The sequence below is a fragment of the Proteus mirabilis ATCC 29906 genome (assembly GCF_000160755.1).
In the GTDB taxonomy this organism is placed as follows: domain Bacteria; phylum Pseudomonadota; class Gammaproteobacteria; order Enterobacterales; family Enterobacteriaceae; genus Proteus; species Proteus mirabilis.
The window spans coordinates 131,726-189,396 of record NZ_GG668577.1; the positions used below are offsets into that span (position 1 = coordinate 131,726).

50 protein-coding genes and 1 other annotated feature (1 of these 51 cut by a window edge) are annotated in these 57,671 nt (G+C 40.0%); of the genes, 19 read left to right on the forward strand and 31 right to left on the reverse strand.

The features are described 5' to 3' along the window. The first annotated feature begins 134 nt into the window (after nt 1-134). Nucleotides 135-1,541: an NADP-dependent phosphogluconate dehydrogenase gene (gene gndA / locus HMPREF0693_RS07145; protein WP_004244519.1), complete on the forward strand. Its 1,407-nt coding sequence runs from the start codon at nt 135-137 to the stop codon at nt 1,539-1,541. Nucleotides 1,542-1,660: 119 nt separating this feature from the next. On the opposite strand, the gene HMPREF0693_RS07150 is transcribed toward gndA, so the two are convergent. Beyond that, nucleotides 1,661-2,158, reverse strand: coding sequence for a YbaK/prolyl-tRNA synthetase associated domain-containing protein (locus HMPREF0693_RS07150; RefSeq protein ID WP_004244520.1), 498 nt, complete (start codon nt 2,156-2,158; stop codon nt 1,661-1,663). A gap of 312 nt (nt 2,159-2,470) precedes the next feature. Here HMPREF0693_RS07150 and yiaY point away from each other — a divergent pair, with 312 nt between their 5' ends. Next, on the forward strand, nt 2,471-3,622 hold the full coding sequence (gene yiaY / locus HMPREF0693_RS07155; protein ID WP_004244521.1) for an L-threonine dehydrogenase: 1,152 nt from the start codon (nt 2,471-2,473) through the stop codon (nt 3,620-3,622). A 142-nt stretch (nt 3,623-3,764) separates the two neighbouring features. Here the strand turns inward: yiaY and hisIE are convergent, their stop codons facing one another. Genes hisIE through hisG form a run of 8 tightly spaced genes read right to left on the reverse strand, consistent with a single transcriptional unit; the run spans nt 3,765 to nt 10,894 of the window. Continuing rightward, nucleotides 3,765-4,382, reverse strand: a complete 618-nt coding sequence (gene hisIE, locus HMPREF0693_RS07160; protein ID WP_004244522.1) for a bifunctional phosphoribosyl-AMP cyclohydrolase/phosphoribosyl-ATP diphosphatase HisIE — start codon at nt 4,380-4,382, stop codon at nt 3,765-3,767. Beyond that, nucleotides 4,382-5,155, reverse strand: a complete 774-nt coding sequence (hisF, locus tag HMPREF0693_RS07165; RefSeq protein WP_004244523.1) for an imidazole glycerol phosphate synthase subunit HisF — start codon at nt 5,153-5,155, stop codon at nt 4,382-4,384. Before hisF ends, hisIE begins: the two co-directional genes overlap by 1 nt. Continuing rightward, nucleotides 5,137-5,874: a 1-(5-phosphoribosyl)-5-[(5-phosphoribosylamino)methylideneamino]imidazole-4-carboxamide isomerase gene (gene hisA / locus HMPREF0693_RS07170; protein ID WP_004244524.1), complete on the reverse strand. Its 738-nt coding sequence runs from the start codon at nt 5,872-5,874 to the stop codon at nt 5,137-5,139. The genes hisF and hisA overlap by 19 nt, the downstream gene beginning before the upstream one ends. Before the next feature lie 6 nt (nt 5,875-5,880). Next, complete coding sequence (gene hisH / locus HMPREF0693_RS07175; RefSeq protein ID WP_004244525.1) at nt 5,881-6,471, reverse strand: imidazole glycerol phosphate synthase subunit HisH; 591 nt, start codon at nt 6,469-6,471, stop codon at nt 5,881-5,883. Further along, the gene (gene hisB, locus HMPREF0693_RS07180) at nt 6,471-7,538 is read right to left on the reverse strand and encodes a bifunctional histidinol-phosphatase/imidazoleglycerol-phosphate dehydratase HisB (protein ID WP_004244526.1); all 1,068 of its coding nucleotides are present in this window, start codon (nt 7,536-7,538) and stop codon (nt 6,471-6,473) included. The genes hisH and hisB overlap by 1 nt, the downstream gene beginning before the upstream one ends. Before the next feature lie 48 nt (nt 7,539-7,586). Further along, on the reverse strand, nt 7,587-8,669 hold the full coding sequence (gene hisC, locus HMPREF0693_RS07185; RefSeq protein WP_004244527.1) for a histidinol-phosphate transaminase: 1,083 nt from the start codon (nt 8,667-8,669) through the stop codon (nt 7,587-7,589). 2 nt (nt 8,670-8,671) lie between these two features. Next, on the reverse strand, nt 8,672-9,988 hold the full coding sequence (gene hisD / locus HMPREF0693_RS07190) for a histidinol dehydrogenase (protein ID WP_004244528.1): 1,317 nt from the start codon (nt 9,986-9,988) through the stop codon (nt 8,672-8,674). Between the two features lie 6 nt (nt 9,989-9,994). Continuing rightward, a complete protein-coding gene (gene hisG, locus HMPREF0693_RS07195) occupies nt 9,995-10,894 on the reverse strand; it encodes an ATP phosphoribosyltransferase (protein WP_004244529.1) in 900 nt (299 codons plus the stop codon). Between the two features lie 44 nt (nt 10,895-10,938). Then, nucleotides 10,939-11,070, reverse strand: a sequence feature (His leader region). A gap of 329 nt (nt 11,071-11,399) precedes the next feature. Here hisG and HMPREF0693_RS07200 point away from each other — a divergent pair. Beyond that, nucleotides 11,400-12,221, forward strand: coding sequence for an SDR family oxidoreductase (locus tag HMPREF0693_RS07200; RefSeq protein WP_004244530.1), 822 nt, complete (start codon nt 11,400-11,402; stop codon nt 12,219-12,221). On the opposite strand, the gene HMPREF0693_RS07205 is transcribed toward HMPREF0693_RS07200, so the two are convergent. Further along, a complete protein-coding gene (locus HMPREF0693_RS07205) occupies nt 12,218-12,838 on the reverse strand; it encodes a glutathione S-transferase family protein (protein ID WP_004244532.1) in 621 nt (206 codons plus the stop codon). The genes HMPREF0693_RS07200 and HMPREF0693_RS07205 overlap by 4 nt on opposite strands. A 157-nt stretch (nt 12,839-12,995) precedes the next feature. Here HMPREF0693_RS07205 and HMPREF0693_RS07210 point away from each other — a divergent pair, with 157 nt between their 5' ends. Then, entirely contained in the window at nt 12,996-14,198 is a 1,203-nt protein-coding gene (locus HMPREF0693_RS07210) for a serine hydrolase (RefSeq protein ID WP_004244534.1), read from the forward strand. A 90-nt stretch (nt 14,199-14,288) separates the two neighbouring features. On the opposite strand, the gene HMPREF0693_RS07215 is transcribed toward HMPREF0693_RS07210, so the two are convergent. From HMPREF0693_RS07215 to ybjG, 4 genes are all read right to left on the reverse strand, one after another. Beyond that, nucleotides 14,289-15,959 (reverse strand): formate--tetrahydrofolate ligase, encoded by a 1,671-nt coding sequence (locus HMPREF0693_RS07215; RefSeq protein ID WP_004244535.1) that lies wholly within the window; start codon nt 15,957-15,959, stop codon nt 14,289-14,291. 345 nt (nt 15,960-16,304) lie between these two features. Next, on the reverse strand, nt 16,305-17,669 hold the full coding sequence (locus tag HMPREF0693_RS07220) for an L-serine ammonia-lyase (RefSeq protein WP_004244536.1): 1,365 nt from the start codon (nt 17,667-17,669) through the stop codon (nt 16,305-16,307). Nucleotides 17,670-17,783: 114 nt separating this feature from the next. After that, entirely contained in the window at nt 17,784-19,112 is a 1,329-nt protein-coding gene (locus HMPREF0693_RS07225; RefSeq protein ID WP_004244537.1) for an HAAAP family serine/threonine permease, read from the reverse strand. Between the two features lie 929 nt (nt 19,113-20,041). After that, on the reverse strand, nt 20,042-20,653 hold the full coding sequence (gene ybjG, locus HMPREF0693_RS07230) for an undecaprenyl-diphosphate phosphatase (protein WP_004247606.1): 612 nt from the start codon (nt 20,651-20,653) through the stop codon (nt 20,042-20,044). 237 nt (nt 20,654-20,890) lie between these two features. On the opposite strand from ybjG, the gene HMPREF0693_RS07235 reads away from it, so the two are divergent. After that, complete coding sequence (locus HMPREF0693_RS07235; protein WP_004244540.1) at nt 20,891-21,316, forward strand: secondary thiamine-phosphate synthase enzyme YjbQ; 426 nt, start codon at nt 20,891-20,893, stop codon at nt 21,314-21,316. A 266-nt stretch (nt 21,317-21,582) separates the two neighbouring features. Here the strand turns inward: HMPREF0693_RS07235 and HMPREF0693_RS07240 are convergent, their stop codons facing one another. Further along, nucleotides 21,583-21,846 (reverse strand): GrxA family glutaredoxin, encoded by a 264-nt coding sequence (locus tag HMPREF0693_RS07240; RefSeq protein ID WP_004244541.1) that lies wholly within the window; start codon nt 21,844-21,846, stop codon nt 21,583-21,585. A 170-nt stretch (nt 21,847-22,016) separates the two neighbouring features. Here HMPREF0693_RS07240 and HMPREF0693_RS07245 point away from each other — a divergent pair, with 170 nt between their 5' ends. The 3 genes from HMPREF0693_RS07245 (at nt 22,017) to rlmC (ending at nt 24,155) form a co-directional block, all read left to right on the forward strand. Beyond that, complete coding sequence (locus HMPREF0693_RS07245; protein WP_004247610.1) at nt 22,017-22,319, forward strand: YbjC family protein; 303 nt, start codon at nt 22,017-22,019, stop codon at nt 22,317-22,319. Between the two features lie 170 nt (nt 22,320-22,489). Next, a complete protein-coding gene (locus HMPREF0693_RS07250) occupies nt 22,490-22,993 on the forward strand; it encodes a type III secretion system chaperone family protein (protein ID WP_004244546.1) in 504 nt (167 codons plus the stop codon). Between the two features lie 28 nt (nt 22,994-23,021). Next, nucleotides 23,022-24,155, forward strand: a complete 1,134-nt coding sequence (gene rlmC, locus HMPREF0693_RS07255; protein ID WP_004244547.1) for a 23S rRNA (uracil(747)-C(5))-methyltransferase RlmC — start codon at nt 23,022-23,024, stop codon at nt 24,153-24,155. Nucleotides 24,156-24,297: 142 nt separating this feature from the next. On the opposite strand, the gene artM is transcribed toward rlmC, so the two are convergent. The 6 genes from artM to HMPREF0693_RS07285 form a co-directional block, all read right to left on the reverse strand. After that, on the reverse strand, nt 24,298-24,966 hold the full coding sequence (artM, locus tag HMPREF0693_RS07260; RefSeq protein WP_004244548.1) for an arginine ABC transporter permease ArtM: 669 nt from the start codon (nt 24,964-24,966) through the stop codon (nt 24,298-24,300). Then, complete coding sequence (gene artQ / locus HMPREF0693_RS07265; RefSeq protein WP_004244549.1) at nt 24,966-25,670, reverse strand: arginine ABC transporter permease ArtQ; 705 nt, start codon at nt 25,668-25,670, stop codon at nt 24,966-24,968. Before artQ ends, artM begins: the two co-directional genes overlap by 1 nt. Nucleotides 25,671-25,700: 30 nt before the next feature. Then, nucleotides 25,701-26,435 (reverse strand): arginine ABC transporter substrate-binding protein, encoded by a 735-nt coding sequence (artJ, locus tag HMPREF0693_RS07270; RefSeq protein WP_004244550.1) that lies wholly within the window; start codon nt 26,433-26,435, stop codon nt 25,701-25,703. A gap of 14 nt (nt 26,436-26,449) precedes the next feature. Next, entirely contained in the window at nt 26,450-27,178 is a 729-nt protein-coding gene (artP, locus tag HMPREF0693_RS07275; protein ID WP_012367698.1) for an arginine ABC transporter ATP-binding protein ArtP, read from the reverse strand. 115 nt (nt 27,179-27,293) lie between these two features. Further along, the gene (locus HMPREF0693_RS07280; RefSeq protein ID WP_004244552.1) at nt 27,294-28,748 is read right to left on the reverse strand and encodes a DUF2867 domain-containing protein; all 1,455 of its coding nucleotides are present in this window, start codon (nt 28,746-28,748) and stop codon (nt 27,294-27,296) included. Between the two features lie 51 nt (nt 28,749-28,799). After that, a complete protein-coding gene (locus HMPREF0693_RS07285; RefSeq protein WP_004244553.1) occupies nt 28,800-29,702 on the reverse strand; it encodes a LysO family transporter in 903 nt (300 codons plus the stop codon). 345 nt (nt 29,703-30,047) lie between these two features. Between HMPREF0693_RS07285 and HMPREF0693_RS07290 the strand changes: the two genes are divergently transcribed. The 3 genes from HMPREF0693_RS07290 to macB all read left to right on the forward strand — a co-directional run bounded on the left by HMPREF0693_RS07290 (nt 30,048) and on the right by macB (nt 34,915). After that, complete coding sequence (locus HMPREF0693_RS07290) at nt 30,048-31,721, forward strand: ATP-dependent nuclease (RefSeq protein ID WP_004244554.1); 1,674 nt, start codon at nt 30,048-30,050, stop codon at nt 31,719-31,721. Nucleotides 31,722-31,862: 141 nt separating this feature from the next. Next, nucleotides 31,863-32,972, forward strand: a complete 1,110-nt coding sequence (macA, locus tag HMPREF0693_RS07295) for a macrolide transporter subunit MacA (protein WP_004244555.1) — start codon at nt 31,863-31,865, stop codon at nt 32,970-32,972. Further along, entirely contained in the window at nt 32,972-34,915 is a 1,944-nt protein-coding gene (gene macB, locus HMPREF0693_RS07300; RefSeq protein WP_004244556.1) for a macrolide ABC transporter ATP-binding protein/permease MacB, read from the forward strand. Before macA ends, macB begins: the two co-directional genes overlap by 1 nt. 162 nt (nt 34,916-35,077) lie before the next feature. Here the strand turns inward: macB and cspD are convergent, their stop codons facing one another. Further along, nucleotides 35,078-35,287 (reverse strand): cold shock domain-containing protein CspD, encoded by a 210-nt coding sequence (cspD, locus tag HMPREF0693_RS07305; RefSeq protein WP_004244557.1) that lies wholly within the window; start codon nt 35,285-35,287, stop codon nt 35,078-35,080. Nucleotides 35,288-35,576: 289 nt separating this feature from the next. Between cspD and clpS the strand changes: the two genes are divergently transcribed. Continuing rightward, entirely contained in the window at nt 35,577-35,891 is a 315-nt protein-coding gene (gene clpS, locus HMPREF0693_RS07310; protein WP_004244558.1) for an ATP-dependent Clp protease adapter ClpS, read from the forward strand. Between the two features lie 30 nt (nt 35,892-35,921). Then, nucleotides 35,922-38,216, forward strand: coding sequence for an ATP-dependent Clp protease ATP-binding subunit ClpA (gene clpA / locus HMPREF0693_RS07315; protein WP_004244559.1), 2,295 nt, complete (start codon nt 35,922-35,924; stop codon nt 38,214-38,216). Between the two features lie 119 nt (nt 38,217-38,335). Here the strand turns inward: clpA and infA are convergent, their stop codons facing one another. The 5 genes from infA to trxB all read right to left on the reverse strand — a co-directional run bounded on the left by infA (nt 38,336) and on the right by trxB (nt 44,189). Next, entirely contained in the window at nt 38,336-38,554 is a 219-nt protein-coding gene (gene infA, locus HMPREF0693_RS07320) for a translation initiation factor IF-1 (protein WP_004244560.1), read from the reverse strand. 319 nt (nt 38,555-38,873) lie between these two features. Then, the gene (aat, locus tag HMPREF0693_RS07325; RefSeq protein WP_036932268.1) at nt 38,874-39,566 is read right to left on the reverse strand and encodes a leucyl/phenylalanyl-tRNA--protein transferase; all 693 of its coding nucleotides are present in this window, start codon (nt 39,564-39,566) and stop codon (nt 38,874-38,876) included. Nucleotide 39,567: 1 nt separating this feature from the next. Then, nucleotides 39,568-41,319, reverse strand: coding sequence for a heme ABC transporter ATP-binding protein/permease CydC (cydC, locus tag HMPREF0693_RS07330; protein ID WP_004244562.1), 1,752 nt, complete (start codon nt 41,317-41,319; stop codon nt 39,568-39,570). Nucleotides 41,320-41,321: 2 nt separating this feature from the next. After that, the gene (cydD, locus tag HMPREF0693_RS07335) at nt 41,322-43,091 is read right to left on the reverse strand and encodes a heme ABC transporter permease/ATP-binding protein CydD (protein WP_004244563.1); all 1,770 of its coding nucleotides are present in this window, start codon (nt 43,089-43,091) and stop codon (nt 41,322-41,324) included. A gap of 138 nt (nt 43,092-43,229) precedes the next feature. Then, a complete protein-coding gene (gene trxB / locus HMPREF0693_RS07340) occupies nt 43,230-44,189 on the reverse strand; it encodes a thioredoxin-disulfide reductase (protein WP_004244564.1) in 960 nt (319 codons plus the stop codon). 542 nt (nt 44,190-44,731) lie between these two features. Here trxB and lrp point away from each other — a divergent pair. The 5 genes from lrp (at nt 44,732) to serS (ending at nt 52,697) form a co-directional block, all read left to right on the forward strand. Beyond that, entirely contained in the window at nt 44,732-45,226 is a 495-nt protein-coding gene (gene lrp / locus HMPREF0693_RS07345; protein WP_004244566.1) for a leucine-responsive transcriptional regulator Lrp, read from the forward strand. 127 nt (nt 45,227-45,353) lie between these two features. Then, nucleotides 45,354-49,196: a DNA translocase FtsK gene (locus HMPREF0693_RS07350; RefSeq protein WP_036932270.1), complete on the forward strand. Its 3,843-nt coding sequence runs from the start codon at nt 45,354-45,356 to the stop codon at nt 49,194-49,196. 112 nt (nt 49,197-49,308) lie between these two features. Further along, nucleotides 49,309-49,914, forward strand: coding sequence for an outer membrane lipoprotein periplasmic chaperone LolA (lolA, locus tag HMPREF0693_RS07355; protein WP_004244569.1), 606 nt, complete (start codon nt 49,309-49,311; stop codon nt 49,912-49,914). Between the two features lie 10 nt (nt 49,915-49,924). Then, on the forward strand, nt 49,925-51,274 hold the full coding sequence (locus HMPREF0693_RS07360) for a replication-associated recombination protein A (RefSeq protein WP_012367706.1): 1,350 nt from the start codon (nt 49,925-49,927) through the stop codon (nt 51,272-51,274). A 133-nt stretch (nt 51,275-51,407) separates the two neighbouring features. Further along, nucleotides 51,408-52,697 carry a serine--tRNA ligase gene (gene serS / locus HMPREF0693_RS07365; protein WP_004244571.1) on the forward strand — a complete coding sequence of 430 codons (1,290 nt, stop codon included), beginning with the start codon at nt 51,408-51,410 and terminating at the stop codon, nt 52,695-52,697. Between the two features lie 179 nt (nt 52,698-52,876). Here the strand turns inward: serS and HMPREF0693_RS07370 are convergent, their stop codons facing one another. Beyond that, entirely contained in the window at nt 52,877-53,209 is a 333-nt protein-coding gene (locus HMPREF0693_RS07370) for a hypothetical protein (RefSeq protein ID WP_004244572.1), read from the reverse strand. Between the two features lie 400 nt (nt 53,210-53,609). On the opposite strand from HMPREF0693_RS07370, the gene allD reads away from it, so the two are divergent. Continuing rightward, complete coding sequence (gene allD / locus HMPREF0693_RS07375; protein WP_004244573.1) at nt 53,610-54,659, forward strand: ureidoglycolate dehydrogenase; 1,050 nt, start codon at nt 53,610-53,612, stop codon at nt 54,657-54,659. A gap of 72 nt (nt 54,660-54,731) precedes the next feature. Here allD and HMPREF0693_RS07380 read toward each other — a convergent pair whose 3' ends face one another. The 3 genes from HMPREF0693_RS07380 to pflB form a co-directional block, all read right to left on the reverse strand. Continuing rightward, nucleotides 54,732-55,637 carry a BPSS1780 family membrane protein gene (locus HMPREF0693_RS07380; protein WP_004244574.1) on the reverse strand — a complete coding sequence of 302 codons (906 nt, stop codon included), beginning with the start codon at nt 55,635-55,637 and terminating at the stop codon, nt 54,732-54,734. A gap of 357 nt (nt 55,638-55,994) precedes the next feature. Next, nucleotides 55,995-56,735 carry a pyruvate formate lyase 1-activating protein gene (gene pflA / locus HMPREF0693_RS07385; RefSeq protein WP_004244575.1) on the reverse strand — a complete coding sequence of 247 codons (741 nt, stop codon included), beginning with the start codon at nt 56,733-56,735 and terminating at the stop codon, nt 55,995-55,997. A gap of 107 nt (nt 56,736-56,842) precedes the next feature. After that, a protein-coding gene (pflB, locus tag HMPREF0693_RS07390) for a formate C-acetyltransferase (RefSeq protein ID WP_004244576.1) crosses the window boundary here: on the reverse strand, nt 56,843-57,671 show its final stretch. It continues 1,454 nt past the right edge of the window; 829 of the gene's 2,283 nt are visible here — the last part of the coding sequence; its start codon lies beyond the right edge, outside the window; it ends in the stop codon at nt 56,843-56,845.

Sequence of the window (57,671 nt, forward strand, 5' to 3'; positions counted from 1 at the left end):
TCAACCATAAGGAATGCGATATCGATTGCATCAATAACTACCACCAAATGAGAGAGTGAGTTACTATGTGATCAGGTTAACAAATTGTCAGTACATTGAGACTGGCAGGTTTATATTCAGACGGGAGTTATTTCATGTCAAAACAGCAAATCGGCGTGGTTGGTATGGCAGTGATGGGACGTAACCTTGCGCTAAACATTGAAAGCCGTGGTTACACTGTATCTATCTACAACCGCTCGAGCGATAAAACCAATGAAGTGATCGCTGAAAATCCAGGTAAAAAACTGGTTCCGAATTACTCTATTGAGGAATTTGTTGATTCATTAGAAAAACCGCGTCGTATTTTGTTAATGGTTAAAGCGGGTGAAGCAACAGATAAAACCATCGCAGCCCTGACACCACATTTAGATAAGGGCGATATCCTTATTGATGGCGGAAATACTTTCTTTAAAGATACTATTCGTCGCAATCGTGAGCTATCGGCTCAAGGTTTTAACTTTATTGGTACGGGTGTTTCTGGTGGTGAAGAAGGGGCATTAAAAGGACCTTCTATTATGCCTGGTGGTCAAAAAGAAGCCTATGAGTTAGTTGCTCCTATTCTTGAGAAAATTGCCGCGGTGGCAGATGGCGAGCCTTGTGTCACTTATATTGGTGCAGATGGTGCAGGTCACTATGTGAAAATGGTACACAATGGTATCGAATATGGTGATATGCAACTGATAGCAGAAGCTTATTCAGTATTAAAACACTCACTAGGTTTAACTAACGAAGAGTTAGCGGACACTTTTACCGAGTGGAATAAAGGCGAATTAAGTAGCTACCTTATTGAAATTACTGCTGATATTTTCCGTAAGAAAGATGAAGAAGGTAACTACCTTGTTGATGTTATTCTTGATGAAGCGGCAAATAAAGGCACCGGTAAATGGACTAGCCAAAGCTCTTTAGACTTAGGTGTTCCTGTTACGTTGATTACAGAATCTGTTTTTGCACGTTATATTTCTTCACTGAAAGATCAACGTGTGGCGGCATCTAAAGTATTATCAGGTCCAGCACCAAAAGCATTTACTGGTGATAAAAAAGCCTTTATCGAGAATGTTCGTCGTGCACTATATTTAGGTAAAATTGTCTCTTATGCGCAAGGCTTCCAACAATTGAAAGCTGCATCAGATGAATATAACTGGGATCTAAATTACGGTGAAATTGCGAAAATTTTCCGTGCAGGTTGTATCATTCGTGCTCAATTCTTACAAAAAATCACTGATGCCTATAATGACGATGCGAATATCGCTAATTTATTATTAGCACCTTACTTTAAAAATATCGCTGATGAGTATCAACAAGCATTGCGTGATGTTGTTTGTTATGGTGTTCAAGCAGGTATTCCTACGCCAACATTCTCTGCGGCTATCTCTTATTACGATAGCTACCGTGCGCAAGTGTTACCAGCAAACTTAATTCAAGCACAACGTGACTATTTTGGTGCGCATACTTATAAACGTACTGATAAAGAAGGCGTATTCCATACTGAGTGGATGGAGTAAGTTTTAAAAACAGTGAGTTATAAGTGTTAGGGGTGCTGAATTTCAGCACCTTTTTACTATTTGTAATTAAAAAGTTATAGTTAAAAAATACTTTTTAACTGCATTTTATAGTACTTTTATTAATCATTATCATCTTGGCGAATAAAATGAATTAACTCAGGCTGAGCAATACGCTGATAATCTTGTGTATTTAAAATAATCGAGCGTTCTAATGTTCCAGCATTAAAGGCTAATTCATCAAAACGTTCAAATAATAGCGGATCAGCAACCAGTTTTAGTGCTGGATGAAAACTAAAAGGTGGGATCGCGCCAAATACACATTGCGTTAGTTCATCAACTTCTTTCGGGCTTGCAAGAGAGGCTCTTGTCCCACCAATAGCGATAGCGAGTTTTGATAGATCAGCTTGTTTATCAGCAGGTAAAATGGCCAGTACATGTTGTTTAATACCATTGCCTTTTACATGACAAACTAGACCTTTTGCCCCTTGCCCTAATTGTGTACCTCTTATTTTAGCAACTTCCTCAGAACGACCCGCGGTCGGGTGTTCCATGACGCGATAACGGGCGTGGTGGTTATTGAGTAATGTGGTTAATTGCTCGAAAATAGTCAAAGACATCAATGACTCCTAAGATTAAGCATGTATTTTTATTCGGTCATTATACGACTTTAAAAAAATTTTTCTGCGGTGATATGTTTCTTTGGTATTTATTATTTTGATAAGCCTATCAAATTATTTTGTTACAAATGATAATATGTTAATAGTATTATCCTATTGAATTAATAGGATAATTAGATTATCTATATTATTTTAGAGCTCTAATATTATAAAAAATTAATATTTATTCATTATATTGATAATGATCAATTTAAGAATAAAAAGAATAGAACATATTAAAACGTAGATTAAATTACTAAAAGGAAGTCAATAATGGCCAGTTCAACATTTTATATCCCTTCAGTAAACAAATTAGGCGCAGGTTGTCTTGCAGACGCGATAAACTCAATGAAAGACTTTGGCTTTCATAAAGCACTGATTGTTACTGATAGTGTTTTAAATCAATTAGGTGTTGTAAATAAAGTGAGTGAATTACTGGCGAAATCAGGTATTGCTAGCGTTACTTATGATGGTACAGCGCCAAACCCTACCGTTGAAAATGTTGAAGCGGGGTTAGCCTTATTAAAAGAGCATCAATGTGACTGTGTTATCTCTTTAGGTGGTGGCTCTCCTCATGACTGTGCTAAAGGTATCGCACTAGTCGCTGCCAATGGTGGTAAGATTGCCGATTATGAAGGGGTTGATCGCTCTGAGCATCCGCAATTACCACTGATTGCAATTAATACAACCGCTGGTACTGCTTCTGAAATGACACGTTTTTGTATCATCACGGATACTGCGCGTCATATTAAAATGGCTATTGTTGATAAAAATGTAACACCAATCTTATCTGTAAATGATTCAGAGTTAATGATTGGCATGCCAAAAGGTTTAACCGCAGCTACGGGTATGGATGCGTTAACCCATGCTGTTGAAGCTTATGTCTCTACTGCCGCTAATCCTATTACTGATGCATGTGCGTTAAAAGCAGTGACGATGATCAGTGAGTCTTTACGTAAAGTCGTTGAAAACGGTGGTGATACAGCAGCACGTGAAAATATGGCTTATGCACAATTTTTAGCGGGTATGGCATTTAATAATGCTTCTTTAGGTTATGTGCATGCTATGGCTCACCAATTAGGTGGTTTTTATAACTTACCTCATGGTGTATGTAATGCAGTATTACTGCCTCATGTTCAAGCTTATAATATCCAAGCAGCAGCAGGTCGTTTAAAAGATATAGCGCAAGCTATGGGTGTTGATGTTTCGGCAATGAATGATGAGCAGGGTGCGCAAGCTTGTATTGAAGAGATCCGCAAAATCGCCAAAGATGTCGGTATTCCAGCAGGCCTGAAAGAATTAGGCGTGAAAGAAGAAGATTTTAAAACATTAGCTGAAAATGCATTAAAAGATGCATGTGCCATCACTAACCCTGTTCAAGGTAGTGAAAGTGATGTTATCGAGATATTCCGCCAAGCAATGTAATCGCTAAAAATAAGAGGGTTAATATAAGTTAACATCTTATTTAAGCAAAGAATTAACACCTCAAATATCAATGTCGTATTTGAGGTGTTTTTTATATTATTAAGTATTAAGTGGTCATGTAGTTTAATGACTGACACTTATTTTATTGCGCTTTTTTATGACGCTTTTGTAAGCAATCAATCACATCAGATAGAGATAGCGATTGGTCTTGTAATAGCACCATTAAATGATAGAGCAAATCAGAAGCTTCATTTTTTAACTCTTCACGATCATTAACAGTTGCAGCTAAAGCAGTCTCAACACCTTCCTCTCCGACTTTTTGTGCGATACATTTGGTTCCGCTGGCATAAAGTTGTGCCGTATAAGAGCTATCTGGCGAGGCGCTTTTACGCTCGCGCAGTAAGTTCTCAAGCTCATAAAGAAATCCCCATTGGCTTTTAGCTGGAGCAAAACAACTTTCAGTCCCATTATGACAAGTAGGCCCGATTGGGTGAGCTAAAATAAGTAAAGTATCGTTATCACAATCAGGATAAATATCCACCAATTTAAGGAAATTGCCTGATGTTTCACCTTTTGTCCATAAACGTTGTTTAGTTCGTGAATAGAAAGTGACCTTGCCACTGTTTAGCGTCATTTCTAATGCGGCTTTATCCATATAACCAAGCATTAAGACATCACCAGAAATAGCATTTTGGATAATGACAGGCATTAGGTTATCGACTTTTTGCCAATCTAATTGGGCGAGTTTTGTATTATTCATTATATTCTTACCTTAACGCCATTTTCTGCGAGATACTGTTTCAATTCGTTGATATTAATGATCTGCTTATGGAATACGGAAGCGGCAAGGGCACCGTCAACATTGGCTAATTTAAACGCATCCAGAAAGTGTGACATTTCACCTGCACCGCCAGAAGCTATCATGGGAACCTGAGTGACTTGGCGTACCAGTGCGAGTTGTTTTAAATCATAGCCTTGTCTTACACCATCTTGGTTCATCATGTTTAACACTATTTCTCCCGCCCCCCGTTGCTGTACTTCTTGTACCCAATCGAGCGTTTTCCATGGCGTTTGTTGTGTGCGTTTTTCATCACCCGTAAATTGATAAACGAGATATTCCCCAGTTTTTTCATCAAACCATGTATCAATTCCCACAACTACACACTGCACACCGTAGCGATCGGCAAGGCGAGAAATCAGTGTTGGATCAGAAAGTGCAGGGGAATTAATTGAGATTTTATCTGCTCCAAAAGAGAGAATTTTCCCGGCATCTTCTACTGAGCGAATGCCACCCGCAACACAAAATGGAATATCAATCACTTCGGCTACCCGCGATACCCAACTTTTATCGACCACTCGGCCATCAGAAGAGGCGGTAATATCATAAAAGACCAGCTCGTCGGCACCTTCTTTCGCGTAGCGTTCTGCTAAGGGAACAATATCACCAATAATTTCATGGTTACGAAATTGCACACCTTTAACAACCTGTCCATCACGAACATCAAGACAAGGAATTATGCGTTTTGCCAACATGATATCGCCTCTTGTAATGTAAATTTGCCTTCTAATAGTGCTCTGCCAACAATAATGCCCGCAACACCCGAGCCAGGAAGTGCTGCGATATCTTGTAAATCACCAATACCGCCAGAAGCTTGGAATAAAATATCAGGGAAACGCTGGCTAATTTCTTTATACAGTTCGACGTTAGAACCGGCTAAGGTGCCATCACGAGAAATATCGGTGCACAATACATGCTTTAATCCTACAGGTTGATAAAGTGCGATGATCTCTTCTAGTGTATAGGGGGAGTTTTCTTGCCAGCCACTTACCGCCACCCATTTTTTACCTTGTTCGTCGATACGAACATCAAGGGCGAGTACAATCGCATCGGCACCATAACGCTCAAACCATGTTTTGACTAATTCGGGCTGGCTCACCGCTGTAGAGCCAATCACCACTCGACTTGCTCCTGCGGCTAATAGCGACTTCACATCTTCTTCGCTACGAATACCACCACCAACTTGCACAGGAACGTTAACACAGGCAACTAGCTGTTTTAATAGTGGGATCTGCCGTGCAAGTGGATCTTTCGCACCAGTTAGGTCGACGAGATGCAATAATTTTGCTCCGTCTTGTTGATACTGTTGATAGCGACGGATCGGATCATCATCATAATCACGTTGTTTATTATAATCACCTTGATGAAGACGAACGACTTTGCCATCAATTAAATCTAATGCCGGAATAATCATAATGCGTTACATCTCCAAAAAATTCTTAATCAGTTGAGCACCCGCTTTTCCTGAGCGTTCAGGGTGAAATTGCACCCCATAGAAATTATCTTTCTGAATGGCACTGCTAAAGCGTGAACCATATTCTGTTTCGGCTATGGTTGAGTCATTGAGCCCTAAACCATAACTGTGAACAAAATAGAACCAAGCGTCGCTGTCAATATTGCGAAATAGAGGGTGAGCGGGTTTTGCTAATACCTGATCCCAACCCATATGCGGTAAGGGTAATCCTTTGGTATCAAGTTTATTGATATTACCGTCAACTAATCCTAATAGAGGGATATTGTGACCTTCTTCACTCAGAGAGGCCAAAATTTGCATTCCTAAGCAAATGCCTAATACGGGTTGGGTTAACGCTTTAATTAAAGGGATAAGTTCACGGGCTTTTAGTTGTTCCATAGCGGCACTAGCTGTTCCCACCCCGGGTAGAAACAGTTTATCAGCAGATAACACGATATTTTTTTCATAAGAAATAATCGGATCGTAACCTAGCCTTTGTACGGCGTATGCAACCGAGGCTAAATTAGCACAACCTGTATCAAGAATGACGACTTTCATCACAGCACACCTTTTGAACTGGGTAAGGTATTTCCTTCAACACGAATAGCTTGGCGTAAGGTACGACCAAATACTTTAAACAGACTTTCTGCTTTGTGGTGATCGTTTTTGCCTTTTGATTTTAAGTGTAGAGTGCAGCCCATAGTGTAAGAGAGAGAGCGGAAAAAGTGCTCAATCATCTCTGTGCTTAAATCACCAACGCGCTGATATTTAAATTCTGCTTTATATTCAAGGTGAGGGCGTCCAGAAATATCCAGCGCACAACTTGCTAAGCACTCATCCATAGGCAAAGTAAAACCAAAACGTGCAATGCCGCGTTTATTACCTAATGCTTCTCGCAGTGCTTCGCCGAGTGCAAGACCGGTATCTTCAACGGTGTGGTGATCGTCAATGACTAAATCCCCTTGTACATTGATATTCATACGAAAGCCACCGTGGGTGGCAATTTGATCTAGCATATGATCAAAAAAACCAACGCCTGTGCTAATTTGGCTCTCGCCTTCACGATCAAGCCAGATATCAATGGCAATTTGTGTCTCTTTGGTTTTACGTTCAACGTGGGAGTAGCGATCTTTTTTCGTCAGCAATTCACTGATAGCTGACCAGCTTAATTCATTGGCGTTATAACGTAATCCGTTGATCCCCATATTTTCAGCTAATTGTAGATCGGTTTGTCTATCACCAATCACATAGCTATTGGTTTTATCAAGAGCACTTTCAACCAGATATTGGGTGACTAACCCTGTTTCAGGTTTACGACAAGGACAGTTGTCTTCAGGTTTATGAGGGCAGATTAATACTTCATCAAAAACAATACCTTGTGAAGAAAAAATCTGCATCATGAGATTATGAGGGGGTTCAAAGTCCGCTTGTGGAAAACTGTCTGTACCAAGCCCATCTTGATTGGTGATCATAATAAGCTTATAGCCCGCCTGTTGTAAGTTGAGTAATGCGGGAATAACGCCATTTTCAAAGGCAAGCTTATTGAGACTATCAACTTGGTGATCGGTTGGTGGCTCTGTGATCAAAGTACCATCACGATCGATAAAAAGAATTTTCTGGCTCATGGTTGAGATCCCTCAGTGGTGATTTTTTATTGTTATCATTAGTGATGTTTATACGTTTGCCGTTTGTCTATTTTTTATAGCGGTTATCACGCTATCACACTCTTGACGCGTACCGATAGAGATGCGTAAACAGCCTGCCAGCCCATATTGACGCTGTTGATCGCGTAAAATAATCCCTTGATCCCATAAACTGCGGAAAACACAATCAGCATCAGTGAATTTCACTAAAATATAGTTGGTTTCACTACAATAAACCTGTTCAACATTGGGTAAATTTTTTAGTGCATCCGCTAAATATGTTCTATTGCGTACAATTTCCGTTACCCGTCGTTTCATCGCTTCTATACCTTGGTCAGTTAATGCTTGTGCCGCAATATCAGCAACCGGGGTAGAAAGTGGGTAAGGGGCGATCACCTTAAGTAATAATTCAATAACAGGTGAATTGGCAAGTGCAAAGCCACAACGCAGTCCCGCTAATGCAAAAGCTTTAGAGAGAGTTCGCAAAATGACTAAATTCGGATACTCTTTTAACCAAGTGACTAGTGATGCTTGAGGACAAAACTCAATATAAGCTTCGTCAATAGCCACAATGGCTTTATCTTTTGCTAATGCTAATACTTCGCGGATCAGTGAAGGCTCAACGATATTGCCTGTTGGGTTATTGGGACTACATAGGTAGATAAGTTTTACATTATCAAGTTGTGATGCAATGGCTTTGACATCAGGCTCCCAATCAGCAAGAGCAGGGACAACACGCTGTTCTACACCAAAGGTTTCCGCACTGACGCTGTACATACCATAAGTGGGTGGACAATAGAGAACAGCATCTTTACCGGGCTCACAAAAAGCACGGATCAGTAGTTCTATCGCTTCATCGGCACCTCGACTAACTAACACTTGCTCAGGTTGGACGCCTGCATATGCTGCATAGCGATTAATCACGTTAACTGGCTGACACTCAGGGTAGCGGTTTAAATTTTTTTCATTAAACGTAAAGTCAGGAGCGGTAGGGTATTCATTGGCATTTAACCAAACCGAGCCATTTCCACCTAAACGTCTCGCTGATTGATAAGGGGTTAACTGGCGAACATTTTTTCTGGCTAATAGGGTAATATCAAAGGGCGTATTCATGGCTAGTTATCTCCTTGAGCCAAGGCGTTAACGCGAAGTGTGACGGCATTTTTATGTGCAGTTAATTGCTCTGCTTGCGCTAATATTTCAATGGTATTGGCTAAATCAGCCAAACCTTGAGCAGTCAGTTTTTGTACGGTCATACGTTTCATAAAATCGGCTAAGCCTAAACTCGAATAGGTGGCGGTATAACCGTATGTAGGTAGTACGTGATTGGTGCCAGAAGCGTAATCTCCCGCCGATTCAGGAGACCAAGCCCCTAAGAACACTGAGCCGGCGCTAGTAATGCTATCAACAAGTGAGTCTGCATCATTAGTCTGAATAATTAAGTGTTCAGGCCCATAGCGATTACTGATTTCAATACATTGGTTGAGATCACGGGTGATAATGACACGACTTTCGGCTAAGGCTTGTTGTGCTATTTCTGCGCGAGTTAATTGTGTTAATTGGGCTTGCGTCTCGCTAATGACCGCTTTGGCAAGGGCTTCATCTGGGGTTAATAGCACCACTTGTGAGTCAGGACCGTGCTCTGCTTGTGATAGTAAATCAGCGGCAATAAAGGCAGGATGAGCATCGGCATCAGCAATCACTAATACTTCCGAAGGGCCGGCTGGCATATCAATAGCCGCACCTTGTAGCGATTGGCTGACTTGGCGTTTTGCTTCTGTTACATAGGCATTTCCCGGGCCGAAAATTTTATCTACCTTTGGGATAGACTCTGTACCAAAAGCCATCGCAGCAATGGCTTGAGCACCACCGACTTGGAATATTTCATCAATACCGATTTGTTGTGCAATATACAAAATTTCATCAGCAATCGGTGGCGGAGAGCATAAAATTATTTTGCGACAACCGGCAATACGGGCCGGTAGCCCCAACATCATCACTGTTGAGAGTAAAGGCGCTGATCCACCGGGAATATAAAGTCCTACGGCATCAATAGGGCGACTGACTTGTTGGCAAAATACACCAGGTTGCGTTTCTACCTCAATGGTTTTAGGAATTTGCGCTTCATGAAAACGGCGTATATTGCTCATGGCTTGCGCTATTGCTTGTTTGATTTCGTTATTGAGCCTTGCACAAGCCGCGTCAATCTGTGTTTTTGTCACCAATACGCTATCGGGAGCCGCTTTATCATATTTTTGACTCAGTGCCTTAAGGGCTTTATCCCCATCGTTGCGTACCTGAGAAATAATCGTAGCAACTTGCTCTGTAATAGGCGCTGATGCGGATATCGCTGGGCGAGTGAGTAGCTGTTGTTGTTGCTGTTGGGTGCACTTATCCCAGAAATTTAATGTATTAAACGCCGTTTTCATCATCTCACCTTATTCCATCATTTTTTCTATTGGTAAAACAAGAATTGAACTTGCCCCTAATGCTTTTAGTTTTTCCATCGTTTCCCAAAAGAGGGTTTCACTGCTGACCATGTGCATTGCTACTCGATTTTGATCACCCGCTAAAGGAAGGATGGTCGGGCGCTCAGCACCCGGTAATAGGGCGATAACATCTTCAAGGCAATCACTTGGCGCGTGTAACATAATGTATTTTGACTCGCGCGCTTGAATAACACCTTGAATACGTGTCATTAAGCGATCGATAAGAGCTTGTTTTGTTGCGTCCATTTCACCGTCACGTTGAATTAAACAAGCTTTAGAACGATAAATAACTTCTACTTCTTTTAATCCATTGGCTTCTAATGTGGCGCCAGTAGAAACTAAATCACAAATAGAATCGGCCAGACCAGCTCGAGGTGCGACTTCAACGGAGCCATTTAATAAGCAAGATTTAAAGGTGATCCCTTTTTGGTCTAAATAACGTTTTAATAGATTAGGGTAAGAGGTGGCAATACGGGTATTATTGAGGCATTCAACCCCTTGATAATCAAAATCAACCGGTGCAGCAAGAGATAAACGGCAAGCACCAAAGTCAAGACGACGCAGTGTGATATAACTTGGATTTTCTCCTTGTGCTCGGCGTTTTAGTAATTCTTCTTCTAATACGTTTTCACCAATAATGCCTAAATCAACCACTCCGTCCATCACTAAACCGGGGATATCATCATCTCTGACACGTAAAATATCGATAGGCATATTTTCCGCATAAGCGATAAGGCGTTGTTGGTTTAAGTTTATTTTAATGCCACAACGCGCTAAAAGTGCTCGTGAATCATCACTTAAACGACCTGATTTTTGCATGGCAATTCGTAATCTTGCTTTATCTAACATAATGTTACCCTATCTTTGTCCGTATTCTTGTTATGAAATTTAGCTATAAAAAAACCCCGGAAGTTGCCTTCCGGGGTTTTTATTTTATTGTCTGCACTCAGACCACCGGAAGCGTTACCTAAACGTCTTCCAGCACTCATCGCCTGAAAGACTAGTCAGGATGATGGTGATGATGGTGGTTTAATTGAATGCTATACATAATATTTTCCTAGCGAATAAAAATACCCGTTATAAATAATTAACCAGTATTTAGAATTTGTCTGCCTTTCAACCTACCTGATTTATAAAGTAAAAAGCAACCTATTTTTTAATAATAATTTAAATAAATTGTAACCTTATGTTTTTTAGAGAATTTTAATATTTCTTTTCTTTACTTAACCGAGTAAGTGCGCCAGTATATTAAAGCAGGCTAAATATATATAACGCTTAAGCAGTTTTTATCAGTAATGGATAAAATTAAGTTTTGTTACATAATTTAAATAAGCCATGAAAGTAGGGGTAGAAAATGAAACGGATCACGATAGTCGGATTAGGTTGGTTAGGATTACCACTTGCCAATGCCTTGCGTGAAGCGGGGTATCAAGTAAAAGGAACAAAAACCACAGAAGATGGTGTAGAAGCAGCACGAATGAGTGGTGTTGATTGTTGTCTAATGAATTTAACACCGGCTATTGAGTGTGATAGAGATGATTTTGATTACTTAATGGAAACTGACGTACTGATTATTACATTACCTCCCAGTGCGGCGGGGGGAGGATATGATTATGTTGAAGGGATACAAACATTAGTGGATAGCGCCATGTCTCGGCATGTGACAAGAGTGATTTATATTAGCTCTACTTCAGTATATGGCAATCAAAGTGGTGTTATTACAGAAGAAGTTGATATTAGGCCAGAAACGCAATCCGCTAAGATGATAGCGGAAGTTGAAAATTGGTTACATCGCTTACCACTTACGACCGTCGATATTTTACGTTTGGCGGGGTTAGTTGGGCCTGGTCGTCATGCAGGACGCTTTTTATCCGGTAAAAAACAGGTCAAAGGTGCACATCAGAGTGTCAATTTAGTGCATTTAGACGATGTTATTTTTGCGATAGAGCAATTGCTTGCTCAAAATGAAGGAGGCCGTTTATATAATTTATGCGCGCCTATTCATCCTAAAAAGAAAGATTTTTACAGCCGTGTTGCTGCACAGTTAGATCTTACTCCCCCTGAATTTGCTCTAGAAGATAAACCGCCAGCACGAGAGATCGACGGTCAGGAGATTTGCCGAGATCTCGGATTCCATTATCACTATCCTGATCCCGACAAAATGCCAATGAGTTAATTTACCGGCAGTAAAACGACATCACGGAAGATCTGATTTTCACTTAATTGTGCAAACCAGCGTTGTAGATGTGGATAATTTGCACCTTCTTGGCAAACCTCTAGCCATGGGTATACCAAAGGAGCAATAGCGATATCAGCTAATGAAAAATAGTCACCGGCAAAATAAGCTGTTTTAGCCAGTTGATCATCGGCAATTTTGATCAGTTGGTTTAATTTCGCTTTTAGGCTCTGTACAAGCTGTGGATCTTGCTGCTCTTTTGGTGTGCGAACAAGATTTATCATCATTTGTTGGATTGGAGAAAAAAGGCTACCATTTGACCAATCCATCCATTTTTCAACGTTTGCGCGTTGCTTTACATCGGTTGGGTAGAGATGATAATTTTCATATTTGGTACATAAATAACGAATTATGGTATTTGACTCCCATAAGGCAAAATCATCATCTTGTAAGGTAGGAATAGATGCATTGGGATTGAGTGCTAAATAGTTGGCCTCATGAAGTCCACCAAAAGGGCCTCCGACATCAATTTGTTCGTAAGGAGCTTGAAGCTCTTTTAAACACCACAGGACTTTTTTAACGTTCGATGAGTTTTTTCTACCCCAGACTTTTAACATAAAGGTCTCCTAAACCACGATAAGTAACAAAAATTCCCTCTGTAGGGCGTTAAATATGAATATAAGATAAATCTTTATCTATCAATGTTGGCGTCTTATTCCATAAAGCCCTATAGTAGGAAAGCTTTAACAAATTGATATAAAAGGGTGATCGGTAATGAAAACAAATCTTCCATCCGTATTGGCTAAGGTTACCGCGGGAATGGGTTTACTGCTAATTATTTCTAGTCCTACTTTTGCGGTGAATAATCCTGTGCCGCCTCAAATTGAGGCTAAATCTTACGTATTAATGGATTATAACAGTGGAAAAATACTTGCTTCAGAGAAGCCTGAAGAGCGCCTAGATCCTGCCAGTCTAACCAAAATAATGAGTAGTTATGTGGTAGGACAAGCGATAAAAGAGGGACGTATGTCGCCCGATGATATTGTTATTGTTGGGCGCAATGCTTGGGCGACGGGTAATCCTGTTTTAAAGGGCTCATCCTTGATGTTTTTAAAACCAGGCGATCGAGTTAAAGTGATCGACTTAAATCGAGGTATGGTGATCCAATCTGGTAATGATGCCAGTATTGCGTTGGCAGAGCATGTTGCCGGTAGCCAAGAAACCTTTGTTGATCTTATGAATACCTATGCCGCGAATTTAGGTTTAAAAAACACTCACTTTAAAACAGTACACGGTCTAGATTCTGAAGGGCAGTACACCACAGCACAAGATATGGCGTTATTAACGGCTGCTATGATCCGCGATGTACCTTCAGAATATGATATTCATAAAGAAAAAGAATTTACCTTCAACAATATTCGCCAGCCAAATCGTAACCGTCTATTGTGGAATAAAAATATGAATGTCGACGGTGTAAAAACCGGGCATACCAATGGGGCTGGCTATAACCTTGTCTCTTCGGCAACCGAAGGAAATATGCGTCTGATTGCAGTGGTTTTAGGGGCACCATCAGATAAAGTGCGTTTTGCTGAAAGTGAAAGATTACTCGGCTGGGGTTTCCGCTTTTTTGAAACCGTGACACCTGTAAAAGAGAACGTGCCCCTGACTACGCAAAAAGTATGGTATGGCGATAAAGGTGAAGTGGCTTTAGGAGTTGCTAAAGATGCATCAATCACCATTCCTAAAGGAGAGCTAAAGAACTTAAAAGCCTCTTTTACATTGACTAACCCCGAATTAGAAGCACCATTAACACAAAATCAAATCGTAGGAACAGTGAATTTCTTACTAAACGATGAAGTGATTGAGCAGCGTCCATTAGTGGTAAAAGAAGCGGTTGAAGAAGGGGGTTTCTTTAGTCGTATCTGGGACTTTGTGGTTAAAACAGTCTCTGGTTGGTTTAATGCGCTTTTTGGTTAATTAAGTTCATAATTACTGAAAAAACTCACCCATTTAAAATAAGAATGCCAGTATTAACTGGCATTCTTTATTGAGTAGGTTTTAAGTGCCTTAGAACAGTCCTTTTATTGCCCCATGATCATCAACGTCCATCGCCATTGCTGCCGGTTTTTTAGGTAATCCTGGCATCGTATTTATTGTGCCCGTTAATGCAACAACAAAGCCTGCACCAGCACTGACATACACTTCCCGGATATTAATGGTAAAATCAGTCGGGCGACCAAGTAATGCGGGATCATCTGATAGAGAATATTGCGTTTTTGCCATACAAATAGGGAAATGGCCAAAGCCCATATCCTCGATTTTTGTTAGCATCTCTTGGGCGTTAGCATTGTAAGTCACTCCTTTTGCACCATAAATTTCTTGAGCAATGGTCTCTATCTTTTGCTTTAAAGGCATATTATCAGGGTAGAGTAATTGAAACTGTGGTGCATCATTTTCTAGTGTATCAATAACCTGATTGGCTAATTCAATACCACCCGCGCCACCTTTCTCCCATACTTGACTAATGGCAAAACGACATCCTCTTTGCTGGCAATATTGGGCGATAAATTCATGCTCTTTAGCAGAGTCTGTCACATAAGCATTTACTGTAACAATAACCGGAACACCATATTTTTTCAGATTTTCAATATGCTTACCTAGATTTTCGATCCCCGTTGCTAAAGCGGTGAGATTTTCGTGATCCCACTGTGTTTTGCCTAAGCCACCATTATATTTTAATGCCTTAGTGGTAACGACTAAAACTGCACAGTCTGGTTGTAAGTCGCCTATGCGACATTTGATATCAAAGAATTTTTCCGCACCTAGATCAGCACCAAATCCCGCTTCTGTTACAGTGATATCAGCCAGTTGAAGAGCAAGTTTAGTCGCTCTTAGGCTATTACAGCCATGGGCAATGTTGGCAAAAGGGCCACCATGAATAATCGCGGGGGTATTTTCTAACGTTTGTACTAAATTAGGATTAAGGGCATCTTTAAGTAAGGTTGCCATAGCGCCGACAGCGTTGAGATCTTCAGCACTAACAGGCTCGCCTTCATAGTTATATGCAACGATGATACGTGCTAAGCGCTGTTTTAAATCATTAATATCTTTTGCTAAACAAAGGATAGACATAATTTCGCTAGCAACGGTGATAACAAAGCTATCTTCTCTAACCACCCCATCTTTGTCGCCACCTAATCCAATCACTAAATGACGTAGTGCGCGATCATTCATATCCATACAGCGCTTAAAAATAATCTTTTTAGGATTAATGTTAAGGGGATTACCTTGATAAAGCGAGTTATCTAACATCGCTGCTAATAAATTATTTGCAGAGGTGATAGCATGAAAATCACCGGTAAAATGAAGATTGAGATCTTCCATCGGTACAACTTGTGAATATCCACCGCCAGCCGCTCCTCCTTTTAGACCAAAACAAGGGCCTAAGGAGGGTTCGCGTAATGCAATAATGGCACTTTTGCCTAATTGATTAAGGGCTTGTCCTAATCCTACCGTAACGGTGGTTTTACCTTCACCTGCTGGTGTGGGATTAATGGAAGTGACAAGCACCAATTTACCCTGTTTTTTTGAGGTGATTTTTGACCAAATACTCTGGCTAAACTTGGCTTTGTATTTGCCATAAAATTCAATATCGTCTTGGTCTACATTTATTTTTTTAGCAATATCTTGGATGGGTAAAAGCGGTGCTTGATGGGAAATTTCAATATCTGATTTCATTTTGGTTCTCTTTTTATCCCGTGTAGAGCTACATGAGTGATAATGCATCAATGCTATCGATTCAACAGATCAAGAAAAAATGTGTCGCTCTGTTGCTACTTATTGAGCGAATAACCCTCTAATTAATCAACTTTAGCTAATAATATAAATATGACCAATAGATTTATAGGTTTATAGATATTGGACTTTAGAAGATATGCTCAGTGTCACATGATACTGCCATTGTGATAAAAATATAAAATTATTATGTTGTGATTGAAGGGATCTTGGTCGGGGAGCAAAAATAAATAATGCCAGCAAAAGCTGGCATTGGTTTATGGGTAACTGCCATGTCAAAGTGTTAAATTAATCGCAAGAGACTTTAATGGCTAAGCCACCTTGTGATGTTTCACGATATTTAGAATTAATATCTTTACCTGTTTCATACATAGTCTCGATGACTTTATCTAAACAGATACGTGGATCACTGACACGACGAAGCGCCATCCGTGCTGAGTTTACCGCTTGTACGGCAGCAATAGCATTACGCTCGATACAAGGCACCTGTACTTGTCCTGCAACCGGATCACAAGTAAGACCTAAGTTATGCTCCATCGCGATTTCAGCCGCAATACAGACTTGCTCAGGACTACCCCCTAGCAGTTCAGTTAAAGCCCCTGCAGCCATTGAGCAGGCTACACCGACTTCACCTTGACAACCCACTTCAGCACCGGAAATAGAGGCATTCATTTTGTACAGCGACCCAATAACACCGGCTACTAAGAAAAAGCGTGTATAGGAGTTTTCGTTGACTGGGCGAATAAATTTATCGTAATAGGAGAGTACGGCAGGAATAATACCGCATGCGCCATTAGTGGGTGCTGTTACAACACGTCCACCGGCTGCATTCTCTTCGTTTACGGCTAATGCAAACATATTGATCCAATCAACCACTGTCATAGGATCGGTGGTGGTTTTATCTTCAGTCACTAACATACGACGTAACGCAGATGCGCGACGAGGAACACGTAATGGTCCCGGTAATAAGCCTTCGGTATTAACACCGCGCTCGATACCTGATTTCATTACCTCCCAAACGGCAGCAAAATGGGCTGAGATCTCTTCTTTACTGCGTAATGCAAGTTCATTTTGCATCACCAGTGCAGAAAGAGAGAGGCCGGTTTCCTTACAGTGACGTCGCAAATCAGCAGCATATTGATAAGGATAAGGTACTTCAACTTTATTCTCTTCGGGCTGACCAAAATGCTCTTCATCAACAATAAAGCCGCCACCAATGGAGTAATAGGTTTTTTTCAACAGAAGTTGTTCGCCATTATAGGCGCTGATAGTCATACCATTTTCATGAAGAGGTAAATTACTTTTATGAAAATTCATGCCTCCAACCGCGGGGAAATCAACCTCTTGAGCACCATTAGCTAACATCAAACGTCCGGTATTTTCGACTTGTTTAATAAAAGGTGCGATAGCGTCAATATCAACCGTATCAGGTAAATTACCGGCTAATCCCATAATAATCGCGATATCTGTTGCGTGACCTTTACCTGTTAGAGATAAAGAGCCATACACATCAACGACTACGCGGGAAACAGAGGAGAGAAGGTTTTTCTCAGCAAGTAAATCGACAAATTCTTTACCTGCTTTCATTGGGCCTACCGTGTGTGAGCTTGAAGGTCCAATACCGATTTTAAAAATATCAAAAACGCTAACCATAATATTCGCCTCCCTAATTTAAAGGCGCACTGTGTGTTATTAGAATGAAAACTGTTTTGTAGACTGTAGCGATATGGCTACTTTCATTTTAGAAAGTAGCCATCGATAAACTTATTAGTTAAAGAAATAATTAATGAAAGTATTACCTAAGGTGTAGAAAACCGCTGAGATTGCAATCAGACCCATGATAACAACAAATACGTTGCTAATATGGCCTTGATATTTTTTCATCGCTGGTACTTTACGGATAGCATACATAGGCATTAAGAACAGTAACATTGCGATGATTGGGCCACCCAATGTTTCAATCATACCAAGGATACTTGGGTTTAATGTTGCAACGATCCACGTTGTAACCAACATAAACAGAGCTGTGATTTTGTTTAAACGATCTTTTTCGACATTCTTACCAATTCCGCGCATCCCTTTGATAATTAAGCCATTGAAACCTTCACGAGCCCCTAAATAGTGACCTAAGAAAGATTTAGTAATCGCAACAAAGGCAATGAAAGGTGCAATGTAAGCGATAACGGGTGCTTCAAAGTGGTTAGCAAGATAAGACAGAATACTGATGTTTTGCTCTTTTGCTTCAGCTAAATTTTCTGGTGTTAAGCTAAATACGCAGCTAAACACGAAGAACATAACAGTGATCACCATCATAATATGAGCATAAGCTAAGATGCGTGAACATTTTTTCTCTGCATTATCACCGTACTCTTCGCGTTTTGCCACAGCAAAAGCAGAGATGATTGGTGAGTGGTTAAAAGAGAACACCATCACAGGGATAGCTAACCATAAGGTTACTAACAAGCCTTGGCTCATACCAGAAGTTGATGCGTGATCAAAAGAGAGCGTATCAAGAATGGCACCATTCCATTCAGGAATGAGGTATAAAGCAAGTACCATCAAGATGGCAACGAATGGGAATACTAAGACACTCATTGCTTTAACAATAGCTTGTTCACCAAAGCGAATGATACACATAATACCGACAATCAGTACCAGTGATAAAATCGCACGAGGTGGTGCTGTCATATGCATTTGGTGAACAATAAAGCTTTCTACCGTATTAGTGATAGCGACACTGTAAACCAACAAGATAGGATAAATAGCAAAGAAATAGAGCAGAGTGATTAATACACCTGCTGTTTTACCAAAGTGTTCTTCAACCACTTCAGTAATATCTTCACCTGGATTTTTACCTGATAGCACAAAGCGACACATACCACGGTGTGCAAAAAAGGTCATAGGAAAAGCAAGTACTAACATAATCAACAGAGGAATTAAGCCACCAATCCCGGCATTGATAGGTAAAAACAGAACGCCAGCACCGATAGCTGTACCATACAAACCGAGCATCCATACTGTGTCTGACTTACGCCATGTTTTGTAATCACTTTGGGTATTACCCTGTGCGATAGAACCAGCTTTGGTTGTATCCATAATACTCTCCGAAATAACGCGGTAAAAAAATAATGAAAAATAAAGTGAGTCATTGCCTTTTTACAAAGCAATCACTGCATAAATTTTATTATGAATAAATGAGCGCATTGAGTGCCTGGTGTTATCTCAATATCTTCAATTACCACATACTAAAAAAGCTAGATTTTAAAAGAATAAAAATCTTCTAAAATTTGAAAAAATATTCAATAAGTTTATATCTAGACTTTAGATGGGCAGAATATAGTGTTTTTCAGGATAAACTACCGTGATCACCATCTCAAATGCTAAATATAACTAAAAAATCGCTAAATGTAACATTTTTTATACTTTGTGCTTTTTGTGTGCTGTTTATAAACATTTTGAAATGGTTTTCCAAAATTGTTTATTTTTTAGAATAAAATTAAATATAGAAATATTCATATGTTAATGATTATTTTTCCTGCTTTCTATTTTTTATAAAATAGATGATTTAAATCAATGAGGTTATTTTTATTTACATTTAAAACATTATTTTAACTTTATAATATGTTGATTTATATATAAAAAATAAATTTTGTGACTTGGCTAAAAAATCACTTAAAAGCCTATAGAAATAAAAAAATATGATTATTTATTAATGGTCTTCTACTGTTTGATAAAATAGTTATCTCATTATTTTATCAATAACAGAAATATTGTTTATATTTGGTACAATATTCCTGTTAATAAAATCATAAAATATTTTATTTCTAGTGAATATAAAAACTTCATTTTGATTAAAATAACAACGAAATTATTTTTTGGACAAAAAATATAATAATAGAGAATATTTTTATTCATATATTAATATATAAAATCTTTATTTATTTATATTAAATAGCAGAAAAAGACAATAAAAAAGACCACATTAATACTGTGGCCTTTTGCGGTTGTTTCTTATCCTAATAGGATTAAGCTTTTGTCCAACCTTTGCGAATAGGATATGCAAAGCAGAGTTGATAAAGCTGGTGGATCGCTTTTTGTAACTTTTTCCCGCCTTGTGACCAAAGTATTTGACTTAATGCACAAGAGAGGAGAGCAACAATAAATGCACCAACCATATCTATTGGCCAATGGACGCCAAGATAGATACGAGCCCAAGCAATCGCAAGACCTAAAATAAGCATCAGCATGCCAATGCGTTTACTGTTATGCCAAAAAAGATAAGCCAGTGCGATAGTAAACACGAAAGTACCATGATTACTAGGGAAGGAAGGCGTTGCCTCATGATCAAGGAAGTTATAACCGATATTGGCTGCAAAAGGGCGATCATGGGGAGCTATCATACCGATAAACCAAGAGATAGAGAGGGCAATAATCAGAGCGACCCCAGCCTTACAAGCTAAAGTCCTTTGCTGATCAATATGCTTTTCATTTCCCCATAGCCAATAGAAAGCTAAAGACAGAGGGAACAAGTAAACCAAGTATTTAGCAATAAAGATCGCGACATTAATCTCTAAAGGGGAGGCCGAAGGGGTTGCATTCATCAATGAAAATACGGCTAAATTGAGTTGTTCCAGCAAAGTAAGCTCCATATATATCGTGCTGATAGGCAATGTTTATGGTACATAATCAGTCAATCCCACAAGGTTAAATGAGGCTGTGCGCAGGGTAAAGAGTAATTTTCTTATTTAATTGTGCTTTTTTTCAAGAATTGTCAGTTTTTTTTCGCTGACTGACTGAATTAACTAAAAAAACACTTTACCCTTGAGTAATTGCACTTTTTTATCTATCACCCATATGTTTAAAGGTATTAATCAATGTGGTTTCAAAAAGAGATTTTACTTCAAGCAAAACCGAGAGGATTTCATTTAATCACACAGGCACTGTTGCAAGAATTACCCGAACTCAGACAATACAAAATAGGTATTGCTCATTTTTTTATTCAACATACTTCTGCGTCATTAACCATTAATGAAAACGCCGATCCGACTGTACGCAGTGATTTTGAAAGTTTCTTTAATCGCTGTGTGAAAGAGCATGAAGCTTATTATCTTCACACTTATGAAGGCAGTGATGATATGCCAGCCCATCTTAAAAGTAGTTTACTTGGTCAGAGTGTGTCGGTGCCTATTTGCCAAGGGGAATTAAATTTAGGTACATGGCAGGGGATTTATTTAGGTGAACATAGAGATCACGGTGGGCGTCGACGTATTGTGGTGACATTACAAGGAGAGTGTTACTGAATTTTAGGCAATAAAAAACCCGACAGTTATTTCACCAAAAGGGGTTGAAACTATCGGGCTCCTCAATATTTGGGGACATCAAAGAAAAGCAGTGGCACTAATTCAGACTACGAGTTAAAAAGAAAGTTCGCCAATTAATGAAAAAAAATAGAAATATTTTTAGTAAGTGGTCTGAAAAGGGAAAAAACAACGGAGAAAGTAGTAGGTAAAAAAGAATGAAAACGCTAAAACACATTGATAAATAAAGTATTTTAGCGTTTTAAAAATTAGTTATAGATGCCTAAATGCTCTTTCGCATAAGCTTCAAAATCTGTGCAGCCACCAATGTGTTTTTCATCAATAAAAATTTGTGGCACAGTTTCAACAGGTTTACCGACGGTTTTTGATAAGTCTGCTTTGGTAATACCTTCAGCTTGAATATCCACATAGCGGAAATCAAAGTCATCACGTTTTTCAGACAAGGTTTCAGCAAGTTGTTTAGCTCGGACACAATATGGGCAACCAGGACGACCAAAAATTACAACAAACATACGACACTCCTTATTGAGGAAAAAAATTCAGGCATAATAGTCTTTATTTGTGAATACTATGCCTTTTTATTCGAATAAACAAAAACAGTTATTGCCTTTTAGTGTAATAAATTATATCAATTTGCTGAATGATGATATAGGACGAGTGCAAGGCGATGAACGGAGACAACATGGAAAAGCCCTCTAAACGGGATATGAAAACACTATCAGATATGCCAAAGCCAATTATTATTATTGAACTAATTGGTATTGTGCTATTGGTTATCGCTTACTTATATATTAATCAATATATGACTTCACCGGAATGGTTAACAACCTATACAGGGCAATTGACCTTGGTTGTTTTAGGGGTGCTTTGTATGATCCCACCTGCAATACATATCGTTTGGCGAGCGATCTATCGTTTAACCTTCTTAGGTATTGATACTAAGGCAACTGAAAATAAAAAGAAAAAGCCACATAACGAAAAATAAATACAGTTTTATATCATGATGAGTGAAAGAGGCTAGGTGACTTAGCCTCTTTGTCACTTGACTTTATTTGTGGCGTTTTTCTATTTATTACTGCCTTCTGGTGAAAAAAAGTGGCAAAATAACGCCAATGCAGAAAAGCACTCTTATTTTTAGCGCGTAAAGGTTATTTAATGGACGCTGTTGTTACTATCGATCTGGATCAGCTGAAATCTTGGCTGGATGAATTACAGATTGCTTTCTATGAATGTGACTCTTGTCAGGCGTTACATTTACCTCATCTTCAATATATCAATGGTATTTTTGATGCTAAAATTGATGTGCTTGATGATGTGCTTGTTTTTACCGCTATTGCTGAATTAAAACCATCAGCGATAGTGCCTGTTATGGCAAATCTTAGTCAAATTAATGCAAGTTCCCTATTTATTAAGACGTTCCTAGAAATTAGCGATGAAAACTTACCGAAATTAGTTTTGAGCCAATCTTTACCTATTGCTGTGGGACTATCATTTAATCAGTTCGATCTGTTTTTACATAAGGCTGAAGAGCAGTCAGCAGAAGTGATCAGTGAGATCTTTAATAATGATTTTCTGTATGGCGAAAGACAAGAAAATGAAGAAGATGAAGATCTAGACATAACATCATCATCAACAGACTCTTCATATACTGTACATTAATTACTATCTATAACGGTCACAAAATCTTATGCAATGCGCACGCTCCAGTGCGGGTGATTGCCACTCTTGTGAGTGGCTTTCTCTTGCTTATTCCGAACAAATTAATCAAAAACAACATAATCTATTAGATCTATTGCCCAAAAACTACGCGTTTACTCAATTAGCGCCGGTAGAAAGCCAACAAGTTCAATTTCGTAATAAAGCGAAAATGGTGGTAAGTGGTAGTGTCGAAAAACCGATTTTAGGGTTACGTAAACCAGAGGGGGAAGGTGTTGATTTATGCCAATGCCCACTCTATCCCGCTTCCTTTGAACCGGTTTTCCCAATATTAAAAACCTTTATTGCCAAAGCAGGATTAGTGCCTTATAACGTGGAACGTCGTCGAGGCGAGCTAAAGTTTATTTTATTAACAGAAAGTCGCCACAATCACAGCATGATGCTACGTTTTGTGTTGCGCTCAGAAAAAAAACTGGCGCAACTTCGCCAAGCATTACCATGGTTACAGGCTCAATTACCCCAATTAGCCGTTATTTCGGTGAATATCCAACCTGTCCATATGGCGATATTGGAAGGTGAGCAAGAAATTGTATTAACAGAAAAAACCTTTTTAGATGAATATTTTAATGAGATTCCGTTACATATTCGCCCGAAAGGTTTTTTTCAAACCAATCCCGATGTTGCCGCGTCACTGTATGCAACGGCAGGGCATTGGGTCAAAGAGTTGCAGATAAACCGGTTATGGGATCTCTTTTGTGGCTCAGGGGGGTTTGGCTTACATTGCGCACAAAAAAACACGGAATTAATAGGCATTGAGATTAGCCCTGAAGCGATTGAATGTGCACGTTTATCCGCCAATGAATTAGGGTTAGAGCATGTAGAGTTTCAAGCGCTGGACTCTACTGGTTTTGCTTTAGCAAGAGAGTCTGTTCCTGAATTAGTACTGGTTAATCCGCCACGACGGGGTATTGGCGAAACGTTATGCGACTATTTAAATAGTATGAAGCCTCGTTTTATCCTCTATTCCAGTTGTAATGCTCAAACGATGGCAAAAGATATACAACAACTTTCTCATTATCGTATCGATAGAGTGCAACTGTTTGATATGTTCCCTCATACTGCTCATTATGAAGTGTTGACGCTCTTGGTTTTACAACAAAGTTAAACGCTAATTTAATCGCAATAACATGTTATTGTCGTTAACGCTTGATAATTTTAACTGCACAACTTAATAACCCCCAAAGCGGTTGTTCAACTTTGGGGGTTAATTTTAAAGCAAAAAACGTGGTGTAATGATTAAAGTTGCACTAATCACGATGTTCAAAAGCTAAGGCTTTCTTCTCAATTAATCTCATTAACAGTGTCAGTATTCCATTGATAGCTAAATAAATAATGCCTGCAGCAACAAATACCATCACATCATAATTTTGCCCAAAGACTTGTCGGCTATAGCCGGTTAGCTCAAGTAAAGTGATAGTGCTAGCAAGAGAAGTACTCTTGAAAATCAGCACCACTTCATTGGAATAAGAAGAAAGGGCGCGTTTGAAAGCATAAGGTAAGATGACATTCGCTGTTTGTAGCGGTGACATACCTAAAGCTTGGCAGGATTGCCATTGTCCAGCAGGTATCGCCCTGACTGCACCGTGGAAAAGGAGTGTTGAATAAGCCGCACTATTTAATGCTAATGTCACCATGGCGCAAAACCAAGGTGTGGATAATAATTCCCACAACAGAGGATATTCTTTTAATGAGGGGAATTGTCCTGGTCCATAATAGATTAAGAAAAATTGTACCAACAAAGGTGTGCCAGTAAACAATGTAATATAGACTTTTACGATAGGTGAAATAACAGGGACTTTTAATGCCAAAATAAAAGTCATTAATACCGATAACGTAAAGGCGACTAAGAGCGCAACAAAAGTCAGTGATAAACTGGTCGGTAAGCCTGGTAAAATATCAACAATATAATCCCACATTATGAGGCACTCCGTTCAAATCGGGTCGTTCTCATCTCTAACCATTTCAGAATATATTGGCTGACTAATGTAATGGCTAAATAGATAAGTGCCACAATGCTATACCAAGTAAAAGGCTCTTGAGTACGATTGGCAATACTCTGGGTTTGTAGCATTAAATCATTAACGCTAATTAATGAGACTAAAGCGGTATCTTTTAAGAGCACTAACCACTGATTACCGAGTCCGGGTAACGCGTGACGCCACATTTGAGGCATGATAAAGCGGAAAAAAATGGTGATTTTTCCCATACCCAATGCCTGTCCTGCTTCCCACTGTCCGGTTGGCACGGCTTTTAATGCACCACGTAAAGTTTGTGAAGCGTAAGACGCATACAGAAGTGAAAGGGCGATAACACCACAATAGAAAGGTAAAGATTCAGTATCACCAAAGTCAAATTGTAAGGTGAAAGGACCTAATTCAATACCATCCATGAGCATCATGACACCTTGTAAGGTGCCATAATAGACAAAAAGAACCACCAGCATTTCTGGCAGTCCTCTAATTAGTGTTACCCAGCAAGTTCCTAGAAAAGCAAAGGCTTTCCACTTTGCGGATTCCCACGCAGTAAACAGCATGGCTAGAACTAATCCGATAATAAGAGCAGAAATAGCAAGTGTGACCGTAGTCACGGTCGCACCTGCTAGCGTTGTTATTTCATTCATTTATTAAGCTATTGTTGTTATTAACTATAATTATTCAAACCATTTTTTATAAATGACATCATAGGTGCCATCGGCTTTTACTTCAGATAATGCTTTGTTTAATTTATCTTGTAAATCAGCATTACCTTTTCTTACTGCAATAGCAAGGCCTGTACCAAAATAGTTAGGATCAGTGACCTTATCACCAACAATACCTAATTCAGGATTCTTTTTCAGCCATTCATTAACCACAGCGGTATCACCAAAGATAGCCTCGATACGACCATTTTTTAGGTCTAACACGGCATTTTGGTAACTGTCATAAGGCACCGTTTTCATCTCTTTATGTTGTTCATTGATGAATTTCTGATGGGTTGTCCCATTTTGGACACCAATTTGCTTGCCTTTTAAGCTTGCAACATCGGAAATTTTACCTGTCACGGTGATAAAGACCGCTGAGTTGTCATAGTAAGAATCAGTAAAATCTACCTGTTTTTGACGCTCAGGCGTAATATCAATCCCCGCCATTAATGCGTCAAAACGGCGGAATTTTAAGCTAGGAATTAAGCTATCAAATGATTGATTGGTAAAAGTACATTCAGCATTAATTTTTTCACACATGGCATTTGCTAAATCTACATCAAAACCAACGATTTGATTGTTTGCATCAATCATTTCAAATGGAGGATAAGTTGCCTCAGTAGCAAAACGAATAGTCTCTTTATCAGCCGCTGTTGCAGAAAGTGTAATACTGGTCAGAAGTGCTGCAAATAATATTTTTTTCATTGTCAGATCCCGATTTAGTGTGACAAGTAATTAGCAAAAGCTTCCGTTTGAGGGGCAGTGAAATGATGATTATCACCTTGCTCTATAATACGGCCGTTTTCCATATATACAACTTTGCTTGCGGCTTTGCGCGCAATTTCAACTTCATGGGTCACAATAACTTGTGTGATCCCTGTTTCAGAAAGCTCTTTTATGATATCAACAACTTGAGCCGTAATTTCTGGATCAAGTGCTGCCGTTGGTTCATCAAATAACAGTACCTGAGGCTCCATCATTAATGCTCTTGCAATGGCAACACGTTGCTGTTGTCCACCGGATAAATGCAGTGGAAAACGTTGTGCATAATCACTTAAACGTAAACGCTCAAGTAATTTCATCGCTTTTTCTTTAGCTTGCGGTTTTGCCAAGCCTAAAACACGACAAGGTGCTTCAATTAAATTATCAAGAACCGTTAAGTGTGGCCATAAATTATATTGCTGAAAAACCATGCCAACATTTTGGCGTAATGTACGAATCGCTTTCGCATTCGGTTGCTGGCCAAAATCAAAATGTAGACCAGCAATGTCTAATTCACCAGAACGAGGCATTTCTAATAAGTTTAGAACCCGCATTAGAGAGCTCTTACCCGCACCACTTGGTCCTAACAGAACCATTGTTTCACCAGCAGAACATTCTAGATTAATATCATAGAGTGCTTGGTGCGAACCGTAGAAACAATTTATATTTTTTAATTGAATACTCATGCGTTTTTTTTGAATAGTCATTAACTGTTTCAAATGATAAAACGATGAGAATAATTATGCAACTAATAGTGCATAAAAAATTGCTTTTTTTACTTAAAAATGGATATTAGGACGATTAATCGGGCTTTTTAGGTGAATTTTTATCCAATCTATAGGCGTAAGTTGAGATGGTTTGAGCCATACCTTTAAAAATAAATAAATGGGCTGGCATCATGGCAAACCAATAGAGTAAACCACTAAAACCAGCAGGATGCCACCAAGCACGGACATCTAATGAGCGTAGGTTACCACTATCGTGAATAGTAAAAGAGAGGCGCCCTAAACCGGGGGCTTTCATACCGAAGAGTAAAGTCAGTTGTTTTTCAGGCTCTAACTTTATTACCCGCCAACCATCAATCATATCACCTAGCGCTAGCGTTTCACGCTGAGGGCGTCCATAAGTGACTTTGTTGCCGACAAGATCATCTAATAAAGCACGTGTTTTCCATAATGCATTACCATAAAAATAACCTTGTTCACCACCAATTTGCTGAACGACATGCCAAAGTGCCGCCGCACTTGCTGGTGTTGACACTGTACATCCGGCATTTTTGGGATAATAGCCATAGCCGGGTTTCCAACGGTTACGTACTTCAGGAGAGTAACCCCAATCTTGATCATCTAAAGCTGCTTCTTCATCTGCGAGTGTTTCTCTGACTGCGTCATCAAAAGAAATTAACTTTTGTGGGATCAGTTTGCGTAAAGAGGCATCTTTAGCGGGAAGATCGTATTTAAGCCCTTGGATAAGCTCCTTGGCGATTGAAGTGGGTACTGAAGTTATTAGGCTAATAAACCCAGCAGAAATAATACTGGCGGGGATCGGCAAAGGGATCAGTAATCGTTTTTTGCCGGAGATGTTAATAAAGCGCTCAAAAAGTGTTTGATAGCTAATATATTCAGGGCCACCGGCATCAAAAATGCGGTGTTGATGGGTTGGGTGATGAATAATTTCTGTTAAATAGTAAATTAAATTTTTTAACGCAATAGGGGATGATTTTGAACGCACCCAACGCGGCGGGGTTAATATCGGTAAGTTATATACCATATCTCGCATGATCTCAAAAGCGGCCGAGCCGGGACCGACAATCATAGAGGTGCGGATTTCCGTCACAGGAATAGAGCTGGTTCTAAGTACTTCTCCCGTGAGCTTGCGGGCAACAAGATGGGGAGAGTAGGGTTGATCTTTATGTTGGAGCGCACTTAAAAAAATAATTTGTTTAACGTCACTCTCTTCTAAAGCATCTACGACGTTCAATGCCGCTTGGCGCTCTTGTTCGATAAGGTTATGGGCATCTCCCATACTGTGCACAAGGTAATACACAATATCCGTATTACGGATGACATCTCGTAATGTTTTGGGATCGTGTAAATCAACAAATACACAGCGTATATTTTGCCACCCTTGCGACATCATCCAATCGACTCTACGAGCTCCGGCGGTGACTTGATGGCCTTGTGCTATTAAGGCAGGAATAAGATTTTGTCCAATATGTCCACTGGCACCTAATACCAATACACGCTGTTGATTCATCGTTAACCCACTGTAAGAAAAGACGTAATAATACTATTGTTACAAAATTTTCTATGAAGTAAAGAACGCCATTAAGATTGGTGTGACCAAACTTAATACGAAACCATGCACAATTGCAGCAGGAACTATGGCAACCCCTCCGCTGCGTTGTAATACAGGTAGCGTAAAGTCCATAGAAGTTGAACCACAAATACCTAATGCCGTATTTCTATAACGATTAACAATAATGGGGATTAGCATGATAGCGGCTAATTCACGCATTAAGTCATTAAAGAAAGCGGTACTACCAATTACCGGGCCAAACGCATCGGTTAATACGATCCCCGATAAAGAATACCAACCATAACCAGAGGCTATCGCTAATCCCATTTTTGTGGGTAATCCGAGTAAATAAGCCGCTAATGCACCACCTGCAAGGGCACTTATTGCCATCACTATTGCAATGGTAGTACCGCGACGATTAATTAAGATCTGCTTTGGACTCATGCCACTATTACGTAATTGTAGACCAACAAGCCATAATAAAAAGATAAGTGCGCCTTGGCTGGCTTGAGATGCATAACCAAAAATTGACCATCCGGTTAAACCGACAAAAAAACCTACTACCACTACACCACAAAGTTGTAGTGATTCGAGTACCATTTTGATACGTGAAGGGGGCTTAGCTTGTTTATGTGCAGGGACATGCCAAGGATCTTTTTTATCCAGCAACCATAAAAACAGCAGATTGGCACCAAAAGTACAGATAAAGAAGACACTGGCATAGGCAAGGATAGAAAATAAATTTTCACCAATATTATCTAACATGGCTAAGCTAACCCCCATTAAAAAGAGGATCACATAGACCATTGCACTAAGTAAACGGTTAGCCAATTGAAGCAAAGGGCGATTGTTTAACTTAATCAAATACCCTATAAACAGGGGCAATAGGATAATCAATAACCCTGATAGCATTTCTATTCCTTACTGAGTGTTGTCAAAATTATAAAATAAACTAATAACGCGAATTGTATTATAACATTTGCTAATAGTTATGTGGATATAGAAACCGCGATAAGTTGAAAATTTTTATTACAGAAGAAGAGCCTAGCACGATCTGATTAATATAGCCTTAATTGTTTGAAAAATGAGCTAATTAGTTATGTGTCGAATAGTTGAGTAAATTTTATTACGCTCCTGAGGAACTGTGTTTTAATAAAAATAAGTCATTAAGTAAAATTATTATCAGAAAGCGTATAAAGTTGATAGAGATGCAATAGATGAACCATAACAACTGAGTTGCGACCTGAGAGGGAATTTATGTATTTAGAAAGAGTGGAAATAGCAGGATTTCGGGGGCTTAATCGCCTTTCTCTCCCCCTTGATATGAATACGGTTTTGGTTGGTGAAAATGCATGGGGTAAAACTTCATTACTTGATGCGTTAACCTTGAGTTTGGGGATCGAAACTTATCAATATGCTTTTACAGCAGAAGATTTTCATCGTTTACCTAATGAGCCAGAAAACAGTAAAAAAAACCTACAAATTATTCTAACTTTTACTGAATCACGTCCTGGTCGTCATCGCTCGTATCGTTTTCGTAAATTAGCACCTGTATGGATAGCTAATGGAGATGCTCGTAAGCATATTTATTACCGTATTAGTGCAGAATTAGATGAGCAACAGAATGTCAAAACATTTCGTTATTTTCTGGATAAAGAAGGTAAACAGATCCGTTTAGCTAATGGACAAACCAAAGCGATTATTGCTGAAATAGTGCGTCTTTATCCGGTATTGCGCTTACAGGATGCGCGTTTTATACCTAATTTAACAACAGAAGTTATTGACTCTCATAATGAGCCTCATCGTGAAGCATTTAATAATAAGATGAGTGAATTAACGAAAGCATTAATTAATAACCCAGACAATTTATCAGATGAAGATTTACGTGAAGGGTTAGATGCAATGCAACAGTTATTAGGACACTATTTTGCTGATCACGGTGCGCTACTGTTTAAATCTCATTTGAAACATCGCAAAGTCAGTGAGCCACATATTCGAGGATGGCATGCACTAGAAAATATTAATAAGATTTTAGCGAAACCTAATCAGCGCAATATCCGCTTAATTATTTTAGGTATGTTCTCTTCTATTCTACAGTCACGAGGCAGTGTCGAACTTGATCCTTATGCAAGACCGATAGTGATTGTAGAAAACCCTGAAACTCGCTTACACCCTATTATGCTTTCTGTGGCATGGGGATTATTAAATCTCTTTTCTTTGCAACGCATTACGACAACCAATTCAGGGGAGTTACTCTCCTTAGCGCCACTACAAAGTGTTTGTCGATTAGTACGTGATACAGATAAAGTTGCCGCTTATCGACTTGGCGACAAACAACTTCATGCAGAAGAAGAGCGTCGTATCTCTTTTCATATTCGTTATAACCGACCTTCTGCACTCTTTGCTCGTTGTTGGTTATTGGTCGAAGGGGAAACGGAAATCTGGCTAATGAACGAATTAGCCAGACAATGTAACTACTTCTTTGAATCTGAAGGGATCAAAGTCATTGAGTTTGCGCAGTGCGGACTTAAGCCACTGTTAAAGTATGCTACCTATATGGGTATAGAATGGCATACGTTGGTTGATGGCGATGAGGCGGGTAAAAAATATGCCGCCACCGTTAAAGAATTTGCCGCAAAAAGAAATGATGCGGAGCGTGACCGATTAACACGGTTGCCAGCATTAGATATGGAACACTATTTATATAAAGAAGGTTTTCGCAATGTCTATCATGAGGTTGCGGGTGTTCCTGATAATGAAAAATGGCCAGTAAGACGTGTGATCATAAAAGCGATACAACGTTCATCAAAGCCTGATCTTGCCTTAACGGTTGCTAATAATGCTGCACAACGAGGTATTGATGCTATTCCTACTTTATTAAAGGTGATGTTTTCTCGGGTAGCATGGCTTGCGAGAGGAAAAGCCAATTAAGTCATTTTTCTATGCTTCTATTTATAGGGGCATAGATATCTTATTGTGTTTTTATTATCGAAAAAGTTAAGGGTGATTTTAGGTTATTACCAACAGGACTTTATTTTTTATTTCACTCTTATTGTATAAGAAGGATATTTCATGGCTTTTTTCCTAACTAAAAAGCAAGGGAAGATTATAGCTGCTATTTTGATTTTTATTGCCATAGGCTTATTTTTTTTCTGGCCGAAAGAGCATTTACCTAGTTATCAAACACAAAAAATTACTCGTGGGGAGCTTTCCAAAGAAGTCACAGCAACGGGCAAATTAGATGCGGTACGTAAAGTCGATGTTGGTGCGCAGGTGAGTGGTCAGCTACAAACCTTATATGTAAAAGAAGGGGATGTAGTAAAAAAAGGCGATCTGCTGGCGATTATTGATCCGAAAAAAGCACAAAATGAGGTCGCGGAATCTCAAGAAACGAATAATGAACTGACGGCTAATTTACAGCAAGCTAAAGCCGAATTACGTTTGGCGCAATTGACTTATCAACGTCAATTAAAGCTGATTGGCACACATGTTATAGCCCAAGAAGAGCTTGATCGCACTAAAACAGACGTTGAAGTCAAAAAAGCGCGAGTGGCGACTTATGAAGCACAAATTAGAAAAAATCAGGCAACACTGGATACCGCAAGAACTAATTTGCAATATACCCGTATTACTGCGCCGATGGATGGTGTGGTCACTTTTATCAAAACCCTTGAAGGGCAGACAGTCATTGCAGCTCAAGAAGCACCAACCATATTAACATTAGCTGATTTAGATACCATGTTAGTAAAAGCCGAAGTTTCTGAGGCGGATGTTATCTATTTAAAACCCGATCTTAAAGCCTCTTTTACTGTGTTAGGAGCACCAGACAAAGCCTTCAATGGTAAGTTAAAAGATATTTTACCTACACCTGAAAAAATCAATGATGCGATTTTTTACTATGCACGTTTTGAAGTCCCCAATGAACAACATTTGTTGCGTTTACAAATGACAGCACAAGTTAAAATTCTCCTTGAGCATAAAAAAGATATTCTCTTAGTGCCATTATCAGCATTAGGGGAAGATGTAGGCATAAATGAATATCAAGTAGAGGTTCTCGTCAATGGGCAGCCTGAAAAACGCGTAGTTAAAATCGGTATTCGTACAGATGTTTATGCAGAAGTCATTAGTGGATTAAATGAAAATGATGACGTGATCCTCGGTGAGATTGCAGGAGAGTCATAATGTCTGCATTACTAGAGCTCAACAACGTAAGCCGTTTATATACCAATGGTGAAGAAGACACGGTGGTACTGGATCAGATTTCACTGACGATTAATGCTGGGGAAATGGTCGCGATTATTGGTGCATCAGGCTCTGGGAAATCAACGCTAATGAACATATTAGGTTGCCTAGATAAGCCAAGCAGCGGTGAATATAAAGTGACTGGGCAATGTGTGGCAGATATGGAAAGTGACCAACTGGCTGCGCTACGCCGTGAACATTTTGGCTTTATTTTTCAACGCTACCATTTGATGGCGCATTTAACTGCTGAGCAAAATGTGGAGATCCCCGCCATATATGCAGGTAAAAGTACAGAGCAAAGAAAAGAGCGCGCCCGTGCGCTATTAACTCGCCTTGGTTTAGCAGAGCGTATTCACTATCGGCCAAGTCAGCTTTCCGGAGGTCAACAGCAAAGAGTCAGTATTGCCCGTGCATTAATGAATGGCGGAGAAGTGATCCTCGCCGATGAGCCAACGGGGGCATTAGATAGCCAATCGGGTAAAGAGGTAATGGCTATCTTAAAGCAATTAAATCAACAAGGGCATACGGTGATTATTGTCACTCACGATCCATTAATTGCCCAACAAGCCGATCGTATTATTGAAATTAAAGATGGTCAAATTATTAGCGATAATAATAATCACCATTCTGCACCAGTGAAAAAGGCACCACCTGCGATCCAAACCGCCTCTTATTTTCATCAAGTCATTGGACGTTTTACGCAGGCATTAAACATGGCTTGGCGAGCAATGGTGGTGAATAAAATTCGTACCTTGCTGACAATGTTGGGGATCATTATTGGCATTGCCTCTGTTGTCACCATTATTGTTATTGGTGATGCTGCCAAAGATAGGGTCTTAGCAGATATAAAAGCGATTGGCGCCAATACCATTGATATCTATCCGGGTAAGGAGCTTGGTAGTGATTCACCAGAAGATAAACAATCCTTAACCATTCAAGATGTTGATGCGTTAAAACAGCAATCTTATATACAATCAGTGACACCACAGATTTACTTTAGCTCTCGATTACGTCGTGGTAATCAAGATGCGCCGGCAACAGTTTCTGGTGTTAACGAGGATTATTTTTCAGTGTATGCGTTGAAATTTGCACAGGGGAGCACTTTTACGCCTGATATGATCCATCGCCAAGCGCAAGTAGTCGTTATTGATGAAAATACTCGTCATCGTTTTTTCCCGAATAAACAAGCGGTGATTGGCGAGCAAATTATTATTCGTAATATTCCTTCTACTATCATAGGGGTGGTTGCAGAGCAAAAATCCACTTTTGGTGATAATAAGTCATTACGTGTCTGGGTGCCTTACAGTACGCTAAGTAGTCGAATTTATAATCGTAGTTATTTAGATAACATCACGGTAAAAGTAAAAGAGGGCTATGATGCGAGTGTTGCTGAGCAACAAATTCTCCGCTTATTAACGATCCGGCATGGTAAAAAAGATATTTTTACTTATAACATTGATAGCTTTATTAAAGCGGCTGAAAAAACCACGCAAACTATGCAACTGTTTTTAACCTTGGTAGCGGTTATTTCGCTGGTGGTAGGCGGGATCGGCGTGATGAATATCATGTTGGTTTCTGTTACGGAAAGGACTCGGGAAATTGGTATTCGTATGGCGGTAGGCGCACGAGCCAGTGATGTTATGCAACAATTTTTAATTGAGTCAGTACTGGTGTGTTTGGTGGGAGGATTATTAGGTATTAGCCTTTCATTTGCGATTGCTATGTTTGCCAGCATGATGCTACCCAATTGGCATTTTGTGTTCCAGCCCACGGCACTGATAAGTGCTTTTGCTTGCTCTACAGCAATTGGGGTTATTTTTGGTTTTTTACCGGCGAGAAATGCGGCCAAAATGAACCCTATTGATGCCTTAGCGAGAGAGTAAAATAGCGGTAGTCTATAAAAGATCAAAAGCCCTATCTTTCAAAAGATAAGGGCTTTTATTGGTATGATAATGTGAGCGTCATTTTCTGTTTAAAGTGTGAAAATGGACGAAATAAGGGGCGAGAGCGGATAAAATATTATCCACATCATACTTACTTAACCATTATTCGATAATAGGAATGATAAGATCAGCATGATCCCCTTTAGGTCCTTTTATTGTGCTATAATTAACTTTCTGACCCGCTTTCAGTGTGCGGTAGCCTTCCATTCTTATTGATGAATAATGGGCAAAAATATCTTCGCCACCTGCGGCAGGGGTAATGAAACCAAAACCCTTAGCGTTGTTAAACCACTTAACTGTACCTGTCTCCATACTTAGCTTCTCTCATATACTTGTCTTTATTTACTTAACATTACTTTCAGTATATTTACTGAGCTGTTCATAAAACATACTCTAATTAATTGTTTCAATCGTCAAGGGGGAGATGAGCAAGAAAATGTTCCGAGTAGGTGAAACTTTGATGTAGCTAACGCTTTGTTATTTATTTTGGTAGAAAAAGAGTTAATAAAAAACCGTTGATAGGCAGACTTTCCTATGAGATGGTAAACTGAATGTCATAGTGAGTCGTGACGTTTAACAAACCAATGAGTAACACATAACAATGGGTCAGTTTGATTTTTTAACAGAAACTACACTAGGGGAGAAGGTCTCTCAGTTAAATGAGCCACCTGCGATGTATAAGGTGATCTTGAATAATGATGATTACACCCCCATGGATTTTGTTGTAGAAGTATTAACAATGTATTTTTTTCTTAACGAAGAAAAAGCCACACAAATTATGTTGGACGTTCATCATAAAGGGAAGGGAGTGTGTGGTGTCTATAGTGCGGATATCGCTGAAACTAAAGTTGCACAAGTGAATCAATACGCCAGAGAAAATGGCCATCCACTTTTGTGTACACTGGAAAAAGCGTAGTCCGGTGAGTCTTTTAAGGAGGAGGTGCTTATGCTTAATCACGAATTAGAGCTTAGTCTTAACATTGCATTCGCGAAAGCCCGTGATAACAGACACGAATTTATGACTGTAGAGCACCTGTTGCTGGCGCTATTAAGTAACAAATCGGCGCGTGAAGCATTGGAAGCTTGTAAAGTCGATTTAGCAGTCTTACGCGAAGAGCTTGAAATCTTTATTCGTAAAACGACACCTATTTTACCCGAGCATGTCGATAGAGAAACACAGCCAACCTTGAGTTTCCAACGTGTATTACAACGTGCTGTGTTCCATGTGCAATCTTCAGGTAAAAATGAAGTTTCCGGTGCCAATGTGCTAGTGGCGATTTTTAGTGAGCAAGAGTCTCACGCCGCTTATCTACTACGTAAACATGATGTTAGCCGTCTTGATGTGGTTAATTTTATCTCTCATGGCATTTTAAAAGATGATCAACAAAACAGTGATGATCAGTCTGATATGGGCGATATAAATGCACAATCTCAACAAGAGATGCCACAAGGCGATGATCGCATGGATAATTTTACCACTAACTTAAACCAGTTGGCGCGTCAGGGTAAAATTGATCCACTTATCGGCCGTCAAGCGGAATTAGAAAGAACGATACAAGTCTTATGTCGTCGACGTAAAAATAATCCATTACTGGTCGGTGAATCGGGTGTCGGTAAAACGGCAATTGCAGAAGGGCTAGCATGGCGTATTGAACAAAATGATGTGCCTGATGTGATGAAAGGCTGTACGCTCTATTCCCTTGATATTGGATCTTTATTAGCAGGCACCAAATATCGTGGTGATTTCGAAAAACGCTTTAAAGCATTATTGAAAACACTTGAAAAAGATGAAAAAAGTATCTTATTTATCGATGAAATTCATACCATCATTGGTGCTGGTGCCGCCTCTGGTGGGCAAGTTGATGCCGCTAACTTAATTAAACCACTATTATCAAGTGGTCGTATTCGTGTGATTGGTTCAACCACTTATCAAGAATTTAGTCAGATCTTTGAAAAAGATCGCGCCTTGGCTCGTCGTTTCCAAAAAATTGATGTAATTGAGCCTTCGGCAGATGAAACTGTATTAATTATTAAGGGATTGCGTCAGAAGTATGAAGCACATCACGATGTGCGTTATACCAATAAGGCCATTCAGGCAGCTGTTGATTTATCGGTTAAATACATTACTGATAGACACCTTCCTGATAAAGCCATTGATGTTATTGATGAAGCCGGTGCGAAAACCCGTTTAATTGCACCAAGTAAACGTAAAAAGACGATTAATGTCTCTGATATTGAATCGGTAGTAGCAAAAATTGCCCGTATTCCAGAAAAAACGGTTTCTAGCAGTGATAAGTCAATGCTAAAAAATCTGGATAACCAATTAAAAATGTTGGTGTTCGGTCAAGATCAAGCTATTCATGCCTTGGCTGAATCTATCAAAATGAGCCGAGCAGGTTTAGGGCAAGAGAATAAGCCGGTTGGCTCTTTCTTATTTGCCGGACCAACTGGGGTGGGTAAAACAGAAGTAACGGTCCAGTTGGCGAAAGCGCTTAATATTAAGCTACTGCGCTTTGATATGTCTGAATATATGGAACGACATACGGTAAGCCGTTTAATTGGGGCACCTCCTGGTTATGTTGGTTTTGATCAAGGTGGATTACTCACAGATGCGGTGATTAAAAACCCTTATTCTGTAGTGTTACTTGATGAGATTGAAAAAGCACATCCCGATGTGTTTAACATTCTGCTACAAGTGATGGATAACGGAACACTTACTGATAATAATGGCCGTAAAGCTGATTTTCGTAATGTGATTTTGGTGATGACAACCAATGCGGGTGTTCATGAAACGCAACGTAAATCGATAGGGTTTACTGAACAAGATCATAGCACTGATGCCATGGTTGAAATCAAAAAAGCGTTTTCCCCAGAGTTTCGTAACCGTTTGGATGGCATTATTTGGTTTAATGCGCTATCAGCCGATATTATTGCTATGGTGGTTGATAAATTTATTGTCGAGTTACAAGCTCAATTGGATGATAAAGGGGTATCGCTAGAGGTAAGTCAAGAAGCTCGCCAATGGCTAAGTGATAAAGGTTACGATAAAGCAATGGGAGCAAGACCTATGGCGCGCGTAATTCAAGAAAATCTGAAAAAACCATTAGCCAATGAAATTCTGTTTGGCTCGTTAGTTAATGGCGGATCGGTTTCTGTGACCTTAAATGACCAAGAAAATAAATTACAGTACCAATTTACTAGCCAAGAAAAATTGGCTAAAAAAGAAGATACCGTTATTTAATAATAGCGGTTTATCTTAGGCTAAAAAGCAGACACCACAGGTCAGCATCAATTCATGCTTTGCCTGTGGTGTTTTTTTTCACCCGAAATGATGATATTGCGGGAGAGAATGGATTGGGATCAACGGCTACGGAAGATGATACGGCCTTTGCTCAGGTCATATGGGGTCAGCTCAACGGTAACCTTGTCGCCTGTCAGGATACGAATATAGTTTTTACGCATTTTTCCTGAAATATGAGCGGTAACGACGTGTCCGTTTTCTAATTCTACACGGAACATCGTGTTTGGCAGAGTATCCAGTACAGTGCCTTGCATTTCAATGTTGTCTTCTTTGGCCATCTAATCCTCTAAGTTTTAATAACCATATTTTTTAAACGGCAAGATAATGCCGAAAATATTGTCCTATGTAAAGGAATGTTATTGGTTAACAAAGATGTTTGCTTTGCTAACAAGTTAATATTCCTTACCGTTACTTGTGTTTTAGTTGCTGAAAAACAAGGTTAATAACACAAGTCATAATTCTTTATTGTGCGGTATTTATTGCAATAAAATAACAACATCCAAACCACACTTTGGATGTGCAAGATGAATTTTTGTATAGACCACAGCAGTGAAATTCTATTTAAAATCTGATGGGCTTTACAAAAACGAGTGGTGATTATAATTCCAACGATTGCTGATACCAACACTTTTTATCAATAATCACCTTTTTCCAACGAGATAGCGCCTCTAAATAGCGATCTCTGGCAATTTCTATCGCACCTAATGCTGCCGTATGAGAGTTTAACACTTGGCAATCAAATAGTTGACCCCCATAACGCAGAAAATGGTTATAAAAAGCAACAAAGGCACATTTAGAAGCATTATTTCGACGACTAAACATTGATTCACCGCAGAAAACGGCACCAACGTTAACCCCATATAAACCACCGACCAATTCGTCGCCCTCCCAAACTTCTACAGAATGGGCTTCTCCTTGTTGGTGCAATGCCCGATAGCCGGTTTTTATATCAGGGCCTATCCAAGTTCCCTCATTACGTACACTACAGGCCTCAATGACATCAGAGAATGCCTGATTTAAGGTGATGGTATAAGGCGCTTGGCGTAAAAACTTACGTAACGTACGACCAATATGCAATGTTCCTGCGGGTAAGACAGCTCGGGGATCGGGTGACCACCATAACGGCGTTTCATGGGGTGTATACCAAGGGAAAATCCCCGTTTGATAAGCCTCTTTCAAACGAGCAGGGGAAATATCGCCGCCAATTGCCAATAACCCACTTGGCTCTTTTAAAGCCAAATGGGGGGCAGGAAAAGTCACATCGTGTTCATCTAATTGAAACAACGGCATATTACGCCTCATCATGTGGCATTAACAATGCTTGTCTTTGATGAAATTTAGCATACTGACCTTGCTGTTGTAATAACTGACGATGCGTGCCGGTTTCGACAATATGACCGCCATCCATCACACAAATTTTATCCATTTTATCTAGCCCAGAAAGTCGGTGGGTGATCATTAATACCGCTTTTCCTTGGCAATGTTGCTGTAATAGCGCGAGGATCTGTTGCTCTGTATCTGCATCAAGACCTTCTGTTGGCTCATCAAGTAAAATTAGTGGTGCATTATGGAGTATGGCTCTTGCCAGCCCTAAACGTCGTTGTTCGCCTCCAGAAAGCTGTCTTCCACCATCACCCATCCATGCATTTAAACCTTCATCATTTTCGACCAGTTGTTCAAGACCAACTTGGCGTAGAACATGAGTAAGCTCTTCATCTGTCGCATCTTCTTTTGCCATAATTAAGTTCTCTCTTAAAGTATGGCTAAAAACATGCACACGTTGAGGTACAACAGACATCATTGAACGTAATGTCGCTTCATCATAATCAGCAAGAGATAAATGATTTAATGTGATCACGCCCTGAGAGGGGTCGAACGCGCGATTGACTAATTGTAAGAGTGTTGATTTACCACAACCCGTTTTACCCAGTAATGCCACATGTTGTCCTGCTTCAATGGTGAGATCAACATGATTGATCACAGGCATGGGTTGATTAGGATAGGTAAAGCAGACATCCCGTAGTGTTAATGAGGCGCTCGGTTTTATCTCTCCCCCTTGGGCTGGGAAGGTGACATCGGGTTGTTGCTCAATTAAATGCGTAATACGCGTAGCCGATGTCATGACTTGCCCTAAATGTTGAAATGCGACAGTCACCGGGCCGAGCGATTCAAATGCCGCTAATGCACAGAAAGTAAAGAGAGCGATGAGTGCTTCTGGCATAAAGTGGGCATCAATACCATCGGCAGCTAACCATAAAATCAGTGTGGCGGTTAATCCCGAGGCCAAAATCATTAGCGATTGAGATAAACCAGTTAAGTTAGCTTGTTGTGCTTGACGGCGCAGCCAGCGTGCTTCAAGTTGCGCTAAATTTTGTCTAAAGCGAGGAAGGGCGCCAAAAATTGTTAATTCAGCTTGCCCTTGTAACATACTGGTGAGTACGGTGCGATATTGCCCTCTTAGATCTGTGAGATCACGACCAATGGGCTTTCCGGCATAATAAAATACAAAAGGTAATACCACCAGCAGGGTGAGCATAATACCACCTAGCGTATTTGCTAAGCGAGCATCAATAAGCCCAAGCCCAAACATAATGGTCATGATAACCACAAAGGCGGCAATTATCGGTGAGATCACCCGAATATAAAGGTGATCTAAGGTTTCAACATCAGCCACTAAACGGTTAAGTAATTCACCTTGACGAAAACGGGCGATCCCCCCAGGAGAGAGCGGTAAAATTTTCTTAAAAGTGAAAACACGCAAGTGTGAGAGTACACGAAAGGTGGCATCATGACTGACAAGACGCTCAAAATAACGCCCCGCAGTACGAAATATTGCCGCACCTCGTACCCCAGCGGCGGGTAACATATAGTTAAAACTATAAATGCCCGCAAAACCCGCTAATGACGTGCCCGCTAAGAACCAGCCAGAAAGTGTTAAAAGGCCAATACTGGCTAATAATGTTAAAATTGCCAACAAAATACCCAGTAACAGCATAAACCAGTGACGACGGTATAACGCGAGAAAAGGAAGCAGTACTCTCATGATCAAAGTTCCTCTTTACGATGAGCAAGAAGACGAGCAAAGGCACCATGTTGTTGACTGAGTGACTGATAAGTCCCAGTTTCAATGATTTGCCCTTTTTCCATTACCCAAATCTGATCATATTCCATCGTTTCTTCTAATAAGTGGGTAATCAACAGCGTCGTTTGATGTAATGAAGCTTCATTAAGCGCTTGCATAACGCGCTGTTCACTGTGAGAGTCTAAACTTGCTGCTGGCTCATCTAATAATAAAAAGTGACAAGGTGATAAAAGGGCGCGAGCTACCGCAATACGTTGGGCTTGACCAACAGAAAGACGGGCAGCATTATCACCAATAATGGTGTTTAAACCATCCGGTAATTCGTTAATAAAATCACTTACATAAGCTTTTTCAATAGCTTGATTTATCTTCGCTTCACTGGCGTTCGGATCACTTAAACGAATATTATCCAGCAGGGTTTGCTCTGGTAAGTTAGGGTTTTGTCCCACCCAGCTGATATATTGGCGCCATGCCTGTGGAGAGAGTTGAGTTAACTCAACACCATTGACGGTTAATGAGCCACGATAAGGTAAAAAACCTAACAATACATTAAGTAATGAGCTCTTACCTGCGCCACTTTGCCCGACCAGCGCAATACGCTGTTTGGGATGAATGGTAAAGTTAAGAGGGCCTGCCAGTTTGGCTCCTTGATGTGACAAAATTTCTAATTGCTGGGCAACTATTTCAATACCTTGGTCGGTATTAATAGTTTGATTACCCGTAGGTTGGGGCTGTTCACCTTCGGCTTCTAAAAACTCAACCAAAGAGCCAGCTGCACCTACCGCCTGTGCTTTAGCATGATAATAGGTGCCTAAGTCGCGTAATGGTTGGAAAAACTCAGGGGCAAGGATCAGGGCTAAAAAACCAGAAAATAACGTCACGCCTAACCCATAATCACCAAAGCTCAATTCTCCAAGATAGGAAAAACCAAAATAGACCGCGACGACCGCAATGGATACGGCGGTAAAGAATTCTAATACGCCAGAAGAGAGAAATGCCATACGTAGCACTTCCATGGTTCGCTTACGAAAGTCTTCCGTTGCATCCGTTATCTGTTTTACTTCTGCATCACCACGGTTGAATAGGCGCAATGTATCCAAACCACGTAATCTATCAAGGAAGTTGCCACTTAAGCGACCTAAGGCAAGAAAATTACGCCGGTTAGCATCTGCTGCGCCTAAGCCAACTAACGCCATAAATAAAGGAATAAGAGGGGCTGTGACAAAAAGAATTAATCCTGCGGCCCAATTAATAGGAAAAATGGTAATAAGAATAAGCAAAGGTACAATAGAGGCGAGATACATTTGCGGTAGATAACGCGCATAGTAATCTTGCATATCTTCTATTTGTTCTAGAATAATCGTTGCCCAACTTCCTGCGGGCTTGCCTTTGACCCATACAGGGCCTAGCGCTTCAAGTCTATCAAGTACTATTTTGCGAATTTGCTGTCTGACCGCCATACCACAGCGATAGCCTACACGTTCGCGTATCGCCATCACGACAGCGCGTAAAATAAAGATGCTGATAAGGATAAGGAAAGTAGTCGTATGTGTATCACGACTTAGCCCATCCATAATGAACGCTTGTAGTAGAATGGCTAATAACCATGCTTGCGCAATAATTAATAAACCACTGACTACCCCTAAAATCATTGATAGCCGTAACCAACGGCGGGCTGGAGCACTTTGCTGTTTCAGCCATCGAACCAATTCATTTTGTTTAGTTTTATCCATGAGAAAAGATTCAAATCTGCAGGTGAGATACAAAGTATCAAAAACGCCAAGAATAATAATTACTCTTTAACGACCAAGCTAGTATGTTACATGGTAAAAGGCGCTACTGAAATAGCGCCTTGAAAGGAAGTGAGGATTTTAGTTAGATTTTAGTGCGTCTAAGTAACGTTCTGCATCTAAAGCAGCCATACAACCTGTACCAGCTGAGGTAATGGCTTGACGATAAATATGATCCATTACATCACCTGCGGCAAAAACACCTTCAATAGATGTTTGGGTAGCATTGCCTTGCGTACCGGATTGAACTTTAATGTAACCGTTATCTAAGGCTAATTGATCTTCAAAAATTGACGTGTTAGGGCTATGACCAATAGCAATAAAGACGCCCATGACCTCTAGCTCTTCGGTTTTATCACTTTTCGTATCTTTTAAGCGCACTTTAGTGACACCCATATCATCACCTAACACTTCATCTAAGGTACGATCGGTATGCAAAATGATATTGCCATTCTTAACTTTGTCCATTAAACGGTCAATTAAGATTTTTTCAGAGCGGAATGAATCGCGGCGGTGGATTAGATGCACTTCTGAGGCGATATTTGCTAAATACAGTGCTTCTTCTACGGCAGTATTACCGCCACCGACAACAGCAACTTTCTGGTTACGATAGAAAAAGCCATCACAGGTTGCACAGGCAGAAACACCACGGCCTTTAAATGCTTCTTCAGAAGGTAAACCGATATAACGTGCTGATGCCCCTGTTGCAATGATCAAGGCATCACAAGTATATTCTTGTTCATCACCAAATAGGCGGAAAGGTCGGTTTTTCAGATCGACTTTGTTGATATGGTCAGAGATAATCTCGGTATTAAATTTTTCAGCGTGCTGAAACATGCGATCCATTAAACCAGGACCAGTTAATCCTTCAGGGTCGCCAGGCCAGTTTTCAACTTCAGTTGTGGTAGTGAGCTGTCCTCCTTTTTCAACACCCGTAATCAGCACGGGTTCTAGGTTAGCTCGTGCTGCATAAACTGCTGCAGTATAGCCGGCAGGACCTGAACCTAAAATAATAAGTTTGCTATGTTTGATGGTGCTCATGGATACCTCATCTTTGATTAGGCTTGATGCGAATTGAGCGATTGTAGGAGAAATAAGACGTTAAAAAAAGCCAAGAAAGGGAAATAGCGATAATATTTTAACTATTTTAGCAATAGTTAATAGTAATATAGTTTAATAATTATAGAGTTATATTGCGTTAACATCATCGAATTAACCTGAAACATTTTGCTTTACAATTGCTGTTTATCTTGCATATATAGACAATAACATAGCGCCTTGTTCTGATTTTTGCTCATTTGCTTTGACAATCCGCTGTACATTTGCGAAAACATGACTGTAAAAGATAATTATCCTCAGACGTAATAGGTATTATTTTTAGACAGACAGGGCATAGGATAGTGCTTTTGCAAGATGAATAGATAAGAATTTGGATAAAATGATTGTTTTATCCGGCATTAAATAAAAATAGATTGGTAGTTTGCTCTGACCGTTTGATACCGAGGTCTCAATATGATGCTGAAGGTGTACAGGTATGGGTATAGGAAAATAAAGTAAGAGAAAAAGAGAAAGAGAGTATAGAGATGATTGATAATAAAAAACGTCCGGGTAAAGATCTTGATAGAATAGACCGGAATATTCTAAATGAGCTTCAAAAAGATGGTCGTATCTCAAACGTTGAGCTGTCTAAACGCGTTGGTTTATCACCAACTCCATGTTTAGAGCGTGTACGCCGATTAGAACGCCAAGGATTTATTTCTGGTTATACTGCGCTATTAAACCCCCATTACCTAGATGCATCTCTGTTGGTATTTGTGGAAATCACATTAAACCGTGGTGCGCCAGATGTCTTTGAACAATTTAATATGGCTGTTCAAAAACTTGAAGAGATCCAAGAATGTCATTTAGTTTCTGGTGACTTTGACTATCTGTTGAAAACTCGTGTACCTGATATGTCTGCTTATCGTAAATTATTAGGCGAAACGCTATTACGTCTTCCTGGTGTAAACGACACCCGCACTTATGTGGTGATGGAAGAAGTAAAACAAAGCAATCGCCTAGTGATTAAAACACGCTAAGCCTGCTAATAGGTTAGTGCAAAACAGGATAAAGTTAGGTACACTCCTGTTTATGTATACAGTTTCAACGCTGGGTTATCTCAGCGTTGTTCCGTTTAAACCTTAAGTGAAACCTGGAGAGCCCTCTTTGAGCCAGGAATATACAGAAGATAAAAATATTCGTTTTACGAAGATAAGTAACCGCCGTCGTATTTGGGAAGCCCTTCTTATTTTGATAGGCATTGGTGCTATCTTTTTAATGATTTCTTTACTGAGCTTCCATCCAGCCGATCCAAGTTGGTCACAAACCACGTGGAATGAACCTATTCAAAACTTAGGTGGCAATATTGGTGCATGGCTTGCTGATATCCTTTTTTCAGCATTTGGCTTGCTCGCTTATGCAATCCCTATTGTGGTGGTATTTGGTTGCTGGAATGCATTACGTCATCAAAAAAATCGTGAATACACAGATTTTTTCTCCCTTGCATTACGTACAATTGGTGCCTTGGCTCTGGTTCTTACATCTTGTGCGTTAGCTGATCTTAATTTTGATGATATCTACAATTTTAGCTCTGGTGGGGTGATTGGTAGCTTATTTAGCAAGGCATTGCTACCTTGGTTTAATATGCTAGGTGCAACACTGGCGCTACTATCAGTATGGGCGATAGGCTTTACGCTATTTACTGGCTGGTCATGGCTGACGATTACCGAAAAGATTGGTGCGGTTATCTTAGGTGCGGTTGCTTTTATTACTAATCGTGGTCAAAAAGATATTGACTATGATGATTATGAAGAACCCGCCGATCCTATTCAGGCAGATCCCGAGGTGCTGGTGGATAACAACACACAGCCAGAACATCAACTTTCTGCGCAAATAGAACCAGATAGTGATGATATTCTCTTTTCTGCACCTTCCGCCCTTGAGTTAGCGCGTCAGCAAGAAATGGCGATCACGCCACAACATGATGATATAACTGAAACTTCAGAAGTTGCTAGCGGATCTGCAACCCCAACGATTTCAGCCACAGAGACAGTTATCGCTGAGGCGCACGAGAGCAAAGAGCGGGCAGAGCATATTGTTGATAATCAACAACCGACGCATGCCACAACCCATGATGCAGAAGTAACACCGCCATCCATTATGGCTACTCATGACGCTAGCCCAGTCACTGAGCCTGAACCTGAACACTATCGCTTTGAAATACCATCGGCATTTCTTAAGCAACAAGCGCATTCCTCTGATTCTATGGCAGACAATGGTGTCGTGACAGAAGAAGTACCGACAACCATGCCATTGACGGAAAACAAACCTATTGAGACAAACGAAGCGCCAATTGTCTCGCAAAAAACAGCGGCGGATAATAGCGACCATAGTGCATCATTATTTACGCCATCTGCTACATCAGCTACATCAACAGATAGCAATTCAGCTTCATTAACTCAAACAGCCGCCGGTGTTGCCAGTGTGGCAACAGCAACAATAGTCAGTCACGGTGCACAAGTTAAACAAGGATTAGGGCCTGAATTACCTCGACCAAATCCGGTACGATTACCAACGCGTCGAGAGCTTTATGGTATTCGTATCCCATCACAACGTGAGGCGGAATTACGCCGCCGTGAAGAAGCGCTTCAACAAGATCATGAAGACGATTTAGCGGATATACAAGAGCAGGCTAATTTCGAACAATCGTTACGTCAGCAATTTCTTGAGCAACAACGTGAGCGCTATGGTGAGGATACATCAGCAACACAAAATGTTGAGCCAACCATCACGATGTCATCAGCGACATCTAGCTCGCAGTCAACCTATGACGAGTATGACGAGTCTGATAATCAACCTTTCATTGATACCCATACCTTTTCTGCGCAAGAAACAGAAGAGGAGAGTGATGAGTATGAACAACACCTCGCTGAGCAGTTTAAGCAACAACTGCAAGAACGTTACGGTGAGGATGTTTTACAGGATGAAGATGACGAGGTATTGCCATCAGTCACGACTGGAGCATCCGAGACGTCAGCCTCGGCACAAGGGTATCATCCCCATATTCAGCACTCTTTTGCGTCTCAATCTACCCCTGTTACTCAACAGACTGATAACAGCACTCTTTATCCTAACAGTGATGCATTCTTACAAGTATCACCTCGTGATGATGAAGAAGAGGAATACACACCGACTATCGAGTTACAAGAAAATCTTGATGCATTAGGCTCGTTATCACCGGTGGATGATTTGTTAGATGAAGAGCCTGCAGAGCCTGTTTTTACGCCGATGGTAACCCCTGCAGAGCCAGTATCTTCTGTATCTTCTGTAGGGCAAACACCTATTGAGCCTCAAGCACAGATGGCTCAACATTTTGCACAGCAACAGCAACAGCAACAGCAACAGCAACAGCAACAGCAACAGCAACAGCAACAGCAACAGCAACAGCAACAGCAACAGCAACAGCAACAGTCATTAATTCATCCGTTATTAATGCGCAATGATAGGCCGTTACAAAAACCGACAACACCAATGCCATCACTTGACTTATTAACCTCTCCTCCTATGGATGATGAACCTGTTGATATGTTTGAGCTTGAGCGTATTGGTAAGTTAATTGAAGCGCGTTTAAATGACTACCGTGTTAAAGCAAAAGTGGTTGGTATTTCACCGGGCCCGGTGATCACCCGTTTTGAGCTAGAGCTAGCGCCTGGTGTAAAAGCTGCACGTATTTCAAATCTATCCCGCGACTTAGCACGTTCACTTTCCACGACGGCAGTGCGTATTGTTGAAGTTATACCGGGCAAACCTTATGTTGGGCTTGAGTTACCAAACAAAAAACGCCAAACCGTCTATATGCGTGAACTATTAGATAGTGATGCATTCCGTGACAGTCGTTCACCATTAACTGTGGTATTAGGGAAAGATATCGGTGGGCAACCTGTGGTTGCTAACTTGGCTAAAATGCCTCACTTACTGGTTGCTGGTACTACAGGTTCGGGTAAATCTGTTGGGGTGAATGCGATGATCATCAGCATTCTCTATAAAGCGAAGCCAGAAGATGTACGCTTTATTATGATTGACCCGAAAATGTTGGAATTATCGGTTTATGAAGGTATTCCGCATCTGTTAACCGAAGTGGTCACAGATATGAAAGATGCTGCGAGTGCTTTGCGCTGGAGTGTCGCAGAAATGGAACGCCGTTATAAATTAATGTCCGCATTAGGGGTACGTAACCTTGCGGGCTATAACGAAAAAATTAAAGAAGCGGAAGCCATGGGGCGTCCAATTCCAGATCCACTATGGAAACCTTCTGACAGCATGGCACCTGAGTTGCCTATGTTAGAAAAAGAGCCTTATATTGTGGTCATCGTCGATGAGTTTGCTGATCTAATGATGACCGCGGGTAAAAAAGTGGAAGAATTAATTGCTCGCTTAGCACAGAAAGCACGTGCGGCGGGAATTCACTTAGTATTAGCCACTCAGCGCCCTTCAGTGGATATTATTACTGGTTTAATTAAAGCGAATATTCCAAGTCGCATCGCATTTACCGTATCGAGTAAAATCGACTCGCGCACTATTTTAGACCAAGGTGGTGCCGAATCCTTGTTAGGTATGGGTGATATGCTTTATGCCCCTAATGGCTATATGCCAGAGCGTGTACATGGTGCATTTGTCAGCGATGATGAAGTACATGCGGTTGCAACAGACTGGAAAGCACGTGGCCGACCTCAATATATTGAAGCCATTACCAAATGTGGTGAAGAAGGCGAAGGTGGCAATGGTGGTGGTTATGATGATGGTGAAGAGCTTGATCCGCTATTTGATCAGGCCGTAGAATTTGTGGTTGAAAAACAGCGAGTCTCCATTTCCGGTGTACAGCGTCAATTTAGAATAGGCTATAACCGTGCAGCTAGAATTGTTGAGCAGATGGAGATGCAGGGTATTGTCAGTGCACCTAATCACAATAATACGCGTGATGTATTATCACCACCGCCAGCAGAAATGTAATATCTTGAAAACAGAGTTATCAGCGCTTAAATCAGCATGATAATCTAATAAATATCACTATAACTTATACGCCGACATGATGTCGGCGTAATCTCAGTCAGAGGCGTGTTGAATGAAAAAAGTATTACTCACAGTCTGTGCTATCGCGTTGTTTGGTAGCCAAGCCGCTTGGGCGGATGCTCGTCAAGACTTACAACAACGTCTTAATAAAGTGAATAGCTTTCAGGCTAACTTTAGTCAAACGGTGACCAGTAACGAAGGTGCGTTAATTCAAAAAGGGGAAGGACATTTAAAAGTACAGCGTCCTGATCTGTTTAATTGGCAAATGACGGCACCGGATGAGAGCACACTAATTTCTGATGGTAAAACATTGTGGTTTTATAACCCATTTGTCGAACAAGTGACGGCAACTTGGTTAGAGAGTGCCACAACGAATACCCCTTTTATGTTGATTGCGCGTAATGATAGTAAAGAATGGCAAAATTACGATGTTAAGCAAAATGGTGATCGCTTTGAATTAACCCCTAAAACAGAGAACAATTTAAAGCACTTTTCTATTACCGTTTCACCTAATGGTCAAATCCAACAATTTGCGGCTACAGAGCAAGATGGGCAAGTCAGCCAATACCAATTAACGGCACAAAAGGTCGCCCCCATTGATGCATCAGCGTTCCGCTTTACACCACCCGCGGGTGTGACGGTGGATGACCAACGCTAGTGAGGCTATTTTGAGTAATTTATCACTCGACTTTTCACAAAATGAATTTCAACCTCTGGCCGCGAGAATGCGGCCTGAAACATTAGAACAGTATATTGGGCAGAAGCATCTACTCGCTGAAGGTAAACCGCTACCACGGGCGATAAAAGCAGGCCAATTGCATTCAATGATCTTATGGGGACCTCCGGGTACAGGAAAAACCACATTAGCTGAAATTATCGGGCGCTATGCCCAAGCGGATATAGAAAGACTTTCTGCGGTGACGTCAGGGATCAAAGAGATCAGGGCCGCCATTGACATAGCGCACCAAAATAGAAATGCGGGGCGTAGAACCATCCTATTTGTTGATGAAGTTCATCGTTTTAATAAAAGCCAACAAGACGCTTTTTTGCCACATATTGAAGATGGCACTATCACTTTTATTGGTGCAACAACGGAAAACCCTTCTTTTGAATTAAATTCGGCACTGCTATCACGTGCACGAGTTTACCTGCTACGCTCATTGACAGAAACAGACATTGAACAGGTATTACAGCAAGCATTAGATGATACTGAACGTGGATTAGGTGGGCGTAATATTATTTTACCTGATAATACACGCAAAATGATTGCTGAATTAGTCAATGGCGATGCGCGCCGTTCACTCAACCTGCTTGAAATGATGGCTGATATGGCAGAAGTCGATAGCCAAGGCAAACGAACACTAACAGCGGAATTACTAAAAGAAATTAGTGGTGAACGTAGCGCCCGTTTTGATAATAAAGGTGATCGATTTTACGATCTTATCTCTGCTTTGCATAAATCAGTACGTGGCTCGGCACCTGATGCAGCACTTTATTGGTATGCTCGTATCATCACTGCGGGGGGAGATCCACTGTATGTTGCTCGTCGCTTACTGGCTATTGCTTCAGAAGATGTCGGTAATGCAGATCCGCGTGCTATGCAAGTTGCCATCGCTGCATGGGATTGCTTTACGCGGGTAGGCCCTGCAGAAGGTGAACGTGCGATAGCACAAGCGATTGTTTATCTTGCTTGTGCGCCGAAAAGTAATGCCGTGTATACCGCTTATAAAGCCGCACTGGCAGATGCGAAAAGTAAACCTGATTATGATGTACCTGCACATTTACGTAACGCGCCAACGCAATTAATGAAAGAGATGGGCTTAGGTGCAGAGTATCGCTATGCTCATGATGAACCTAATGCTTATGCGGCAGGAGAGGTCTATTTTCCGGCTGAAATGGCACAAACGCGTTATTATCACCCTGTTAATCGAGGGTTAGAGATCAAGCTTGCTGAGAAATTAGACTGGCTTTCTCAGCAAGATCAAAATAGTGTGACAAAACGCTATCGCAAATTGTAAAGATGCGGTAAGGTTATTCAATCATTAGTAATTTTTTTAACTACCCCTTATCTCAGGTATCTTCGCGATAGGTAAACAAGAGAATGATAGGAGATAAGGTTTTTATTAATCTATCAATAAGCACAGGATAAGCATGCTCGATCCAAATCTACTGCGTAATGAGCTAGACGCGGTCGCCGAAAAACTGGCTCGCAGGGGGTTTACCCTCGATGTGGAAAAAATTCGTCAACAAGAAGAACGCCGTAAGGTGTTACAGGTTGAAACAGAATCCCTGCAAGCAGAACGTAATTCCCGATCGAAGTCTATTGGTGCTGCTAAAGCGCGTGGTGAAGATATTGAGCCACTTCGTCAGGAAGTTAACCAATTAGGTGAAAAACTTGAAGCGGCAAAAGCGGAATTAGATAAACTGCAAGCCGACATTCGTGACTATGCGTTAACTTTACCGAATCTGCCTCATGACTCTGTGCCTAATGGTAAAGATGACAGCGAGAACGTTGAAGTATTTCGTTGGGGTGAACCAAAGACTTATGACTTTGAATTAAAAGATCACGTTACTCTAGGTGAACTTACAGATGGTTTAGATTTCCCATCTGCCGTGAAAATCACCGGTTCACGTTTTGTTGTGATGAAAGGTCAAATTGCACGTTTACATCGCGCGATCGCCCAGTTCATGCTGAACTTGCATACAGAACAACATGGCTATCAAGAAATGTATGTGCCTTATTTAGTTAACCATGCCACTTTATATGGCACAGGACAGTTACCTAAATTCAGTGGTGATTTATTCCATACCAAACCACTTGAAGAAGAGTCTGAAAGCCAATATGCGCTGATCCCAACAGCAGAAGTACCTGTTACCAATATGGTTAGAGACGTTATTCTCGAAGAAGACGAACTACCATTGCGAATGACTGCACATACGCCATGTTTCCGCTCAGAAGCGGGCTCTTATGGCCGTGATACACGTGGTCTGATCCGTATGCACCAATTTGATAAAGTAGAGTTAGTACAAATTGTACATCCTGAAAAATCAATGGATGCATTAGAAGAGCTAACTGGCCATGCAGAGAAAGTGTTGCAATTGCTCAATCTGCCTTACCGTAAAGTGGTACTTTGTACAGGTGATATGGGCTTTGGTGCACGTAAAACCTATGACTTAGAAGTGTGGGTACCGGCACAAAATACCTACCGTGAAATTTCTTCATGCTCTAACTGCTGGGATTTCCAAGCACGCCGTATGCAAGCACGTTTCCGTGCTAAAGGTGACAAGAAAACTCAACTTGTGCACACTTTAAATGGTTCAGGTTTAGCTGTAGGGCGTACTTTAGTCGCCATTATGGAAAACTATCAAACCGCTGATGGTCGTATTGAAATTCCAGAAGTTTTACGTCCTTATATGAATGGCCTTGAGTATATTGGTTAATAAAAACCTAATTACTCAGTGGTTATAATATTAAAACCCCCTATTAAACAGGGGGGTTTTTAATGGTATAAAGAGCATCAAAAGACTAGTGGTGGTAATTTCTATTAACCTTTTAACCTGAGTATAATTTTATTAATGTTTTATATTCTGGCTATATACTAGCTTCAGTATCTAATACTTCAATGAGGTTGAGATAAGTAAGGCAACAAAGAGAAGAATACTTCTATTTTTCTTTCATTTGTCATATCAACAAAATCGTCCATTGCAATTTCTATAAAATCAATGGTGTTATTATCAATAGTGAATTTATACATTAAATGGCCACTCCAACTGCGATGAACATAGACACAGTTTTCTATACTATATGAAAGCCATTTATCTTCCATACATGCAGGTAACCAGCCGTTTAGTATATTTTTTTTAGCATCTTCAGTTAGGGAATAATTAATATGATGAATCAATGGTGTTTTTTCAAAATACTTTAGGTTCTTTAACATTTCTTTATTTATCATTCTTTATTCCACAAATAATAATTGTTATTACAGACTACCTAAATGGACTTAAATGATCAAAAGAAACATATCATTTTTTCTCTTTAATACAGATGAAGGGTGACATTATTAATAAATAATAGCAGGTAGTTTTTTACTGATGATTTTTTTAATAAAAGAGCGTTTTATTGCTCTTAATATTATTTAATAACAGTTATCAGGTGCAGAAAAAACAGATGATTATTAAAAAATTCTTACTAAAATAAGTGAGATTAAATAAAAATATAATGCAATTCGCTATTGGTTAAACTGATCACAGCAGATCATCTCTATACTGCTACATTAAAATTATCGCTCAAGTTAATTTCAATTATCTTATGACGTTTCTATTTATTTAGAACCCTACTAAAGAGCCTATTGTATGATAATTTCTAAACAGCAGTTACACCAATTAATCAAAAATAAGTTACATAATGCAGGACTGAATGAAAACCATGCAGACATTGTTGCCGATGTATTAGTTCATGCTGATGTGAAAGGAATTCATTCCCATGGTGCTGTACGTGTGGAATATTATGCTGAGCGCATTAGTAAGGGAGGAACAAATACGCATCCTAAGTTTACTTATCAAGAGACAGGACCTTGTAGTGCGATTTTTGATGGTGATAATGGTGCTGGACATGTTGCTGCTAAGCAGGCCATGGAGCACGCGATTAATATGGCACAAGAGAAAGGCATTGCTGTTGTTGGGGTTAGACGTATTGGTCATAGTGGGGCATTATCCTACTTTGTAGAACAAGCCTCTGCATCTGGAATGATTGGTATTTCACTTTGCCAATCGGATCCTATGGTAGTGCCATTTGGTGGATCTGAAGTTTATTATGGCACTAATCCTATCGCTTTTTCAGCCCCGAGTGCAGATGATAAACCTATTACCTTTGATATGGCGACGACGGTGCAGGCATGGGGTAAAATTCTCGATGCGCGGGCTAAACATAGTGACATTCCTGACACATGGGCGGTAGATGAAGCGGGCAAACCAACCTGTGATCCCTTTGCAGTAAAAGGTTTATTACCTATTGCGGGACCAAAAGGGTATGGCTTGATGATGATGGTTGATGTATTGTCTGGCATTTTATTAGGATTACCTTTTGGTAAACATGTTAGCTCTATGTATCATGATTTGACACAAGGTCGTGAATTAGGTCAGCTCCACATTGTGATTAATCCAGCCTTTTTCACTGATGCTGATTTATTTAAAAAACACATTTCTCAAGTAATGGCTGAGTTAAAGAGTATTAAGCCTGCAGTCGGTTTTGAACATGTATTATATCCTGGGGAAAATAGTCAGCTTGCAGCGCAGCGAAGCGAAAAAGAGGGGATAGAAATCGTTGACGAAATTTATCATTACTTAAATTCTGATGTATTATTTAATCAATCTTATGATAATAAAAACCCATTTGCCAGCTAAGTTATATTAATAAAAAAACAGCCATCCATTAATTAGGTGGCTGTTTTTAGGTTATCCCAAATGACAAAATATTTAACTGACTAATTTACCGATATTCGATTCTGCGGTTTTATTTAAAGAAACTTTATTCCCACCATCACCATTATTGTCATTGTTATCAGTATGGTTATTAGTCATATTACCCATATTTTTCTGATAGAAAATATGGCGATATGATCCATACATTGCAGTAAAAGAGAGTGGAATAGTGATAAATAAGCCTAATCCAAATGGGATAATACTCAAGCCAATAATGATGCTTAACAGCACAAAGAATAGAAAGCCACCAAATAAGTTGTTTTTAACCGCCATAAAACTGGCTTTAACGGCAGGGATAGCTTTATAGTCATTTACTAAAATTAAGGCAGGGGCAAACCAATAAGAGGCAGTACTGATTAAGCTAAAAATGATAATAATGATAGAAGAAAACGTAATTGGTGTCAGGTTATCAGCCAATAAGCCTTGAATATAGTAGGTTGGTGCATCATTAAGAGCGGCTTGAGCAACTTCCATCAATAATGAACCACTGATTAATAGTGCTAAAATAAAGCCTGCTAAGATAATAAGCACACTAATACCATAAGCACCCATGATGCTAAGGTAGCGTTTGTTCTGGAAACCAGAAAATAAATTATCCAGATTTAGCTGACCAGTCTCATATTGCTGATGGGCTATCATCATAAGCCCGGCAACTAATACAGCTGAAATAAACGGGGAGATAATCGGCCCAATAAGTGGGATAAATCCAAGGATAGATGAGATAATTAAGTTAACAAGAAAGTAAATAATTACAGCGCCTACCCACATAAAAAAGCGCTCTTTAACTAAATCCCAGCCAATACCTAACCACTCGGTTGCCCCTGAAGCACCTCTTTGTAGAGGAACTGGCGTAAACACCTCTTCTGGCTCCGTAAGCGATGAACTATTATCTTGTTCCATTTTTTTCTCTGCCTTAAAAATAATTAATTGTTTATAAATATAACTTTTTATAATTCATATCATATCTTTTTATTTTGTAATTAATCAATACTATTAAACTAAAGAATGCTTAAGGATAATCTTAGAAACTTCTAAATGACCATTAGAATGAGTAACAATTTTATATTGTCATAATTAACTGCAATGGTCGTTATTAAAAATATCTTTATTTGAGGTATGGAAAACAATATTTTTTAATTTAGTGGCTGGCGCTTTCTCAAAAGAACATGCCGCAGGGAGGGGAAAACTTGATGGCAGTTTTACATAAAAAAAGCAGTACATTGTGCACTGCTTTTTAAAATGGGGGTGTATAAAAGCTTAATACATCACTTTATGACCATAAGATGCAATAATTGCTTTAACATTTTCCATCGTCTCTTTTGACGGTGGATGAATACCATCGAGTTTATACTCTTCTCCTAAAGCAACCCATTTATGTTTACCTAATTCGTGGTAAGGGAGAAGCTCGACTTTTTCGATATTTTTCATATCTTTTATAAATTCGCCTAAACGATGAGCAGAATCATCATCATCAGACCAACCGGGCACAACTACGTAACGTATCCAGGTTTTTTGGCCTCGTTTAGCTAAATAGCGGGCGAATTCCAGTGTACGTTGGTTAGAAACACCAACCAGTTTTTGGTGAATGTCATCATTCACTTGTTTTAAATCCAGCATGACTAAATCAGTCACGTCCATTAATTCATCGATGACAGGATCATAACGGCGTACAAAACCGTTAGTATCTAAGCAGGTATGGATATTTTCTTTTTTACAAGCACGGAACCAATCACGTACAAATTCTGCTTGTAAGATAGCTTCACCACCAGAAGCTGTAACGCCACCACCAGAGGCATTCATAAAGTGACGATAAGTCACTGCCTCTTTCATTAATTCATCAACTGTGACGATTTGCCCACCATGAGTATCCCATGTGTCACGGTTGTGACAATAGAGGCATCTCATTAGGCATCCTTGGAAGAAAACAATAAAGCGTATTCCGGGACCGTCAACAGTACCGCAGGATTCAAATGAGTGGATACGACCAAGTACGGACATAACAGGGTTACTCCAAAACTGTCTAGATAAAAAGGCCCCAAAGTAGGGGCCTTTATTCTAAGCGATTTTATCTACTTTCTCAGTAAATAAATGCATGAGTTATCAAATTACATTGTTTGAGTGAATGTACGAGTGATAACGTCTTGTTGCTGCTCTTTAGTTAATGAGTTGAAACGGACTGCATAACCAGAAACACGGATAGTTAATTGAGGATATTTCTCAGGATCTTCCATTGCTTCTAACAGCATTTCACGATTCATTACGTTAACATTCAGATGTTGGCCACCTTCGATATCCGCTTCATGATGGAAGTAACCATCCATCAGACCTGCAAGGTTTGCTTTACGAACATCATCATCTTTACCTAACGCGTTAGGTACGATAGAGAAGGTATAAGAAATACCATCTTTCGCGTAAGCAAATGGCAGTTTAGCAACTGAAGTTAATGAAGCAACTGCACCTTTTTGGTCACGGCCATGCATTGGGTTAGCACCTGGTCCGAATGGTGCGCCAGCACGACGACCGTCTGGAGTGTTACCTGTTTTCTTACCATACACAACGTTTGAAGTGATGGTCAGAATTGACTGAGTTGGCACTGCGTTACGGTAAGTGTGCAGTTTCTGAATTTTCTTCATGAAACGTTCAACTAAGTCACAAGCGATATCATCAACACGAGAGTCGTTGTTACCAAATTGTGGGTATTCACCTTCAATGTTGAAGTCTACGGCTAAACCGTTTTCATCACGGATTGGTGATACTTTTGCATATTTGATAGCAGACAGTGAGTCAGCCGCAACAGATAGACCTGCGATACCACAAGCCATAGTACGGTATACATCACGGTCATGAAGTGCCATCAGTGCTGCTTCATAGCTGTATTTATCGTGCATGTAGTGGATAACATTCAGTGCAGTAACATACTGAGTTGCTAACCAA

Coding starts and splice junctions, on each gene's coding strand:
- gndA (WP_004244519.1), top strand. CDS start 135: ATGTCAAAACAGCAAATCGGCGTGGTTGGTATGGCAGTGATGGGACGT.
- HMPREF0693_RS07150 (WP_004244520.1), bottom strand. CDS start 2,158: ATGTCTTTGACTATTTTCGAGCAATTAACCACATTACTCAATAACCAC.
- yiaY (WP_004244521.1), top strand. CDS start 2,471: ATGGCCAGTTCAACATTTTATATCCCTTCAGTAAACAAATTAGGCGCA.
- hisIE (WP_004244522.1), bottom strand. CDS start 4,382: ATGAATAATACAAAACTCGCCCAATTAGATTGGCAAAAAGTCGATAAC.
- hisF (WP_004244523.1), bottom strand. CDS start 5,155: ATGTTGGCAAAACGCATAATTCCTTGTCTTGATGTTCGTGATGGACAG.
- hisA (WP_004244524.1), bottom strand. CDS start 5,874: ATGATTATTCCGGCATTAGATTTAATTGATGGCAAAGTCGTTCGTCTT.
- hisH (WP_004244525.1), bottom strand. CDS start 6,471: ATGAAAGTCGTCATTCTTGATACAGGTTGTGCTAATTTAGCCTCGGTT.
- hisB (WP_004244526.1), bottom strand. CDS start 7,538: ATGAGCCAGAAAATTCTTTTTATCGATCGTGATGGTACTTTGATCACA.
- hisC (WP_004244527.1), bottom strand. CDS start 8,669: ATGAATACGCCCTTTGATATTACCCTATTAGCCAGAAAAAATGTTCGC.
- hisD (WP_004244528.1), bottom strand. CDS start 9,988: ATGATGAAAACGGCGTTTAATACATTAAATTTCTGGGATAAGTGCACC.
- hisG (WP_004244529.1), bottom strand. CDS start 10,894: ATGTTAGATAAAGCAAGATTACGAATTGCCATGCAAAAATCAGGTCGT.
- HMPREF0693_RS07200 (WP_004244530.1), top strand. CDS start 11,400: ATGAAACGGATCACGATAGTCGGATTAGGTTGGTTAGGATTACCACTT.
- HMPREF0693_RS07205 (WP_004244532.1), bottom strand. CDS start 12,838: ATGTTAAAAGTCTGGGGTAGAAAAAACTCATCGAACGTTAAAAAAGTC.
- HMPREF0693_RS07210 (WP_004244534.1), top strand. CDS start 12,996: ATGAAAACAAATCTTCCATCCGTATTGGCTAAGGTTACCGCGGGAATG.
- HMPREF0693_RS07215 (WP_004244535.1), bottom strand. CDS start 15,959: ATGAAATCAGATATTGAAATTTCCCATCAAGCACCGCTTTTACCCATC.
- HMPREF0693_RS07220 (WP_004244536.1), bottom strand. CDS start 17,669: ATGGTTAGCGTTTTTGATATTTTTAAAATCGGTATTGGACCTTCAAGC.
- HMPREF0693_RS07225 (WP_004244537.1), bottom strand. CDS start 19,112: ATGGATACAACCAAAGCTGGTTCTATCGCACAGGGTAATACCCAAAGT.
- HMPREF0693_RS07235 (WP_004244540.1), top strand. CDS start 20,891: ATGTGGTTTCAAAAAGAGATTTTACTTCAAGCAAAACCGAGAGGATTT.
- HMPREF0693_RS07240 (WP_004244541.1), bottom strand. CDS start 21,846: ATGTTTGTTGTAATTTTTGGTCGTCCTGGTTGCCCATATTGTGTCCGA.
- HMPREF0693_RS07245 (WP_004247610.1), top strand. CDS start 22,017: ATGGAAAAGCCCTCTAAACGGGATATGAAAACACTATCAGATATGCCA.
- HMPREF0693_RS07250 (WP_004244546.1), top strand. CDS start 22,490: ATGGACGCTGTTGTTACTATCGATCTGGATCAGCTGAAATCTTGGCTG.
- rlmC (WP_004244547.1), top strand. CDS start 23,022: ATGCAATGCGCACGCTCCAGTGCGGGTGATTGCCACTCTTGTGAGTGG.
- artM (WP_004244548.1), bottom strand. CDS start 24,966: ATGTGGGATTATATTGTTGATATTTTACCAGGCTTACCGACCAGTTTA.
- artQ (WP_004244549.1), bottom strand. CDS start 25,670: ATGAATGAAATAACAACGCTAGCAGGTGCGACCGTGACTACGGTCACA.
- artJ (WP_004244550.1), bottom strand. CDS start 26,435: ATGAAAAAAATATTATTTGCAGCACTTCTGACCAGTATTACACTTTCT.
- artP (WP_012367698.1), bottom strand. CDS start 27,178: ATGAGTATTCAATTAAAAAATATAAATTGTTTCTACGGTTCGCACCAA.
- HMPREF0693_RS07280 (WP_004244552.1), bottom strand. CDS start 28,748: ATGAATCAACAGCGTGTATTGGTATTAGGTGCCAGTGGACATATTGGA.
- HMPREF0693_RS07285 (WP_004244553.1), bottom strand. CDS start 29,702: ATGCTATCAGGGTTATTGATTATCCTATTGCCCCTGTTTATAGGGTAT.
- HMPREF0693_RS07290 (WP_004244554.1), top strand. CDS start 30,048: ATGTATTTAGAAAGAGTGGAAATAGCAGGATTTCGGGGGCTTAATCGC.
- macA (WP_004244555.1), top strand. CDS start 31,863: ATGGCTTTTTTCCTAACTAAAAAGCAAGGGAAGATTATAGCTGCTATT.
- macB (WP_004244556.1), top strand. CDS start 32,972: ATGTCTGCATTACTAGAGCTCAACAACGTAAGCCGTTTATATACCAAT.
- cspD (WP_004244557.1), bottom strand. CDS start 35,287: ATGGAGACAGGTACAGTTAAGTGGTTTAACAACGCTAAGGGTTTTGGT.
- clpS (WP_004244558.1), top strand. CDS start 35,577: ATGGGTCAGTTTGATTTTTTAACAGAAACTACACTAGGGGAGAAGGTC.
- clpA (WP_004244559.1), top strand. CDS start 35,922: ATGCTTAATCACGAATTAGAGCTTAGTCTTAACATTGCATTCGCGAAA.
- infA (WP_004244560.1), bottom strand. CDS start 38,554: ATGGCCAAAGAAGACAACATTGAAATGCAAGGCACTGTACTGGATACT.
- aat (WP_036932268.1), bottom strand. CDS start 39,566: ATGCCGTTGTTTCAATTAGATGAACACGATGTGACTTTTCCTGCCCCC.
- cydC (WP_004244562.1), bottom strand. CDS start 41,319: ATGAGAGTACTGCTTCCTTTTCTCGCGTTATACCGTCGTCACTGGTTT.
- cydD (WP_004244563.1), bottom strand. CDS start 43,091: ATGGATAAAACTAAACAAAATGAATTGGTTCGATGGCTGAAACAGCAA.
- trxB (WP_004244564.1), bottom strand. CDS start 44,189: ATGAGCACCATCAAACATAGCAAACTTATTATTTTAGGTTCAGGTCCT.
- lrp (WP_004244566.1), top strand. CDS start 44,732: ATGATTGATAATAAAAAACGTCCGGGTAAAGATCTTGATAGAATAGAC.
- lolA (WP_004244569.1), top strand. CDS start 49,309: ATGAAAAAAGTATTACTCACAGTCTGTGCTATCGCGTTGTTTGGTAGC.
- serS (WP_004244571.1), top strand. CDS start 51,408: ATGCTCGATCCAAATCTACTGCGTAATGAGCTAGACGCGGTCGCCGAA.
- HMPREF0693_RS07370 (WP_004244572.1), bottom strand. CDS start 53,209: ATGATAAATAAAGAAATGTTAAAGAACCTAAAGTATTTTGAAAAAACA.
- allD (WP_004244573.1), top strand. CDS start 53,610: ATGATAATTTCTAAACAGCAGTTACACCAATTAATCAAAAATAAGTTA.
- HMPREF0693_RS07380 (WP_004244574.1), bottom strand. CDS start 55,637: ATGGAACAAGATAATAGTTCATCGCTTACGGAGCCAGAAGAGGTGTTT.
- pflA (WP_004244575.1), bottom strand. CDS start 56,735: ATGTCCGTACTTGGTCGTATCCACTCATTTGAATCCTGCGGTACTGTT.